The 55,353-nt window shown below is 70.3% G+C and carries 47 protein-coding genes; 33 read left to right on the forward strand and 14 right to left on the reverse strand.

Annotation, left to right across the window (positions count from 1 at the left end; translation table 11 throughout):
• Window positions 1–267: 267 nt before the first annotated feature.
• Window positions 268–663 (reverse strand): VOC family protein, encoded by a 396-nt coding sequence (locus AB0B82_RS21000; protein ID WP_360170812.1) that lies wholly within the window; start codon window positions 661–663, stop codon window positions 268–270.
• A 9-nt stretch (window positions 664–672) separates the two neighbouring features.
• On the reverse strand, window positions 673–2,445 hold the full coding sequence (locus AB0B82_RS21005) for a biotin carboxylase N-terminal domain-containing protein (protein WP_360170815.1): 1,773 nt from the start codon (window positions 2,443–2,445) through the stop codon (window positions 673–675).
• A gap of 194 nt (window positions 2,446–2,639) precedes the next feature.
• Between AB0B82_RS21005 and AB0B82_RS21010 the strand changes: the two genes are divergently transcribed.
• The 3 genes from AB0B82_RS21010 (at window position 2,640) to AB0B82_RS21020 (ending at window position 5,463) form a co-directional block, all read left to right on the forward strand.
• On the forward strand, window positions 2,640–3,569 hold the full coding sequence (locus AB0B82_RS21010) for an SMP-30/gluconolactonase/LRE family protein (protein ID WP_360170818.1): 930 nt from the start codon (window positions 2,640–2,642) through the stop codon (window positions 3,567–3,569).
• A 117-nt stretch (window positions 3,570–3,686) separates the two neighbouring features.
• Window positions 3,687–4,613 carry a hypothetical protein gene (locus AB0B82_RS21015; RefSeq protein ID WP_360170820.1) on the forward strand — a complete coding sequence of 309 codons (927 nt, stop codon included), beginning with the start codon at window positions 3,687–3,689 and terminating at the stop codon, window positions 4,611–4,613.
• 67 nt (window positions 4,614–4,680) lie between these two features.
• Window positions 4,681–5,463 carry a hypothetical protein gene (locus AB0B82_RS21020; protein WP_360170822.1) on the forward strand — a complete coding sequence of 261 codons (783 nt, stop codon included), beginning with the start codon at window positions 4,681–4,683 and terminating at the stop codon, window positions 5,461–5,463.
• Between the two features lie 58 nt (window positions 5,464–5,521).
• Here the strand turns inward: AB0B82_RS21020 and AB0B82_RS21025 are convergent, their stop codons facing one another.
• Entirely contained in the window at window positions 5,522–6,958 is a 1,437-nt protein-coding gene (locus AB0B82_RS21025; RefSeq protein WP_360170825.1) for an Nramp family divalent metal transporter, read from the reverse strand.
• A gap of 94 nt (window positions 6,959–7,052) precedes the next feature.
• On the opposite strand from AB0B82_RS21025, the gene AB0B82_RS21030 reads away from it, so the two are divergent.
• A complete protein-coding gene (locus tag AB0B82_RS21030; protein WP_360170828.1) occupies window positions 7,053–10,061 on the forward strand; it encodes a LuxR C-terminal-related transcriptional regulator in 3,009 nt (1,002 codons plus the stop codon).
• A gap of 53 nt (window positions 10,062–10,114) precedes the next feature.
• On the opposite strand, the gene AB0B82_RS21035 is transcribed toward AB0B82_RS21030, so the two are convergent.
• On the reverse strand, window positions 10,115–12,313 hold the full coding sequence (locus tag AB0B82_RS21035) for an MMPL family transporter (protein WP_360170831.1): 2,199 nt from the start codon (window positions 12,311–12,313) through the stop codon (window positions 10,115–10,117).
• Between the two features lie 191 nt (window positions 12,314–12,504).
• Between AB0B82_RS21035 and AB0B82_RS21040 the strand changes: the two genes are divergently transcribed.
• From AB0B82_RS21040 to AB0B82_RS21070, 7 genes are all read left to right on the forward strand, one after another.
• Entirely contained in the window at window positions 12,505–13,881 is a 1,377-nt protein-coding gene (locus tag AB0B82_RS21040) for an MFS transporter (protein WP_360170834.1), read from the forward strand.
• Window positions 13,878–15,992, forward strand: coding sequence for a molybdopterin oxidoreductase family protein (locus tag AB0B82_RS21045; protein ID WP_360170837.1), 2,115 nt, complete (start codon window positions 13,878–13,880; stop codon window positions 15,990–15,992). The genes AB0B82_RS21040 and AB0B82_RS21045 overlap by 4 nt, the downstream gene beginning before the upstream one ends.
• Window positions 15,989–19,903, forward strand: a complete 3,915-nt coding sequence (gene nirB / locus AB0B82_RS21050) for a nitrite reductase large subunit NirB (RefSeq protein ID WP_360170840.1) — start codon at window positions 15,989–15,991, stop codon at window positions 19,901–19,903. Before AB0B82_RS21045 ends, nirB begins: the two co-directional genes overlap by 4 nt.
• Window positions 19,900–20,262 (forward strand): nitrite reductase small subunit NirD, encoded by a 363-nt coding sequence (gene nirD, locus AB0B82_RS21055; RefSeq protein ID WP_360170843.1) that lies wholly within the window; start codon window positions 19,900–19,902, stop codon window positions 20,260–20,262. The genes nirB and nirD overlap by 4 nt, the downstream gene beginning before the upstream one ends.
• On the forward strand, window positions 20,252–21,379 hold the full coding sequence (locus AB0B82_RS21060; protein ID WP_360170846.1) for a uroporphyrinogen-III synthase: 1,128 nt from the start codon (window positions 20,252–20,254) through the stop codon (window positions 21,377–21,379). The genes nirD and AB0B82_RS21060 overlap by 11 nt, the downstream gene beginning before the upstream one ends.
• Complete coding sequence (locus tag AB0B82_RS21065; RefSeq protein ID WP_360170848.1) at window positions 21,376–22,206, forward strand: sirohydrochlorin chelatase; 831 nt, start codon at window positions 21,376–21,378, stop codon at window positions 22,204–22,206. Before AB0B82_RS21060 ends, AB0B82_RS21065 begins: the two co-directional genes overlap by 4 nt.
• A 386-nt stretch (window positions 22,207–22,592) precedes the next feature.
• On the forward strand, window positions 22,593–22,820 hold the full coding sequence (locus AB0B82_RS21070) for a hypothetical protein (RefSeq protein WP_360170851.1): 228 nt from the start codon (window positions 22,593–22,595) through the stop codon (window positions 22,818–22,820).
• A gap of 130 nt (window positions 22,821–22,950) precedes the next feature.
• Here the strand turns inward: AB0B82_RS21070 and AB0B82_RS21075 are convergent, their stop codons facing one another.
• Entirely contained in the window at window positions 22,951–23,415 is a 465-nt protein-coding gene (locus tag AB0B82_RS21075) for a hemerythrin domain-containing protein (RefSeq protein WP_360170854.1), read from the reverse strand.
• Window positions 23,416–23,473: 58 nt separating this feature from the next.
• On the opposite strand from AB0B82_RS21075, the gene AB0B82_RS21080 reads away from it, so the two are divergent.
• Window positions 23,474–23,905, forward strand: coding sequence for a MarR family transcriptional regulator (locus AB0B82_RS21080; RefSeq protein WP_360170857.1), 432 nt, complete (start codon window positions 23,474–23,476; stop codon window positions 23,903–23,905).
• Here the strand turns inward: AB0B82_RS21080 and AB0B82_RS21085 are convergent.
• On the reverse strand, window positions 23,887–24,288 hold the full coding sequence (locus AB0B82_RS21085) for a MerR family DNA-binding transcriptional regulator (RefSeq protein WP_360170859.1): 402 nt from the start codon (window positions 24,286–24,288) through the stop codon (window positions 23,887–23,889). The two genes, AB0B82_RS21080 and AB0B82_RS21085, sit on opposite strands and share 19 nt — an antisense overlap.
• 68 nt (window positions 24,289–24,356) lie before the next feature.
• Here AB0B82_RS21085 and AB0B82_RS21090 point away from each other — a divergent pair, with 68 nt between their 5' ends.
• Genes AB0B82_RS21090 through AB0B82_RS21105 form a run of 4 tightly spaced genes read left to right on the forward strand, consistent with a single transcriptional unit; the run spans window position 24,357 to window position 28,602 of the window.
• The gene (locus AB0B82_RS21090; RefSeq protein WP_360170862.1) at window positions 24,357–25,520 is read left to right on the forward strand and encodes an acyl-CoA dehydrogenase family protein; all 1,164 of its coding nucleotides are present in this window, start codon (window positions 24,357–24,359) and stop codon (window positions 25,518–25,520) included.
• A gap of 7 nt (window positions 25,521–25,527) precedes the next feature.
• Window positions 25,528–27,057 carry an acyl-CoA carboxylase subunit beta gene (locus AB0B82_RS21095; RefSeq protein WP_360170865.1) on the forward strand — a complete coding sequence of 510 codons (1,530 nt, stop codon included), beginning with the start codon at window positions 25,528–25,530 and terminating at the stop codon, window positions 27,055–27,057.
• Between the two features lie 13 nt (window positions 27,058–27,070).
• Window positions 27,071–27,847: an aldolase/citrate lyase family protein gene (locus tag AB0B82_RS21100; RefSeq protein ID WP_360170868.1), complete on the forward strand. Its 777-nt coding sequence runs from the start codon at window positions 27,071–27,073 to the stop codon at window positions 27,845–27,847.
• Between the two features lie 59 nt (window positions 27,848–27,906).
• Complete coding sequence (locus tag AB0B82_RS21105) at window positions 27,907–28,602, forward strand: maleylpyruvate isomerase N-terminal domain-containing protein (protein ID WP_360170871.1); 696 nt, start codon at window positions 27,907–27,909, stop codon at window positions 28,600–28,602.
• 12 nt (window positions 28,603–28,614) lie between these two features.
• Here the strand turns inward: AB0B82_RS21105 and AB0B82_RS21110 are convergent, their stop codons facing one another.
• Window positions 28,615–29,688 (reverse strand): GTP-binding protein, encoded by a 1,074-nt coding sequence (locus AB0B82_RS21110; RefSeq protein WP_360170874.1) that lies wholly within the window; start codon window positions 29,686–29,688, stop codon window positions 28,615–28,617.
• Window positions 29,689–29,793: 105 nt separating this feature from the next.
• On the opposite strand from AB0B82_RS21110, the gene AB0B82_RS21115 reads away from it, so the two are divergent.
• Genes AB0B82_RS21115 through AB0B82_RS21140 form a run of 6 tightly spaced genes read left to right on the forward strand, consistent with a single transcriptional unit; the run spans window position 29,794 to window position 35,182 of the window.
• Complete coding sequence (locus tag AB0B82_RS21115; protein ID WP_360170877.1) at window positions 29,794–31,005, forward strand: GNAT family N-acetyltransferase; 1,212 nt, start codon at window positions 29,794–29,796, stop codon at window positions 31,003–31,005.
• 17 nt (window positions 31,006–31,022) lie between these two features.
• Window positions 31,023–31,727 carry a DUF4129 domain-containing protein gene (locus tag AB0B82_RS21120; RefSeq protein WP_360170880.1) on the forward strand — a complete coding sequence of 235 codons (705 nt, stop codon included), beginning with the start codon at window positions 31,023–31,025 and terminating at the stop codon, window positions 31,725–31,727.
• A complete protein-coding gene (locus AB0B82_RS21125) occupies window positions 31,724–32,314 on the forward strand; it encodes a hypothetical protein (RefSeq protein WP_360170883.1) in 591 nt (196 codons plus the stop codon). The genes AB0B82_RS21120 and AB0B82_RS21125 overlap by 4 nt, the downstream gene beginning before the upstream one ends.
• 14 nt (window positions 32,315–32,328) lie before the next feature.
• On the forward strand, window positions 32,329–33,321 hold the full coding sequence (locus AB0B82_RS21130; RefSeq protein WP_360170886.1) for a MoxR family ATPase: 993 nt from the start codon (window positions 32,329–32,331) through the stop codon (window positions 33,319–33,321).
• Entirely contained in the window at window positions 33,318–34,637 is a 1,320-nt protein-coding gene (locus tag AB0B82_RS21135; RefSeq protein WP_360170889.1) for a DUF58 domain-containing protein, read from the forward strand. The genes AB0B82_RS21130 and AB0B82_RS21135 overlap by 4 nt, the downstream gene beginning before the upstream one ends.
• Window positions 34,634–35,182, forward strand: coding sequence for a hypothetical protein (locus AB0B82_RS21140; RefSeq protein ID WP_360170892.1), 549 nt, complete (start codon window positions 34,634–34,636; stop codon window positions 35,180–35,182). The genes AB0B82_RS21135 and AB0B82_RS21140 overlap by 4 nt, the downstream gene beginning before the upstream one ends.
• 178 nt (window positions 35,183–35,360) lie before the next feature.
• On the opposite strand, the gene AB0B82_RS21145 is transcribed toward AB0B82_RS21140, so the two are convergent.
• On the reverse strand, window positions 35,361–35,900 hold the full coding sequence (locus tag AB0B82_RS21145) for a TetR/AcrR family transcriptional regulator (RefSeq protein WP_360170895.1): 540 nt from the start codon (window positions 35,898–35,900) through the stop codon (window positions 35,361–35,363).
• Window positions 35,901–36,003: 103 nt separating this feature from the next.
• Between AB0B82_RS21145 and AB0B82_RS21150 the strand changes: the two genes are divergently transcribed.
• The gene (locus AB0B82_RS21150) at window positions 36,004–37,425 is read left to right on the forward strand and encodes a DHA2 family efflux MFS transporter permease subunit (RefSeq protein ID WP_360170898.1); all 1,422 of its coding nucleotides are present in this window, start codon (window positions 36,004–36,006) and stop codon (window positions 37,423–37,425) included.
• A 2-nt stretch (window positions 37,426–37,427) separates the two neighbouring features.
• A complete protein-coding gene (locus AB0B82_RS21155; protein WP_360170901.1) occupies window positions 37,428–37,766 on the forward strand; it encodes an MmcQ/YjbR family DNA-binding protein in 339 nt (112 codons plus the stop codon).
• On the opposite strand, the gene AB0B82_RS21160 is transcribed toward AB0B82_RS21155, so the two are convergent.
• Entirely contained in the window at window positions 37,746–39,053 is a 1,308-nt protein-coding gene (locus tag AB0B82_RS21160) for a neutral zinc metallopeptidase (protein ID WP_360170904.1), read from the reverse strand. The two genes, AB0B82_RS21155 and AB0B82_RS21160, sit on opposite strands and share 21 nt — an antisense overlap.
• A gap of 98 nt (window positions 39,054–39,151) precedes the next feature.
• Here AB0B82_RS21160 and AB0B82_RS21165 point away from each other — a divergent pair, with 98 nt between their 5' ends.
• On the forward strand, window positions 39,152–40,855 hold the full coding sequence (locus AB0B82_RS21165; protein ID WP_360170907.1) for a DUF885 domain-containing protein: 1,704 nt from the start codon (window positions 39,152–39,154) through the stop codon (window positions 40,853–40,855).
• Entirely contained in the window at window positions 40,852–42,042 is a 1,191-nt protein-coding gene (locus AB0B82_RS21170; RefSeq protein ID WP_360170910.1) for a Maf family nucleotide pyrophosphatase, read from the forward strand. The genes AB0B82_RS21165 and AB0B82_RS21170 overlap by 4 nt, the downstream gene beginning before the upstream one ends.
• A 3-nt stretch (window positions 42,043–42,045) precedes the next feature.
• Here AB0B82_RS21170 and AB0B82_RS21175 read toward each other — a convergent pair whose 3' ends face one another.
• Together AB0B82_RS21175 and AB0B82_RS21180 are read right to left on the reverse strand one after the other, a co-directional pair.
• Entirely contained in the window at window positions 42,046–42,252 is a 207-nt protein-coding gene (locus AB0B82_RS21175; protein WP_360170913.1) for an acyl-CoA carboxylase subunit epsilon, read from the reverse strand.
• 44 nt (window positions 42,253–42,296) lie between these two features.
• Window positions 42,297–43,874: an acyl-CoA carboxylase subunit beta gene (locus AB0B82_RS21180; RefSeq protein WP_360170916.1), complete on the reverse strand. Its 1,578-nt coding sequence runs from the start codon at window positions 43,872–43,874 to the stop codon at window positions 42,297–42,299.
• 106 nt (window positions 43,875–43,980) lie between these two features.
• Here AB0B82_RS21180 and AB0B82_RS21185 point away from each other — a divergent pair, with 106 nt between their 5' ends.
• From AB0B82_RS21185 to AB0B82_RS21200, 4 genes are read left to right on the forward strand one after another with little or no spacing between them, the layout of a single operon-like run.
• Complete coding sequence (locus tag AB0B82_RS21185) at window positions 43,981–45,345, forward strand: hypothetical protein (RefSeq protein ID WP_360170919.1); 1,365 nt, start codon at window positions 43,981–43,983, stop codon at window positions 45,343–45,345.
• Window positions 45,346–45,369: 24 nt separating this feature from the next.
• Window positions 45,370–45,948, forward strand: a complete 579-nt coding sequence (locus AB0B82_RS21190) for a hypothetical protein (RefSeq protein WP_360170922.1) — start codon at window positions 45,370–45,372, stop codon at window positions 45,946–45,948.
• Between the two features lie 18 nt (window positions 45,949–45,966).
• Window positions 45,967–46,389, forward strand: a complete 423-nt coding sequence (locus tag AB0B82_RS21195; protein WP_360170925.1) for a hypothetical protein — start codon at window positions 45,967–45,969, stop codon at window positions 46,387–46,389.
• Between the two features lies 1 nt (window position 46,390).
• On the forward strand, window positions 46,391–48,682 hold the full coding sequence (locus AB0B82_RS21200) for a hypothetical protein (protein ID WP_360170928.1): 2,292 nt from the start codon (window positions 46,391–46,393) through the stop codon (window positions 48,680–48,682).
• 57 nt (window positions 48,683–48,739) lie between these two features.
• Here AB0B82_RS21200 and AB0B82_RS21205 read toward each other — a convergent pair whose 3' ends face one another.
• On the reverse strand, window positions 48,740–49,222 hold the full coding sequence (locus AB0B82_RS21205; protein WP_360170931.1) for an SCP2 sterol-binding domain-containing protein: 483 nt from the start codon (window positions 49,220–49,222) through the stop codon (window positions 48,740–48,742).
• A 124-nt stretch (window positions 49,223–49,346) separates the two neighbouring features.
• Between AB0B82_RS21205 and AB0B82_RS21210 the strand changes: the two genes are divergently transcribed.
• The 3 genes from AB0B82_RS21210 (at window position 49,347) to AB0B82_RS21220 (ending at window position 53,616) form a co-directional block, all read left to right on the forward strand.
• Complete coding sequence (locus AB0B82_RS21210) at window positions 49,347–49,994, forward strand: TetR/AcrR family transcriptional regulator (RefSeq protein ID WP_360170934.1); 648 nt, start codon at window positions 49,347–49,349, stop codon at window positions 49,992–49,994.
• 188 nt (window positions 49,995–50,182) lie between these two features.
• Window positions 50,183–52,810 (forward strand): phosphoenolpyruvate carboxylase, encoded by a 2,628-nt coding sequence (locus AB0B82_RS21215; protein ID WP_360170937.1) that lies wholly within the window; start codon window positions 50,183–50,185, stop codon window positions 52,808–52,810.
• Window positions 52,810–53,616 carry a biotin--[acetyl-CoA-carboxylase] ligase gene (locus AB0B82_RS21220; RefSeq protein WP_360170940.1) on the forward strand — a complete coding sequence of 269 codons (807 nt, stop codon included), beginning with the start codon at window positions 52,810–52,812 and terminating at the stop codon, window positions 53,614–53,616. Before AB0B82_RS21215 ends, AB0B82_RS21220 begins: the two co-directional genes overlap by 1 nt.
• Window positions 53,617–53,628: 12 nt before the next feature.
• Here the strand turns inward: AB0B82_RS21220 and AB0B82_RS21225 are convergent, their stop codons facing one another.
• Both AB0B82_RS21225 and AB0B82_RS21230 read right to left on the reverse strand, forming a co-directional pair.
• Window positions 53,629–54,174 (reverse strand): MOSC domain-containing protein, encoded by a 546-nt coding sequence (locus tag AB0B82_RS21225; protein ID WP_360170943.1) that lies wholly within the window; start codon window positions 54,172–54,174, stop codon window positions 53,629–53,631.
• Window positions 54,171–55,070, reverse strand: a complete 900-nt coding sequence (locus tag AB0B82_RS21230; protein WP_360170946.1) for a helix-turn-helix transcriptional regulator — start codon at window positions 55,068–55,070, stop codon at window positions 54,171–54,173. The genes AB0B82_RS21225 and AB0B82_RS21230 overlap by 4 nt, the downstream gene beginning before the upstream one ends.
• Between the last annotated feature and the right edge of the window lie 283 nt (window positions 55,071–55,353).

Raw genomic sequence — 55,353 nt, forward strand, 5'->3', positions numbered from 1 at the left:
GTGGCGGTGGCCGCACCTGTCCCGTCGGCCGCGTCTGTGGCGGTGATCGCATCCGTCCCGATGACTGTATTCGTGGCGGTGGCCGCACCTGTCCCGTCGGCCGCGTCTGTGGCGGTGATCGCATCCGTCCCGATGACTGTATTCGTGGCGGTGGCCGCACCTGTCCCGACGGCCGCGTCTGTGGCGGTGATCGCATCCGTCCCGACGACTGCATCTGTGGCGGTGACTGCGCCTGTGGCGGTGACTGCGTCTGTGGCGGTGACGGGGTCAGCCGGCGCCCCAGACGAGGCAGAATTCGTTGCCTTCGGGGTCGCGGAGGACCTGCCAGAGGTCGCCGTCGTAGATGTCGTCGGCGCGGGTGGCGCCTAGCGCCAGGGCTCGGGTGATTGCCCGGTCCTTCGCCTCGGGTGGGACGTAGAGGTCCAGGTGGAGGCGGTTCTTACGGACCTGCTTGCCTTCGGGTACCTGGGCGAAGTCGAGGCGGACGCGGGCGCCGTGAAGTTCGGTGACGCCGTGCTGGTCGGGGCGCAGTTCGCCGCCGAGCAGCGCTTGCCAGAACAGCCCGAGCCCGTCCGGGTCCTCGCAGTCGATCACGACCGCGTCGATCACCGGCACGAACTCCGGCGCTCCCGCTGCCTGGCCGGCCGTCGTCGGGTCGGTCATGGCTCCAGGTCAGTCCTTGATTTCGCAGATCGGGGCGCCGGCGGTGACGGTGGCGCCCAGTTCGGCGGTGAAGCCGGTGACGGTGCCGGCCTTGTGGGCGTTGATCGGCTGCTCCATCTTCATCGCCTCGAGGACGACGACCAGATCGCCCTCGGCGACAGTGGCGCCTTCCTCGACGGCGATCTTGACGATCGTGCCCTGCATCGGCGACGTCAGCGCGTCACCGGAGGCGGCGGAGCTCTTCGCGGCGCCCGCGCGCCGGGCCGGCTTCTTCTTCTGCGCGCCCGCGGTCGCCGCACCGGTCGACCCGAGGCCCGCGGGCAGGACGACTTCGAGCCGCTTGCCGTTGACTTCGACGGTCATTTTCTCGCGTTCGCCGGTCTCCGGGGCCTCGCCCGTCGGTCCGTCGTACGGCGTGAGCTGGTTGTCGTACTCGGTCTCGATCCAGCGGGTGTGGACCGTGAAACCGTCGGTGCCGACGAACGCCGGGTCGGACACGACCGAGGCGTGGAACGGGATCACCGTCGGCATGCCCTCGACGACGAACTCCTTCAGCGCCCGGCGGGACCGCTCGAGCGCCTGGGTGCGGTCGCGCCCGGTGACGATCAGCTTCGCGACCAGCGAGTCGAAGGCGCCCGGGACGGTCTCGCCCTGGTCGTAGCCGCCGTCGACGCGGACGCCGGGGCCCGACGGCTGATGCCAGCGGGTCAGCGTCCCCGGTGCCGGGAGGAACCCGCGGCCGCCGTCCTCGGCGTTGATCCGGAACTCGATCGAGTGCCCGGTCACGACCGGATCGTCGTACCCGAGCTCCTCGCCCTGGGCGATCCGGAACATCTCCCGGACCAGGTCGATGCCGGTCACCTCTTCGGAGACCGGGTGCTCGACCTGCAGCCGGGTGTTGACCTCGAGGAACGAGATCAGCCCGTCCTGGCCGACCAGGAACTCGCAGGTCCCGGCGCCGACGTAGCCGGCCTCGCGGAGGATCTTCTTCGATGCGGAGTACAGCAGCTCCACCTGCTCGTCGGTCAGGAACGGCGCCGGCGCCTCCTCGACGAGCTTCTGGTAGCGGCGCTGCAAGGAGCAGTCCCGGGTGGACACCACGACAACGTTGCCGTGGGCATCGGCCAGGCACTGCGTCTCGACGTGCCGCGGCTTGTCCAGGTACCGCTCGACGAAGCACTCGCCGCGCCCGAACGCGCTGGTCGCCTCGCGGACGGCCGACTCGTACAGCTCCGGCACCTCGTCCAGAGTACGCGCGACCTTCATCCCGCGGCCGCCACCGCCGTACGCCGCTTTGATCGCGATCGGCAACCCGTACTGCTCGGCGAACGCGACCACCTCGTCGGCGCCGGAGACCGGATCCGGCGTGCCCGGGACCTGCGGCGCGCCGACCTTGTCCGCGATGTGCCGCGCCTTGACCTTGTCGCCGAGCGCGTCGATCGCGGCCGGCGGCGGTCCGATCCAGATCAGCCCGGCGTCGAGCACGGCCTGGGCGAACTCGGCGTTCTCGGCCAGGAAGCCGTAGCCGGGGTGGACGGCGTCCGCACCGGAGCGGCCGGCGACGTCGAGGATCTTGGCGATGTTCAGGTAGGAGTCGGCGGGCGTCGACCCGTCCAGCGCGTACGCCTCGTCGGCGAGCCGGACGAACAACGCGTCCCGGTCCTGGTCGGCGTACACCGCGACGCTGCCGAGGCCCGCGTCGGCGGCGGCCCGGACGACCCGGACGGCGATCTCGCCCCGGTTGGCGACCAGCACCTTGGTGATCTGCTTGCTGTCGGACACAGCTGACTCCCTTCGGTGGGCCCGAGTCTAGAGCCGAGCGGCCGCCGGGGGAGCAGGGTGTTGCTCACACCACGCCGACGACTGGTCTGGTCGGTGGTCCGATGACCACCTGTGGACAGCCGGGAGCGTCCCGGGGGCCGGAGCGCATAGGCTCGGCGGCGAGCGTTTGCAGCCGAGTTTCGCGAGGAGTCGTGATGACGGGAATTCTCGAGCCGTTGGCAGGGACCGCACCGGCCGTCTGGGAGAAGCTGGACGACCGGTTCGAGGGCATTCGCGGTGACCGCCTGCTCGAGCGGTTGTGGACCGGCGGCCGCTGGGTCGAGGGCCCTGTGTACTCCGCCGCCGGGCGGTACCTGCTGTGGAGCGACATCCCGAACGACCGCATCCTGCGCTGGGACGAGACGTCGTACCAGGTCTCGGTCTTCCGGCAGCCGGCCGGCAACACCAACGGGCACACCCGCGACACCGAGGGCCGGCTGGTGAGCTGCGAGCACGGCAACCGGCGGGTGACTCGCACCGAGCACCACGGCGGCATCACCGTGCTCGCCGACAACTACGACGGCAAGCGGCTGAACTCGCCGAACGACGTCGTGGTCAAGCGCGACGGATCGGTCTGGTTCACGGACCCGGCGTACGGGATCGACAGCGACTACGAGGGCTTCAAAGGCGAGATCGAGACCGCGGGCTGCCACGTCTACCGGGTGTCGCCGGACGGCGTGCTGACCCGGGTCGCCGACGACTTCAACCGGCCGAACGGGCTGGCGTTCTCGCTCGACGAGTCGTTGCTGTACATCGTGGACTCGGGCGAGGGGACGATCCGCGTCTTCACCGTCGAGGGTGACAAGCTGAGCGGTGGTGGGCTGTTCGCCGAGTGCGGCAACGGGATCTTCGACGGCATCCGCCTGGACACGCAGGGCCGGATCTGGGCCTCGGCGGCCGACGGCGTCCACGTCTACCACCCGGACGGCACCCTCCTCGGCAAGCTGCTGGTTCCCGAAACCGTCAGCAACCTGACCTGGGGCGGCCCCAAACGCAACCGCCTCTTCCTCACCGCCACCACCTCGATCTACTCCGTCCTCACCACCGTCAACGGCGCCCCGGAGGCCTACGGCCCGCACGCCTGACTTCCCCCGGCCGGGGGACCGCACTGGTCCCTCGGAGGGAGGCGGTCCGCCGCCGCGAGTGGAAGCCTCGAAGGACCGGTGTGCAGTGGGTGTGCCGGCCTGAGGAGGAGTTCACACGTGCGTGCGTGGGTGTTGGTGGTTGTGCTGGCCGGTCTGTTCGTCGTCGGCGCGGCGCCGCCGTCGGTTGCTGCAGGCAACGAGGTGATGCGGGTCAGCGGCGCCGGCGGCGGCACACTCGGGCCGGAGTGGAAACCGTTCGACGGTGATCCGGTCCGGTTCGAGATCGAGGGGACGGCGAGCGATCCGCTCCGGCCGACGGGGACCTTCCACGTCGTCCACCGGAAGCCGGACGGTCGGCTGCTCGCCGAGTTCCGCGGACGGCTGACCAGCCTGAAGGTCGTGGACGAGGTCGCGGTGGCGACCGGCGTGATCGAGACCGCCGAGCATCCCGAACTGGACCTGGAGATGGTCGGGAAACCGGTGAGTTTCACCGTGTACGACGATGGCGCGCAGGACCGGATCGGCTGGATGTGGGGATTCTTCAACGCACCGGTGGAACCCCTGCAGGGCACCGCGCCGGGGTTCGCGTTGACCGAGGGCGGATTCCAGGTCGAGGACGGCGCAGCGCCGGCCCGGACGGCTGCGGCGGTCGACCTGACGACGGCTGCGGAGCGTGGGACCGCTGTCGCCGCCGTCATCGAGGGGCCTCGGGAGCCGGTCCGCGTCCAGCTCGCCGGGATCGTTCCGCCGGGAGGCGATCCGACCCAGGTCCGAGGTCGATTCCGGCTCGCGGAGCGTACGGCGACGGTCGAGGGAGAGCTCACCTGCCTGGCGACCGGTGGACCGGTCGCGATGGCGACCGGCGTCGTGACCACGTCGACCGATCCGGCCCGGGTGGGTCAGCCGGTGTCGTTCGCCGTGAAGGACGGTCGGACGGATCGCATCAGCTGGTTGACGGGGTGGGCCGCTGAGTCGATCGTCGACTGCCGCTCGGTGGTGCCGGCGCATGCTCCGCGGTACGGCGGCGTGGTCGTCCGGTCGTGAAAACCGGTCGCACCGGCGGCTGAGCTGCGGGATGATGGCCTGCTGTCCAACTTTTCGAGGAGGGGTTGTGAGCGTGGTCAGCGAGCGGATTCCGGAGCATCTGCAGAAGTTCGCGGAGCAGGTGATGGCGGCCGTCGAGGCGGACGAGCGGTTTCTCGCGGTGCTCGCCGGTGGGTCCGTTGCCAGCGGCACCGGTGACGAGTACTCCGATCTGGACCTCGTGCTGGTGTCCACGCCGGAGACGCACGCGGAATGCCTCGCCGGCGCGCGGGAGTTCGCGGACGGGCTCGGCCCGCTGCTGACCTCGTTCGGCGGTGAGCATGTCGGCGAGCCGCGGCTGCTGATCGCGCTGTACGGACCGCCGCTGCTCCACGTCGACTTCAAGTTCGTGACGCCGGAGCAGTTGCGGGTCCGGGTCGAGGACGGCGTGATCCTGTGGCAGCGCGACGACACCGTCGAGCGGGTGCGGACGGAGAGTACGGCGGCGTGGCCGCAGCCGGATCCGCAGTGGATCGAGGACCGGTTCTGGGCGTGGGTGCACTACGTCGCGGTGAAGATCGAGCGCGGTGAGTTGTTCGAGGCGGTCGACGCGCTCGGTGCGGTCCGGCGGATGGCGATCGCACCGCTGGCCACGCTGGGCCGTACGACGCGGCCGGCCGGCGTACGGCGGCTGGAGACGCTCGCGCCGGAGCTCGTTCCGCAGTTGAAGGAAACGGTGGCGACCGCGGACCGCGACGACCTCCACCGGGCACTGCGGGCCACCGTCGACGTCTACCGGCAGGTGCGCGAGGGCGTCGGCATGGAACGCCGAACCGCCGCCGAGGAAGCCGTCCTCGCCTTCCTCGGCTGACGGTCGCGACTGGGGAGTGCTGCGAACCTGGAATGACCAGCAACACTCCCCAGTCCAGCTACAGCTTCTTCACCTGATCGATGACGGTGAAGATGGCGAGGAACCCGAAGGCGAGGAACGAGAACAGCAGCACGGCCGTACGCCAGCCGGGGATCCGGATCGCCTGCGGGAGCGCGCGCGAGTTCATCCACCAGAGCAGGCCGGAGTACACGAACATCATGGCGCCGGCGGTGCAGGCCGAGATGACCAGCAACACCAGCGGCTGGGTGACACCGGCCAGCAGCACGAGGATGCCGAAGGCAACCAGTCCCCAGACCAGCCAGAAGTACAGCTTGGACTCGCTGATCTTCGACTCGCGCAGGTAGCGGGCCTTGATCATGTCCGCGCTCAGGCGGGACGTGTAGTCGACGATGCCGGCCGCCGCCGCGAACAGCGAGAACGCGCCGATCGCCCAGAACAGGTAGCCGAACCAGCCGCCGACCGCGGTCTGCAGCGTCGTGCCCTCGATCTTCAGGAAGCTGATCTTGTTCTCGACGCTGCTGTCACCGAACAGGGTGGAGTGCGCGAGCATCGAGGTGAACATGATCGTCACCACGGTGATCGCCACGAAGGTCAGCGCCTGCTCGAGGTTCGCGAACTTCCACCACCGCTTCCAGCGGGACATGTTCTCGTCGTTCGGCGGGAACGTGTACCCGTTGGCGGTCGGGTCGGCCTCGGTCTCACCGGTCACCGGGGAGACCAGGCGCGGCACGTGCACGCCCATCCCGAAACCCTTGTCGCGGATCCAGTTGCTCTGCACGAGGTTCTGGCCGCCGCCCGCGCCGGCGTACGCGATCGCGCCCATCACCAGCGCGAAGCCGAGCTGGTCGGCCGGGAACTGCGGCTGCGTGACCGCGTCGCCGAGCGCGCTGTACGTCTTGCCGCGGATCACGAACACCAGCGCGAGGATCACCAGCAGCGCGACGGCCGCGATCTTCACCGCGATGAGTCGCTCGAGCATCACGTAGACGACCGGTGCCAGGGTCAGAATCGCGCCGATCACGATCAGCATGACGATCGCGATGAAGCGCGGATCGCCGGCGCCGAACAGATAGGTCAGCATGCTCGCCGAGCTGGTCGCCCAGCCGGGCCAGAGGTTCGCGAAGTAGGTCATGATCGCGAAGAACAGGCCCCAGTGTTTCCCGTACCGGTTGAAGCCGGTCAACGCTGTCTCACCAGTTGCCAGCGTGTACCGCTCGATCTCCATGTTCAGGAACCACTGGACCGCGACGCCGACGACAGCGCCCCAGAGGAACACCAGGCCGACCTGACTGGAGATGTACGGCCAGAGGATGAACTCGCCCGAGGCCAGGCCGACGCCGGCGCCGACCATGCCGGGGCCGATGATCCGCCAGACTTTGGTGGGCGGCTCGGGAAGATCACGAACCTGCGGTGCGGGCAGGTTCTTGGTCGGTAGTGCGAATCGTCCGTGATCGGTCGACCTGGTGTCTGCCATCAGGCTCCTCACTTCCTCGACCCCCTGCTTCGGGAGGGTAGCGAATACTGTCGACAACGGCGACCCGACACAGTCGAATGGCAGACTGACGCGTATGGGTGGGGTGACGGTCCTTGCCGCGTCGTACGCCGGTGCCGCGAGCGCACCCGCCTACGCACGCCTGACCGGCCTGGCCGCGGACCTGCCGGGAGAGCAGGCGGTACGTCGTGACGCCGGGTGGCCGGTGCTGCGGTACGACGACGCGGCCGAGGCGATCGCCGCGGCGCACACGCTGCGTGCAAAGGCTGTCCAGCTTCCGGCCGGTGAACTGCTCCGCATCGCACTGCACACCGCACCGACGGCCGCCCTGGCGATCCGTCGTGCCGAACATCTGCTGACGTTGGCGAATCCCGGCCAAACGTTGCTGAGTGCAACAATCGCGGCGGAGCTTCCGGACGGTGCCACGGTGGTGGATCTCGGGGTGCATCGGCTGCGTGACCTCGGTTCGCCGGAGCGGGTGTTCGAGCTGACCGGCACCAAGGCGCCGCTGCGCTCACTCGATCGGGTGCCCAACAATCTGCCGGTCATGCTCACGAGTTTCGTCGGCCGCGAGACCCAGGTGGCCGCCCTGCGCACCCAGTTGGCGGGCCACCGTCTGGTCACGCTCACCGGCCCGGGCGGTAGTGGCAAGACGCGGTTGGCCGCGCAGACCGCGGCGCTGCTGGCCGAGCGGTGGCCGGACGGGGTCTGGTGGGTCGACCTGTCCACGGTGACGGACAGTGCGCAACTCCCCGAAGCAGTCGCCGCCGCAAGCGGTCTGCTGGTCGAGCCCGGTGACCGGCTGCTCATCGGTCAGCTGCGTGACCAGCGCGCGCTGATCTGTCTCGACAACTGCGAGCAGATCGTCGAGGGCGTCGCCGAGTTCGCGGTGGCGTTGCGGACCGGGTGTCCCGAGGTCTCGATCCTGGCGACCAGCCGGGAGCCGTTGGACGTTCCCGGCGAAGTGGTCTGGCGAGTGCCGGTCCTCTCGCCCGACGAGGCTCGCGCTCTGTTCCTCGAACGTGCCGCCCAGGTCGAACCGGGGTCGGAGCCGGCGATTCGGTCGATCTGCGAACGCCTGGACGGCATCCCGCTCGCGCTCGAGCTCGCCGCCGCCTGGACCCGGACGCTGACGCCCGAGCAGATCGAGGCCGGGCTGAGTGACCGATTCGGCCTGCTGACCAAGAACGTCCGCGGCGTCGCCGCCCGGCAACGCACCCTGGCCGCCTCGATCGACTGGAGCTACGACCTGCTCGAGGAGGACGAACGCCGGGTCTTCCGCCGGCTCGGGGTCTTCGCGGGCGGCTTCACCCTGGAGGCCGCGACGGCGGTCGCCGGCGCGGACCTCGACACCGTCGGGCGGCTTGTCGACAAATCGCTCGTGATCGCCGAGTCCGGCCGGTACCGGTTGCTGGAGACGATCCGCGAGTACGCCGTGACCCGGGCGGCTGTGGACGACGACGTACGGGACCGGCATCTCGACCACTACCTGCGGATCGCCGAGGCCGCGGAAGGCTTGCTGGACAAGGATCGTGACGCCTGGCGCGCACTGATCGAGCCGGACCGCGAGAACTTCCGCGCCGCACTCGACCACGGCTTGTCCGCCGACGACCCGGACCGCGGCCGGCGACTGGCCGCGGCGCTGCGCTGGTTGTGGAACCTTCAGGCCACCGGCAACGAGGGCATCGGATACCTGCGCCGCGCGATCGACTGCGCCCCGGACGACCGGACGTTGCTGCAGGCCCGTTTGCTGTACGCGTATGCGACCGTCGCCGACACCGTCGATCCGTTCGGGTACGACGCCGCGGGCCGAGGGCTCGAACTCGCGACCGAACTCGGTGACGACCGGCTGCGCTCCTTGTTCCTCGCCCTGGTCGCGGTCGGCGCGTTCTTCACGGACTTCGACAAGGCCTGGGACCTGACCACGGAAGGGATCCGGCTCGCCGACCGGATCGGCGACGAACCGGCCCGCAACGCCAACGTCGCGCTGCGCTGCGTGCTGCTGTCGATGCGGGACCGGCACGACGAGCTCCGCCCGCTGCTCGACCGCGCCGCGACCGGCCTGATCTCCAGCGGCGAACGGGGCATCGCTTCCACCGTGCTGTCGGTCTGGTCCGAGAGCCAGTTCTCGACCGGCGAGCCGCGCCGGGCGATCGAGACCGCCGAGCGCGCTCTGGCCGCGGCCGAACCACTCGCCGACTTCCATCGGGTCGGTACGGCCCGCGCGCATCTCGCCTCGCTGCTCGTCCGGACCGGGCGCGTCGACGAGGCGCGCGCCTTGATGCGGCCGCTGCTCGAGCTGGCCGAGTCCGCCGGCGCTGTCGTACCGAACCTCGGACAGGCGATGGGCCTGATCTCGTACTGGACGGGGGAGTACGACGCCGCGGTCGAGTGGCTCGCCCGTGACACAGCTCCGGACAGCCCGCTGGCGGGGACGTTCGCGTCGGCGATGCTGCTACCGCTGGTGGCTGCCGCGCGGCGCGCCCGCGGCGAGGACGTGACCGAACTGCTGAACCGCGCCGTCGAGCTCGCCCGTCGCTACAACCTGCCGTCGACCCTGGCCGATGCGCTCGACCAGCTCGGGCGCGTCACCCTCGCCGACCGTCCGGACCAGGCAGCCGACCTGCTGCACGAGGCGTTGACCATCCGGCTCGACCATGGCCTGCGCACCTATGTCGTCCCCAGCCTCGAGTCGCTGGCGTTGCTGGCAGTGCACACGAATCGCGCCGCGGACGCTGCCCGTCTCGCGGGCGCTGCGGCCGCCGCGCGGACGGAGATGGGCCTCGGTACACCGGCCGACCAACCCGAGCTCCCGGTTGCGGACGAGCCACCACTCCCGTTGGACGAAGCGGTCGCATACGCCCGCCGTACGCGCGGTGCTCGCGGGCGGCCGTCCACGGGTTGGGCGAGCCTGACACCGACCGAGGAACAGGTGGTCGCGCTCGCGGTCGAGGGCCTCAGCAACCCCGAGATCGGCGAGCGCCTGTTCATCAGCCGTGGCACGGTGAAGACGCACCTGGCGCACGTCTACGCGAAGCTCGGCGTCTCCAACCGCACCGAGCTGGCCTCGCTCCGGAAGCCCTGAGCTTTTCCGGCGCCGCGGCGATCCGCCGCTCGAAGGTCTCCGTGCTCGGCAGCCTAGGACGCCAGTTTGCTCGGCCACCAGACCCGCTTGCCGATGTCGTGGGCCAGCGACGGCACCAGCAGCGACCGGACGACGGTGGTGTCGAGAAGGACGCCGAAGGCGACCATGAACGCGATCTGGACCAGGAACAGGATCGGCAGGACGGCGAGTGCCGAGAACGTCGCGGCCAGAACGACACCCGCGGACGTGATCACACCGCCGGTGACCGCGAGGCCGATCAGGATGCCCGGTCTGGTGCCGTGCGCCTGCGACTCCTCGCGCACCCGCGTCATCAGGAAGATCGAGTAGTCGATGCCCAAAGCGACCAGGAACACGAACGCGTAGAGCGGAATGCCGGGATCGGCACCGGGGAAGCCGAAAACGTGGTTGAACATCAGTGCGCTGACCCCGACCGTCGCGCCGAACGACAGCACGTTCGCGATCACCAGCAGCACCGCGGCGACCAGCGAGCGGAGCAGGATCATCAGCACGACAAAGATCACCGCGAGGATGGTAGGGATGATCACCCGCAAGTCGCGCTGCGCGGCGTCCAGCACGTCGAGGTTGATCGCCGTGGTGCCGCCGACCAGGATGTCCGGGCTGACCGCGTCCAGCTCGGTGCGCAGGTGCTCGACCACGCGCGTCGCCTCGGGGGAGTCCGCCGGCACCGTCAGGGTCGCCTGGACCAGGACCTGCCCGTCGACGACCTTCGGCGGTACGCCGGGAGCGACCGACGCGGAGGCCTCGCCGACACCGTCGACCTTGGTCGCGGTCTGGACCACCTGTTCGGCTTCCGCGGCCGGGGTCAGGATCTGCACCGGCGTACCGGCACCGGCGTCGAAGTGCTTGGCCAGCTGCTCCTGCCCGGTGACCGACTCGACCTCGTTGAGGAACAGGTCCTCCTGCGACGTCCCGCTGGCCTTGAACGTCGGCAGGAACGCCGCGCACGCGAGCAGCGCGACCACGGTGACCACCCAGACCCGCCGGGCGCGCCGCCCGACCAGACCGGAGACGCGGCCCCACAGCTTGCGGCCGCCGACCTGGTCGCTGGTGTGCACGTGGTCGACCCGCGGGATCGAGGGCCAGAAGATCCGTCGGCCGAACGCGAGCAGCACCGCGGGCAGGAACGTCATCGACGCGACGAGCGCACCGGCGATACCCAGAGCACCGACCGGGCCCAGGCCTTTGGTGCTGCCGAGCTGCGACAGCAAAAGACAGAGCAGACCGAGAATGACGGTCGCGGCGCTCGCGGCGATCGGCTCGATCGAGGCCCGCCAGGCGACGCGCATTGCCTCGTACTTGCTCTCGTAGTCGTGCAGCTCCTCTTTGTAACGGGACACCAGCAACAGCGAGTAGTCGGTCGCGGCACCGACCACGAGGATGAACAGGATGCCCTGGCTCTGCCCGTTCAGCTGAATGACGTCGTTCTTCGCCAGCGGGTACACGACGAGAGCGGCGAGCGCGAGCCCGAAGACCGCGGTGAGCAGGACGGCGACCGGGAGGATCGGACTGCGGTAGACGATCAGCAGAATCACGAAGACGACCGCCAGCGCGACCCCGAGCAAAATGCCGTCGATCCCGCTGAACGCAACCACGAAGTCCGCGAACACACCGCCCGGCCCGGTCACGTACGCCGTCAGTCCGGTCGGTGTGAGGTGCTGCTTGATGGCGTCGCGCATGCTGTCCGCGACGGCGAACAGAACCGTTTCGCCCTCGGTGATGACCTCGTCCGCGCGGTCACCGTCGATCTGGACGGTGAGCAGCAGCGCTTGGCGGTCCTCCGACGGAACGGCCGGCGCGACCGGCGCGGCGAGGTAGTCGCCGAGCGTCTTGCCGGCGCCGAGCTCGAGCGTGGGCAGCGAATCCTGGAACTGTTTGACCGCCGCCACGTCCGCCGGCGTGATGCCCGCGTCGCGCTCGACCAGGACGAAGTACGGCAGCGCCGTGGAGTCGACGAACTTGGCGGCTTGGTCGGAGACCAGAGTCGACTCGGCCTGTTTCGGGAGGAAGTCGGCGTTGTCGTTCTCCTGGACCTCGCTCAGCCGCCCGACCGTCGGTCCGCCGAGCGCGGCGAGGACGAGCCAGCCGATCAGAACGGCGGCGATCGCGGCTCTCCAGCCCCAGCGGCCGGCGCTCCGTCGGGGGGCGGGCTGCTTCTCGTTGTCCGTGACCTGGGTCACGGCGTCACCGGCGGACTGGCCGTCGTCGTGCATGGTGGCGTCCCCTCGCTGTCCATTCCTCCCTGAGACCGAACAGTACCCAGCAGCAGGCCGACTTCTCTCACCACCCGCTCAGGGGTGTGCGGGAGCCGTTTCGGCGGCGTAACAACAAGATGACTACGCGGAAACACCCCGGTCATAACGTCCAGGCCTAATCAGTGAGGTCGGATGATCGGAGACTTGCGATGACGCTCGAGGCACGACAAGCGACCGTCGCCGGCCGGGGCCAAGGCGATGGCACCGGTGCGGTCGGTACGGTCGAGGCGCCGCGGCGCGGGCGCTGGATCGACGTCTGGGATCCCGAGGACACGACGTTCTGGACCGCCAAGGGCCGCGCGCTGGCCCGGCGGAACCTGTGGCCCTCGATCTTCGCCGAGTTCCTCGGGTTCTCGGTGTGGCAGTTGTGGAGCATCGTCGTGGTGTCGATGCCGGCCGCCGGCTTCGCCTACAGCACCGACCAGCTGTTCTGGCTGGTCGCGCTGCCGAGCCTGGTCGGCGCGACGTTGCGGTTGCCGTACACCTTCGCCGTACCGCGTTTCGGCGGGCGGAACTGGACGGTGATCTCGGCGCTGCTGCTACTGATCCCGACCGCGGGTCTCGGGTACTTCATGACCCGGCCGGACACGCCGTTCTGGGTGCTGGTGCTGGTCGCGGCGACCGCCGGTGTCGGCGGCGGAAACTTCGCCAGCAGCATGACCAACATTTCGTTCTTCTACCCCGAGAAGGAGAAGGGCTTCGCGCTCGGCGTGAACGCGGCCGGCGGTAACCTCGGCGTCGCCGTCGTGCAGCTGCTGGTACCGGTCGTGATCGTCGCGGGCGCCGGCCTGACCCTGAACCGGGCCGGTCTGATGTGGCTGCCGCTGATCGTGCTGGCCGCGTTCTGGGCCTGGAAGGCGATGTCCAACCTGTCGGTGGCGAGCTCGTCGTTCCGGACCTCGGTCGCGGCGGCGAAGCGGCCGCACACCTGGGTGATCTCGTTCCTCTACATCGGTACTTTCGGGTCGTTCATCGGGTTCGGCGCGGCCTTCCCGCTGCTGATCAAGACCACGTTCACCGACATCACGCCGGCGCACTTCGCGTTCCTCGGCGCGCTGGTCGGGTCGGTCGCGCGGCCGTTCGGCGGGAAGCTGTCGGACAAGGTCGGCGGCGCCTGGGTGACGGTGTGCTCGTTCGTCGTGATGGGCCTCGGCATCCTGTCCGCGATCGCGTCGCTGAAGGCGGGCAGCTTCCCGGCGTTCCTGGCCAGCTTCCTGGTGCTCTTCGTGGCCAGTGGAGTCGGCAACGGGTCGACGTACCGGATGATTCCGGCGGTCTTCCGGCTCACCACGCCGGGCGACCCGGGCCGGGCCAAGCGGGAGGCGGCCGCCTGCATCGGGATCGCCTCCGCGGTCGGCGCGTACGGCGGCTTCCTGGTCCCGCGTGGGTTCGCGATCTCGACCGGCGAGTTCGGCTCGCTGATCCCGGCGCTGTACGTCTTCTGCGGGTTCTACGTGGTCTGCCTCGCCGTGACGTACTTCTGCTACCTGCGCAAGGGCGGCCCCCTGACCCAGGAGCGCGTGTGACAGCTGTAGCCACGCACTGTCCGTACTGCGCTCTGCAGTGCGCCACCACGTTGCGCCCGGAAGGGCGCAGCGTGGAGGTGGGGCCGCGGGAGTTCCCGACCAACCAGGGCGGGTTGTGCCGCAAGGGATGGACGGCTCCCGAGGTCCTCACGGCGCCGGACCGGCTGACCGTTCCGCTGGTCCGGAACGCCGCGGGTGACCTGGTGGAGACGAGCTGGGACGCCGCGCTGGACTTCGTGACCGAGCGGATCACCGCGTTGCAGGCCGCTCACGGGCGGGACGCGATCGCGGTGTTCGGCGGCGGCGGGCTGACGAACGAGAAGGCGTACGCGCTCGGCAAGTTCGCCCGGGTGGCGCTGCGGACCGCGAACGTGGACTACAACGGCCGGTTCTGTATGTCGTCGGCGGCCGCGGCGACGAACCGGGCGTTCGGGATCGACCGCGGGTTGCCGTTCCCGCTGGCCGATCTGAGCGGTGCCGGTGCGGTCCTGCTGGTGGGCAGCAACCTGGCGGCGACGATGCCGCCGGCGGTGGCGCATCTGCAGGGCGCACGCGACACGGGTGGACTTCTGGTCGTCGACCCGCGTCGCTCGGCGACCGCCCAGCTCACGGCGGAGAACGCCGGTATCCACCTGCAGGCGACGCCGGGCACCGACCTGGCGCTGGTGCTTTCGCTGACCCACGTCGTACTGCAGGAGGGTCTGGCGGATACGACGTACCTGCAGGAGCGGACCGACGACCCGGATGCGCTCGTTCGTTCGACGGCGTCCTGGTGGCCGGAGCGGGCCGAGCGGGTCACCGGGGTGCCTGCGGCGACGATCCGCCAGGCCGCGCGGGTGCTGGCGGCGGCCGCACCGGTTCACGGTGGCGCGGGAGCGTTCATCTTGACCGGGCGTGGCGCCGAGCAGCACAGCAAGGGCACCGACACCGTCACCGCGTGCATCAACCTTGCGTTGGCGCTCGGCCTCCCGGGGCGGCCTGGCAGCGGGTACGGCTGCATCACCGGTCAGGGCAACGGGCAGGGCGGTCGTGAGCACGGGCAGAAGGCGGATCAGCTGCCCGGCTACCGCAGTATCGAGGACCCGGCGGCGCGGGCGTACGTCGCGGAGGTCTGGGGTGTCGACCCGGACGAGTTGCCGCGGTCGGGGAAGAGTGCGGTCGAGCTGATCGACTCACTGGGTACCTCCGATGGACCGAAGGCGTTGTTCGTGCACGGGAGCAACTTGCTCGTGTCGGCGCCGAACCTGGCCTCGGTCCGCGAGCGGCTGTCCGCGCTGGACCTCCTGGTGGTCGCCGATGTGGTGCCGTCGGAGACCGCGCTGCTGGCCGACGTGGTCTTCCCGGTCACCCAGTGGGCCGAGGAGGACGGCACGATGACGTCCCTGGAAGGCCGGGTGCTCCGTCGCCGTACAGCTCTTGAGGCGCCCGGTGACGTGCGCAGCGATCTTGCGGTGTTCGCCGGGATCGCCGAGCGACTCGGCGTACCGGGGTTCTCGACCGACCCGGCCGAGGTGTTCGAGGAGTTGCGCCGGGCGAGTGCCGGTGGAAAGGCGGACTACTCGGGGATCACGTGGGACCGGCTGGACGCGGGCGAGGCGCTGTTCTGGCCGGTGCCGGCCGACAGGCACCCGGGGACGCCGCGGTTGTTCGCAGACCGTTTCGCGACGCCGGACGGCCGGGCGCACGTCGTACCCGTCGACCACCGGCCGGTCGCCGACGACCTCAGCGCCGACGCGCCGCTCTACCTGGTGACCGGGCGGCTGCTGCAGCACTACCAGAGCGGTGCGCAGACCCGGCGGGTGCCGGAGCTGGCGGAGGCCGAACCAGAGGTGTACGCCGAGATTCATCCGCGCGTCGCGGCGCAGCGGGGGATCGGCGACGGGCGTCCGATGCGGCTGCGGACGGCGCGCGGATCGATGGTGCTGCCGGCCCGCGTGACCGCGGACGTCCGGCCGGACACCGTGTTCGTGCCGTTCCACTTCGGCGGCGCCGAGGCCGTCAACGAGCTGACCAACGATGCGTTGGACCCGGTGTCCCGGATGCCCGAGTTCAAGGCGTCTGCCGTCGACGTCACCGCCGCAGCCCTCCCGGCGAGGGGGTTACCGGCATGAGTCCTGGCATCAAAGTGGTGATCATCGGCGGTGGGATGGCGGGCCGGCGCCTGGCGGCGTTGCTGCCCTCGGACGACGTCACGGTCCTCGGTGACGAACCGTCGTACAACCGCAGCCGGCTGACGGAGTACGTCGCGGGTCGCGCGGATGTTGCTCTGGGCACCGAATCGGTGACGACGGCGGTGGCGGTCGATCGCCGACGCCAGGTGGTGGCGGATGCGGCCGGCGGCGAGCATCGGTACGACCACTTGGTGTTCGCGACCGGCGCGGTGCCGGTCGTGCCCGCGGCGGTTCGGCGGGCATCCGGCGTACGCACATTGCGGTCGTTGGACGACGCGCGGGCGATCGTGTCCGAGGCCGCCCAGGTACGGCGCGCTGTCGTGCTGGGCGGCGGCGTACTGGGTGTCGAGACCGCGTGCGCACTGCGCGAACGTGGTGTCGCGGTGACGCTAGTTCACGACGGCGAAACCCTTCTGGACAAGACCGCTCGGCTCTCGGCCGGGCGTCGCGTGACGCGCGCCGTACGGCGTCTCGGCGTCGAGGTCCTGCTCAACGCCGAGACCTCCAGGACCGAACTGAAGGACGGCCGCTTCCGTTGCCTGACGTTGCGGAACGGCGCCGAGGTGTACGGCGAACTGCTCGTCGTGGCCTGTGGTGTCCGAGCGCGGGCGGAGCTGGCGGACGGCCTCACCGTGCGCGACGGGATCGTCGTGGACGAGACGTTGACCAGTCCCGACGACTCGCGCGTGCACGCGATCGGCGACTGCGCCGAGATCGACGGGCGCGTGACCGGCACTGTCGAGTCGGCGTGGGCACAGGCCGAGATCCTCGCGAAACAGTTGGCCGGTGAGGCGGCCGAACTGCCCGAGTACGAGGTCGTCCGGGTGACGTCCGGCGGGCTCGATCTGCTCGTCCTCGGTGACAAGGACGAGGACGGCGAGGTGGTACGGCTCGAGGACGACGAGCGCTACGTGCGCGCCGTCCTGCGCGACGGCGTCGTGAGATCGGCCGTCGCGGTGGGTGCCCCCGAGGTCGCCGCCGAGCTCGTCCTGCTGGCGGACCGCGGGACGCCGGTGGTCGCGGACGGACTGCTCGGTGAGCCGACCGCCGTACCGACGACGACGAAGGTGCCGCCGGTGTGCAGGTGCAACGGCGTCACCAGGGCCGCGATCGAAGCGGCCTGGCGTGGAGGTGCCGACAGTGTCGCCGGCATCGCCGCCACGACGCGGGCGACGACCGGGTGCGGCAGTTGCACCGGTGCCGTCGGCGAACTGCTCGACCGCCTCCGGCGCGGCGAGACCGAACCAGTCCCGAGCAGGAGGGCGACGATGGCAGAGCTGAAGAAGGCCAAGCACGTGGTGGTGGTCGGCGGCGGGATGGTCGCGCACCGCCTGGTCGAGGCGCTGCGGCAGCGCGACACCGAGGTGACCTACCGGATCACGGTCTTCGCCGAGGAGCCGCGGCTGCCGTACGACCGGGTTGCGCTGACCAGCTACTTCTCCGGCCGCGACCCGCACGACCTGTCTCTCGGTGACCCCGGTCTGTGGGACGACCCTGCGGTGACCTTGCGCAAGGGTGTGCAGATCACGTCGATCGACACCGCGGCGAAGGCGGTCACGACCGCGCGCGGCGAGCAGGTCGAGTACGACGAATTGGTCCTGGCCACCGGCTCCGCCGCGTTCGTGCCACCGGTGAAGAACAACGACGCGCAGGGCTGTTTCGTCTACCGGACGATCGACGACGTGGCGGCGCTGCGCACGTACGTCGAGCGGCTGAAGGGCGAAGGCAAGCAGGTCAACGGTGTCGTCGTCGGCGGTGGTCTGCTCGGTCTGGAGGCGGCCGGTGCATTGCGGGCGCTGGGCGCCGGGACCAAGGTCGTCGAGTTCGCGCCGCGGCTGATGCCGTTGCAGGTCGACGAGGGCGGTGGCTCGGCGCTGGCCCGGTTGATCGAGGGGCTCGACGTCGAGGTACTGACCGCGACCCAGTGCCAGCGGGTGAAGCTCACCTCGCAGGGTGCGGCCCGGGCGATGGCCGTTGCCGACGGCCCCGATCTGCCCGCCGACGTGGTGGTGTTCGCGACCGGTGTCCGGCCGCGGGACGAGCTCGGGCGCGAGGCCGGTCTGCAGATCGGCGAGCGCGGCGGTGTGGTGGTCGACGAGGCCTGCCGGGCGTCGGTGCCCGGCGTCTGGGCGATCGGTGAGGTCGCGTGTATCGAGGGTCGCGTCTGGGGTCTGATCGCACCGGGGTACACGATGGCGGAAATCGTCGCGGACCGGCTGCTCGGCGGCGCGGCGACGTTCCCGGGCGCCGACACGTCCACGAAGCTGAAGCTGCTCGGCGTCGACGTCGCGAGCTTCGGTGACGCGTTCGGTGCGACTGAGGGCGCGCTGGACATCGTGTACGCCGACCCGGTGGCCGGTGTCTACAAGAAGCTCGTCCTGTCCGATGACGCCCGTACTCTGCTCGGCGGCATTCTGGTCGGCGACGCATCGGCGTACTCCGGTCTGCGCCCGATGGTCGGTCGCGAGCTGGGCGCCGACCCGGCTGCATTCTTGCTGCCGGAAGGTGCCGGTCCGGTGCAGCTCGAGCTGCCCGACGACGCGCCGGTGTGCTCGTGCAACAACGTGTCGGCCGGGACGATCCGCTGCGCGGTCCGCGACGAGGGGTGCACCGACATCAAGTCGGTGTGCGGCCGGACCAAGGCCGGTACGTCGTGCGGCTCATGCCTGCCGATCGTCAAGAACCTGCTGAACACCGAGCTCACCAAGGCCGGAGTCGAGGTCAGCAAGGCGTTGTGCGAGCACTTCGCACTGTCCCGGGCGGAGCTGTTCGACGTCGTCCGGGTCACCGAACTGCGGACGTTCAGCGAGATCGTCGAGCGGCACGGTACCGGCCGCGGCTGCGACATCTGCAAGCCCGTGGTGGCGTCGATCCTGGCCAGCCTCGACCCGGCCGGGCACGTCCTCGAGGGTGAGCGCGCGGCGCTGCAGGACACCAACGACCACGTGATGGCCAACATGCAGAAGGACGGCACGTACTCGGTCGTCCCGCGGATCCCGGGCGGCGAGATCACGCCGGAGGGCCTGATCACGATCGGCGAGGTGGCCCGCGACTTCGGGCTGTACACGAAGATCACCGGCGGCCAGCGGGTCGACCTGTTCGGTGCCCGGATCGAGCAGCTGCCGGCGATCTGGAAGCGGCTGGTGGACGCCGGCTTCGAGTCCGGCCACGCCTACGGCAAGGCGTTGCGGACAGTGAAGTCGTGCGTGGGCTCGACGTGGTGCCGGTACGGCGTACAGGACTCGGTCGGGATGGCGATCGCGCTGGAACTGCGGTATCGCGGACTGCGCTCGCCGCACAAGCTCAAGCTCGGCGTCTCCGGCTGTGCGCGTGAGTGCGCCGAGGCACGCGGCAAGGACGTCGGCGTGATCGCCACCGAGAAAGGCTGGAACCTGTACGTCGGCGGCAACGGCGGGATGACGCCGCGGCACGCCGAACTGCTGGCGTCCGACCTGACCGACGAAGAGCTGTTCCAGGCGATCGACCGGTTCCTGATGTACTACATCCGGACCGGCGACCGCCTGCAGCGCACCTCGGTGTGGATCCGCGAGCTCGAGGGCGGTCTCGACCACGTCCGCGACGTGGTGCTGAACGACAGCCTCGGCATCGCCGCCGACCTGGACGCCGCGATGGCCAAGCACGTCGACTCCTACGTCGACGAATGGCAGGCCACGCTGAACGATCCCGACAAGCTGGCCCGGTTCGTGTCGTTCGTGAACGCGCCGGACCAACCCGACGCCGACCTGCGGTACGTGGTCGAGCGCAACCAGCCGCGGCCGGCCACCCCGGCCGAACGCGGGCAGCTGGAGCCGGTCCTGCTGGCCGGTCCCCGATTGGAGGTACGTCGATGACCATCGCTGCTCTTGGATCGACGGTGATCTGCAGGCTGGATGCACTGCTGCCGGAGCGCGGGGTCGCCGCGTTGCTGGGGGAGACGCAGATCGCGCTGTTCCGCACCTACGACGACGAGGTGTTTGCCATCGGCAACCAGGATCCGTTCAGCGGGGCGAATGTGATGTCCCGCGGCATCGTCGGGAGCCGCGGCGACGTACTCACGGTGGCGTCGCCGATGTTCAAGCAGGTCTTCGATCTGCGCACCGGGGCGTGCCTGGACGACCCCGAGGTGTCGCTGCCCGTTCATCCGGTGCAGATCGTCGACGGACAGGTCACGGTCGGCCCGGCGAGCCTGGTGGGGCCGGGTGACCACTAGGTCCGGGCCGCTCAACGGCTGCACGATCGCGATCACCGCGCACCGGCGCGCGGAGGATCTGATCGCGTCGTTCGAGCGGCGCGGCGCGAAGGTCCTGCACGCGCCGACCCTGCAGATCGTGCCGGTCGCAGACGACCACGCGCTGCTCGAGGCGACCCGGCGGGTGATCGCGAACCCGCCGGACGACGTCGTGGTCACCACGGCGGTCGGGTTCCGCGGCTGGATCGAGGCGGCCGACACCGCCGGCCTGGCCGCGGATCTGCTCGGCACGCTGGAGCAGTCGCGGCTGCTCGCCCGCGGTCCGAAGGCGCGCGGTGCGATCCGGGCGGCCGGGCTGGTCGAGCACTGGTCCGCGCGGTCCGAGACCACGGCCGAGGTGGTCGAATGGTTGCGCGCGCAGGGCGTCGGCGGACGGAAGATCGTCGTACAGCTGCACGGGCTATCCGATCCGGGGTTGCAGGACGCGCTGCGGTCGGCGGGTGCGTCGGTGCGCGGTCTGGAGGTGTACCGCTGGGGTCCGGCGCCGGATCCGGCGGCCGTGGAGAAGATGATTGCGCAGGTGTGTGCGGGGACCGTGGACGCCGTCGTGCACACGTCTGCTCCGGGGGCGCAGGCGATGCTCGACGCGGCGGCGCTGAACGGTCAGTACGACGAGTTGACGTCGGCGTTGCGGACCGGGCGGGTGCTCAACGCGTGCGTGGGTCCAGTCACAGCCGGGCCTTTCGTGGCGTTGGGCCTGGACCCGTTGGTGCCGGATCGGTATCGGCTGGGTGCCCTGATCCGGATCGTCACCGACCGGTTGACCGACGACAACGCACGGTCGATCGAGACAGCTTTCGGGCAGTTGGTGATCCGCGGTGGTGCGGCCGTGCTGGACGGCGTCGTACTGCCGTTGGGCCCGGGACCGCGTGCTGTGCTGGCGGCGTTGGTTGCGGCCGGCGGGGACGTGGTGTCGCGTCCGGAGTTGCTCGCTGTACTGCCTGGGGCGGAGGACGTGCATGCGGTCGAGGTGACGGTCAACCGGCTGCGTACTGCGGTCGGGCGTCCTGAGCTCGTTCGTACCGTCGTCCGCCGCGGCTACCGCCTGGCCCTTGAACCCGCAGGAGTTCCGACATGACCGATCTCGTTGCTGTTGCCCACGGTACGGTCGACCCACGCGGGATCGCGGCCGTCCACGAACTGGTCCGCGAGATGTCGCGTCGGCGCCCCGATCTCGCCGTCTCACTCGGATTCGTCGACCTCCAGCGGCCGGCGCTGCCGGATCTGGTCCAGCGCGTCACCACGGACGCCGACCGCGCGATCGTCGTACCGCTGCTGCTGAGCGCCGGCTACCACGTGTACGTCGACGTTGCGGCCGAAGTGTGGCGACACCGCGGCCTGGTCCACGCGGCCGGTGCCCTCGGCCCGGATCCGCTGCTCGTCGAGATCCTCGCGGATCGACTGGGTGACCTGTCGGGTGTCGACTCGGTCGTCCTCGCCGCGGCCGGCTCCTCCGACCCCCGCGCCTTGGCCGACTGCGAAACCACCGCCGAACTGCTCTCCGACCGCGTCGACCGCCCCGTGACCGTCGGCTACATCTCCGGCACCGGCGAACGCCTCCCGTCGGTCCTCACCCGCACCCCCGGCCGCGTCGCGGTCGCGACGTACCTCCTCGCCCCCGGCTTCTTCCACACTCTGATCCACCGCCACGCGGGCTCCCGATTCGTCTCCGCCCCCCTGGCCCCCGACCCCCGCCTGGCCACCCTCGCCCTGCACCGCTACGACGAGGCCCTCCACCGCAACGACACCGCCCACCGCAACGACACCGCCCACCGCAACGACACCGTCCAGCACCCCACCGTCCAGCACCCCACCGTCCAGCACCCCACCGTCCAGCACCCCACCGTCCAGCACCCCACCGTCCAGCACCCCACCGTCCAGCACCCCGCGTCCCTCGCCGTCTGACCCCCGCACCCCCAGCCCGCGCGTGACCCGAACCCTCCGCACGACCCGAACCCTCCGCGTGGCCCGAGGTCCCGGGGCTTGAACAGGAAACGGTGGGCTTGCACCCGTTATTGCCTGTCCAAGGTCCCCATTGCCTGTCCAAGGTCCCCGCCACGCGGACACACCCCCCGCGCAGCCCGAGCCCCGCGGTGGGTTTACCCACGGTGTTGTGGGTTCCGTACTCGTCAGACGGGTTGGGAACCCCCCACGCGGTGGGTGAACCCACCGTGTGGGCGAGGTCGGGGACCGTCGGGCGCGTCTGATGGGTGCGGCCGGCCAGTGGGAGCGGAGCGCAGCGGGTCGGGGGCGGGTTGTCAGGAGTGAAGCGTGGGGAGGATGGTGGAGGGGTGAGCGGAAAGAGATGGTCGGAGCTGTCTTCCACGCAGCGGAAGTTCATCGTCGTCGGCGGGGTGGTCGACAGTGTGCTGAAGGCGGTGGCGTTGGCGGATCTGGCGCGGCGGCCTGCTGATCAGATCCGCGGCCCCAAACCGCTGTGGGGGTTGGTTCTTGGGATCTCGAATTCGTTGGGTACGGCGCCGCTCGTCTACTGGTTCTTCGGGCGGAAACGCCGCTAGATCGGGCCCGAAGGTGTGCACGCTCGACAGTTAGTGTGGTGTGGGGCGGGTGTGTTCGGTGTCTGGTTCACGCTCGGCTGTGGCCCGTGGCACGGGAGACGTCCTGTCGACCTGACACGCGCCACACGCCCTAGGCGAGCGCCGGAGCCAGGTGGGCTTCCTCGTAGCCGTAGTGGGACTCGAGCGTCGCGGTCAGGCGGTCGATGTCGGTGCGGAGGCGTTGGGTTTCGGCGCGGGTGGGGGCGGCGGACAACTGGTCGAGCGTGGTGGAGATCTGCTCGTTGAGGGCGGCTACCTCGGTGTGCTCTTGGGAGAGCCGGTCGAGGACGGGCTTGAGTTCCGGGAAGTCGGCGGCGAGGCGAGGGAAGACGCTGTCTTCGCGTGAGTGGTGTGCGTGCAGCGCGCCGCAGAAGGACAGGCAGTGCTCGTGCAGCGAGGTCAGTCGCTCAGGAGCGGGGCCTGAGCCGTCGAGGTACGCGTCGACCGCGGCGAGGGTGGCAGACAGTTGTTCACGCAGGCCGTCGTGGATCGCGCGCAGTTGTGCAGCGGCCGCGGCGACCCGATCAGATCCGGCGGTGGTGGATTCGGAAGGCATACGCTGTTCTCCGGCAACGGTTTAGCTTTGCAAGCAAAGTAGTTTTGAGGACAAAGGTATGTCAAGTGTCGACGACAGCATCCGTGCGCTTCTGCTGCTGATGCCGCGGATGGTCGGGCGGACCAAGCGGATCAAGGTGCCCGACGAACTCGCCGGGCTCAATCTCGCGCCGCGGCACCTGAGTCTGTTCGCCTACCTGCTCTTCGACGGACCGTTGCACGTCAACGAGCTCGCCGAGCGTCTCGAGGTCACTCCGGCCACCGTGAGCCTGATGGTCAGCGAGCTGACCCGCAAAGGCATTCTCGAGCGTCGCGAGGATCCGGATGATCGCCGGCGTGCGATCGTCACCTTGTCCGAGGCGCACCGTCCGGCGATCGACGCGTGGCTGGCCCGGGGTGCGCGGGCGTGGCGCGCTGCCCTCGAACCACTCAACGACGACGAGCGGACGCTGTTCGTCAACACGCTGAAGGCTTACGAAGACGCCCTTTGACGGCTGCGGAGGGCGGTCAGGTCGGCCTGGCAGCGGGCCTCGACCTCGGCCAGGTCCTGGAGGGTCTCCTCGATGTCGCGGCGGCGTTGTTCGAGTTCGGCGCGGCGGTGGGCGATCTGGTCCAGGAGGTACTCGAGCTGACCCTCCTCGCCGGGTTCGGCGTCGTACATGTCGACGATCTTGGCGATCTCGTCGAGCGAGAACCCGAGCCGCTTGCCGCGCAGGATCAGCGCCAGGCGGACGCGGTCGCGCGGGTGGTACACGCGCACGGTGCCGCGACGTTCGGGGGTGAGCAGGCCGCGGTCCTCGTAGAACCTGATCGTTCGCAGGGTCACGTCGTACTCGGCGGCCAGTTCGGCGATCGACCAGGTCTGAGCGGACACCTGGCTATTGTGCATGCTGCCCAGCGTGCTTTACGTTTACGTAAGCGTCAAGCACGAAGGAGTGCCGCATGTTCGAGTTGTCGGCGGAGCATCAGGAGTTCCGGCGGAGTGTCCGCGACTTCGCGGCGGCGGAGATCGCGCCGCACGCGGCCGAGTGGGACCGCAAGCACTACTTCCCGGTGGAGGTCGTGCAGAAGATGGGGCGGCTCGGGCTGTTCGGCCTGACCGCGCCCGAGGAGTACGGCGGTGCCGGCGGCGACTTCACCAGCCTGTGCGTGGCGATCGAGGAGATCTCCCGGGTCGACCAGTCGATGGGGATCACGCTCGAGGCCGCGGTCGGGCTCGGGATCAACCCGATCCTGACGTTCGGCACCGACGAGCAGAAGGCCACCTGGCTGCCGGACCTGGTCGCGGGCCGCACGCTCGCCGGGTTCGGGCTGACCGAGCCGGAGTCCGGGTCGGACGCCGGTGCCACCAGGACCCGCGCGGTGCTCGACAACGGCGAATGGGTGATCGACGGCTCGAAGCAGTTCATCACGAACTCCGGCTCGTCCATCACCTCGTGTGTCACGGTCACCGCGCGCACCGGCGAGCGGCCGGACGGCAAGCCGGAGATCTCCACGATCATCGTCCCCAGCGGTACGCCGGGATTCACCGCGGAAGCGGCGTACGACAAGCTCGGCTGGCATGCCAGCGACACGCACCCGCTGTCGTTCGTGAACTGCCGTGTGCCGGAGGCGAACCTGCTCGGCGAACGCGGCAAGGGGTTCGCGCAGTTCCTCGCGACGCTCGACGACGGGCGGGTCGCGATCGCGGCCGTTGCGCTCGGCTGCATCCGCGCCTGCCTGGAGCTGTCCGTGCAGTACGCCGGTGAGCGGCAGACGTTCGGCGTACCGATCGGGCGTAAGCAGGGGGTCGCGTTCCAGATCGCCGACCTGAAGGTGATGGCCGACGCGGCCGAAATGCTCGTGTACCGGGCGGCGGCGCTGAAGGACGCGGGCGCGCCGATGGCCGAGTTCAAGCAGGCGGCGTCGGTGGCCAAGCTGTACGCGACCGAATCCGCGGTGACCGCGACCCGGATCGCGACCCAGGTGTTCGGCGGCTACGGCTTCATGGAGGAGTACCCGGTGACGCGCTTCTACCGCGACGCGAAGATCCTGGAGATCGGCGAGGGTACGTCGGAGGTCCAGCGGATGCTGATCGCCCGCAGCCTCGGACTCCCGGTGGAATGATGACCCTATGACGCACGACCACTGGACCGAGGTCAAGGTCGCTCGGGAAGCCACGCTCGCGCCGTCCGAGAAGGCGGCGGCGAAGCTCGAGAGTCAGAACAAGTTGTACGTCCGCGACCGGATCGCGCTGCTTGTCGACGAGGGCAGCTTCGTCGAGGACGCCCAGCTCGCCAACGCACTGAACCCGGGCCTGCCCGCGGACGGCGTGGTCACCGGCCGGGCGCTCGTCGACGGGCGACCCGCGCTGATCGTCGCCAACGACCCGACCGTGAAGGCGGGCTCGTGGGGTGCGCGGACGGTCGAGAAGATCGTCCGGGTGACCGAGGTGGCGCTTCGCGACGAGCTACCGGTGTTCTGGCTGATCGACTCCGCAGGCGCCCGGATCACCGACCAGGTCCAGCTGTTCCCGGGCCGGCGCGGTGCGGGCCGGATCTTCCACAACCAGGTCGCGTTGTCCGGCAAGGTCCCGCAGATCTGCTGCTTGTTCGGCCCGTCGGCCGCGGGCGGTGCGTACATCCCGGCGTTCTGCGACATCGTGATCATGGTCGACGGCAACGCCTCGATGTACCTCGGGTCGCCGCGAATGGCCGAGATGGTGGTCGGCGAGAAGGTCACGCTGGAGGAGATGGGCGGCGCCCGGATGCACACGAGTGTGTCCGGCTGCGGCGACCTGCTCGCGAGCGACGACACCGAGGCGATCGAGCTGGCCAAGCAGTACTTCTCCTACCTGCCCGGATCGTGGCGCTCGCGTCCCCCGTCGTACGACGTCTCGGAGCCGGCGCGTGACTTCACCCGGGACCTGGTGCCGGCCGAGGAGAGCGTCGGGTTCGACATCCACGACGTGATCGACGCGCTGGTCGACGCGGACACGTTCTTCGAGGTCAAACCGGCGTACGCGCCGGAGCTCGTGACCGGGTTCGGGCTGCTGGCCGGTCAGGTGGTCGGGATCGTCGCGAACCAGCCGGCCGTGAAGGGCGGCGTCCTGTTCGTGGACTCCGCCGACAAGGCGGCCCGGTTCATCTGGCTGTGCGACGCGTTCAACGTGCCGCTGGTGTACCTGTGCGACGTGCCGGGGTTCATGATCGGCAGCGAGGTGGAGCGCGCCGGCATCATTCGGCACGGCGCGAAGATGATCACCGCGGTGTCCGAGGCGACCGTGCCGACCGTCTCGGTGATCGTCCGCAAGGCGTACGGCGCCGGGCTGTACGCGATGTGCGGCCCGGGGTTCTCGCCGGACGCCTGTGTTGCGCTGCCGACCGCGAAGATCGCGGTGATGGGGCCTGAGGCGGCGATCAACGCCGTGTACTACAACAAGATCCAGGAGATCGCCGACGAGGGCGAACGGGTCGAGTACGTGTCCCGGCTGCGCGAGGAGTACGAGACCGACATCGACATCCTCCGGCTGGCCGCGGACCTCGTCATCGACGCGATCGTGGAGCCGGAGAACCTGCGTGCCGACCTGATCGCACGACTCGCCGCAGCCCAGTCCAAGGACCGGACGTTCTCGCACCGCCGGCACGGCGTACCGCCCGTTTAGATAGGCTCAACGGGTGAATGCAAACGATTTCGCGCGTCGGGTCCGGTCCCGGGAGAAACTGGTCGGGTACTGGATCACGCTGGACGCGCCGCCGGCCGCCGAGCGGATCGCCAGGCTCGGCTACGACTACGTGGTGCTCGACGCGCAGCACGGCCTGATCGGGTACCAGGGACTGATGACCGGTCTGCTCGCCGTCGACGCGGGATCCGCGATCGGCCCGCGGCCGACGGTCGGACTGGTGCGGGTCGAGGCCAACGACCCGACGCCGATCGGGCGCGCGCTGGACGCCGGTGCGACCGGCGTGATCGTGCCGCTGGTGGACACCGCGGACGACGTGGCGCGCGCCGTCCGCGCGGCGAAGTACCCGCCGGTGGGCGTGCGCTCGTACGGGCCGATGCGGGCGTCGCTGCGGATCGGTCCGGAGCCCGCGGACAGCAACGACGCGACCGTGGTGCTTGCGATGATCGAGACGCCGCTCGGCCTGCAGAACGTCGCCGAGATCTGCGCGACGCCCGGTCTGGACGGCGTGTACGTCGGCCCGTCGGATCTCAGCCTCGCGCTCGGTGCGCGCTTCCCGGGGGACCCGGAGGTGGCGGGTCCGTTCGAGGAGGCGGTCGAGCTGATCGCGCGGACCGCGCAGGAAGCCGGCGTCGCGGCGGGCATTCACACCTTTGACGGCGAGTCGGCGAAGAAGCGGCTGGAGCAGGGCTACACCTACGCCACCGTCGCCTCCGACCTCAGCCACCTCGAGGCCGCCGCGACCGCACACTTGGAAACCGCCCGGTCCTAGGAACACCCCGGCGTGCTCGCAGGTTAAGTTCGGAAGGAGCACATCGAGGAGGTCCGGGGATGAAGGCACCAGAGCGTGGCGCGTTGCCGCGTGGACTGGCGGCGACCTTGGGACGGGCGTACGGGCGGCTGACCGAGACGGTGCAGGGGCTCAGCGACGCGGACTTCCAGCGCGAGACCCGCTGCCCGGGGCTGCCGGTCGGGCCGATGCTCGTCCATCTGTTGTTCGATGCGGAGCGGGCGCTGGTCGCGTTCGCGAGCCCGGCGGCCGCGGAGGCGGACCGCGACTTCGTCTCGTACTGGCAGGACTTCCCGCCGCAGCCCGAGGGGGACACCGGGTTCGAGCGCGGCGTCGCGGCGGCGTACCGCAAGCCCGGTGTGCTCGTGCAGCACTGGCGTGAGGTCTCCGAGGCGGCGGTGCGCGCAGCGGCGACCGCGCTGGCGACCAAGGGGCACCGGATCGAGACCCAGGGTCATGTCCTGCAGGCGTCCGACTTCGTTGCCACGTTGGTGCTCGAGGCAACGGTTCACCACCTCGACCTGATCGTCGGCCTGCCCGGGGCGCCGGAGCCCGACCCGGAGGGGCTGCAGGTCACGGCGCGGACGCTGGACGGATTGTTCGGCCCAGAGGCGTGGGACGTGATCGACTGGGACACCACGACCTACATCCTCAAGGCGACCGGCCGGCTGCCGCTCGACGAGGACGATCAGGACATGCTCGGTCCCTACGCCAAGCGGCTGCCGCTGCTCGGCTGACGACGGATCGACTCAGAGCACTCCGGCGAACGGGTCGTCGAGGCTCGTCCAGTCCAGACCGGCGAGCTCGGACTCGGTCAGCAGGCAGGCGTCCAGGACGGTCTGCAGGCGGTCCGGGTCGAGGCCGACACCGGTGGCGACGAGCGTGCACTCGGCCAGGTGCTCGGTGTCGGACCATTCGCCGAGCGTCCCGAGCGAGGCGCTGTAGCCGGCGGACTCCCAGCGCACGCGTTGCGTTGGGCGGTTCGCCAGCCAGACCACGCCACGGCTGCGGACCACTCCGTCCACGATGTCCTCGAGTGCGTCGTTCAGCCGGGCCGGGTGCAGCGGCCGGGTCGACCGCCACAGGACTGTCGTCACCCCGTCACCGCTCGGCTGCACGCGGTCCGCGGCCGCGAGCTCGCCGGCCCACGCCTCGGCCGCGTCGAAGTCGAACCGTCCGGTCCGCGCGACCGCCCCTTGCGGTACGCCGTCCGGATCGGTCGAGACCACCGCGGTCCGCGGGTTCAGGTGCAGCAGCAGGTGCTCCAGGCGCGCGGGCGCCGTACTGCGATGCGCATTGGCCAGCACGCACACATCGGCGTACTCGATCTGGCGGGCGGTGAGCTCCGCGACGTTGCGCCGATCCGGTGCGCCGAGGGCGAGGCCGCGTTCCGCGAGCAGTTCGTCACCGGACAGTTGCTCGACCAGCAGTACGGCGTCGGTGACGCAGGTGACCGTGTCGACGGCGATCTCCGGCAGCGCGGACGTCAGCGCGGCGACCAGCGGCCGCGCCTCCATCGCGGGCGGCGCCGAGACGACGACGTGATCCCAGTGACCGCGCGCGACGAGCGCTTCGAGCAACGGGACGAGCGACTCGATCAGCTGGCACGCCCCGCAGTCCTCCCCGACCGTGAACTCGCCGGCGTCGACCGGCCCCGCGGCGTCCCAGACCCGCCAGGTCAGCACTTCCCGATCGGGCAGATCGTCCTGACCGACGCTCACGACCACCGTGGTGGCGTCGGTCATCGCGGTCAGGACGGGCTCCCGCAACGTCGTGGAGAGCCCGACCAGCAAGGACAGCGGAGTTTCGGCTCGGGCGGTCATGACGAAATCGTATGAAAACGGTTTTCATCAGTCCAGGCCTCCCGGCGCGCCGCGACCCGATCAATTCAGGGGCGTGCGCTCCCGATCGTCTGGTAGGTAAGGGACATGGCGATCGAGATCGGGCAGTTCACCGGCAGCTGGGAAGAGCTCGTCGAGCTCCTGGACGTGGCGTTCTCGGCGCCGTGGAGCGAGGAGCAGTACACCGCCGAGCGGCTGGTGTGGGAGCGGGAGCGCAGCATCGTCGCGAGCGAGGACGGGCAGCTCGTCGGGCACACCGGTACGTTCTCGCACCTGATGACCGTGCCCGGCGGGCAGTTGCCGGTCGCGGGCGTGACGATGGTCGGGGTCCGCGCGACGCACCGGCGCCGTGGCATCCTGCGCGACCTGATGCGCCGGCAGCTGACCGATGTCCACGAAGCCGGCCGCGAACCGCTGGCGGCGTTGACCGCGAGCGAGCCGGTGATCTACCCGCGGTTCGGGTACGGGCTGGCGGCCGTCTACCAGGAGATCGCCGTACCGAAGGCGTCGCGCGGGCTGCGGCCGGTGGCCGGCATCGACGACGTCCGGATCCGGTACGTCGACGCGCGCGAGTACCTCCACCGCTGCGCCGACTTGCGGAACAAGCTCGCGGCCGAGCGGCCCGGTCACTTCGTGCACGACGAGCGCTGGCGTGAGTACGCGATCAGCAACACCGTCACGATCGACACCGACAACGCGTCCAAGCTGCGCTGCGTCGTCGCGGAGCGGGACGGCGAGCTCACCGGGTTCGCGTACTACCGGACCAAGCGCGCGGACAAGGGGTACGTCGACGTCCAGCGGGTGCATGCGGTGGACATCGCGTCGCATGCGGCGTTGTGGCGATACCTGCTCGAGCCGGACCTGCTCAGCGAAACGCACTGCGAGATGCTCGCGCTCGACGACCCGCTGCTGGACCTGCTGCTCGACCCGCGCGCGCCGAACCCGGTCACCCGGGACGGCCTGTGGATCCGTCCGGTCGACGTACGACGGGCGCTCGCCGGCCGGACGTACGCGCAGGACATCGACGTCGTGCTCGAAGTGGTCGACGAGTTCCTGCCCTGGAACGCGGGACGTTGGCACCTGAGCGGCGGACCGGACGGCGCCTCGTGCGAGTCCGTGTCCCGCGACGCCGACCTGACCCTCGACGTCCGCGACCTGGGCGCGGTGTACCTCGGCCGGCCGTCGCTGGCGCGGCTCGGCCGAGCCGGTCTGGTCACCGAGCATCGGGCCGGCGCGCTGGCCGCGACCTCGGAAGCGTTTTCCACATCGCGGTTGCCGTTCCTCGACACGGGCTTCTGACGGGGTAGCCTGCCCAGATGCAGAGGGAGCGTCGGGGTCCGCTCGCGGCGGTCGCCGTTCTGCTCGTGGGGCTGCTGGCAGCCGGCTTCGTCGTGCTCGCCTCCGCGAGCGGTCCGGTGCGTCCGGTGAGCGACAGCACCCTGAGCTCCAGCCCGAAGCCGCTGCCCACCCGCAGTGCCGACGTGACCGCCGCGCCGCAGTCACAGCCGACCCCGTTGGTGATCCCGCCGGGCAAGACACCCGCCTGGGTGCTGTCGCTGTGGCAGGCCGTCGTGTACCTGGTGATCGCCGCCGTGGTCGCGGTCATCGTGGTGCTCATCGTCCGCATCGTGCGCCGCGTTCGGCTGCCGCACGTGGAGTCCGTCGAGCAGGACTGGGAGCGGCTGAAGAGCGAGCGGTTGGCGGAGGCCGTCGACACCGGGCTGGCGCGGATCGACACCGGTACGGCGACCGACGCAGTGGTCGCGTGCTGGGTCGCCCTCGAGCAGGCAGCCGCCTCGGCCGGCGTACCGCGGGATCCGGCCGAGACACCGGCCGAGTTCACCGTTCGGGTGCTGGGCATCGGAGGGATCTCCGAGCCGCAGCTGATCCGGCTGGGTGAGCTGTACCGCGAGGCGCGCTACTCGACGCACGGCTCGAGCGAGCAGGCGCGGACCGAGGCGCGCGCGGCGCTGCTTCGGCTGCGCGACGAGCTTGCGGTCGCGACGGAGGCTTCGCCATGAGCGTGTACCGCTGGGCTCCGCTGGAGGAGAAGCCGCCGCCGCCCGAAGCCGGCGAACCGACCCGCCGGCTCTGGCCGCGCAAGCTGCTCGTGCAGCACGTGGGGTTCGCGGTGCTGGCAAGTCTGGTCGCGGTGGGCGCGTTCAGCGCGGCCGGGATGGCGCCGCGGCCGTTGTGGTTCGTGGCGACGGCGATCGCGGTCGGGGTCGGGTCCCTCGCGCTCCGGTTGCTGCTGCCGCAGGTCCTCGAGACGAGCTGGCCCGGCCGGTACGACGACCGGCTCGCCCAGCTGCGGTCGCGGATGACCGACAACCGCACGCAGTTCATCGCCACCTGGGTGCAGGAGTCGAACCGCGAACGACGCGCCGGCGAAGGGTCACGCACGTTCGTCCGGCGGATCCGGCCGTTGCTGCTCGAATTGACCACCGACCGCCTCGTGCACCAGCACGGCGTCGACCCCGAGCAGGAACCGGATCGGGCCCGCGGCATCACCGGCGAGCGGCTCTGGCAGCTGATCTACGACGAGGACAAACGCACCGCGTCCCTCGACGACATCGAGTACGCGATCCACACCATCGAGAACCTGTGAGGGACGGCAGCGACATGGCAGTGAGCGAGATGACGCCGGCCGAGGTGTCCGGGCTGAGCCGCGAGGTCCTGGACCGCGTCGGCCAGGCCGTGGTCGGCAAGACCGAGGCGCTCGAACTGGTGCTCGCGGGCATCCTGGCCGGCGGGCATGTATTGCTCGAGGACTACCCGGGGCTGGCGAAGACGCTGGCCGCGCGGTCGTTCGCGCAGGCGCTCGGGCTGGAGTTCCGGCGCGTGCAGTTCACGCCTGACCTGCTGCCGTCGGATGTCACCGGCGGGTTCGTGTACGACCAGAAGGAGTCCGAGTTCGCGTTCCGCCCGGGGCCGATCTTCACCGGGCTGCTGCTGGCCGACGAGATCAACCGGACGCCGCCGAAGACCCAGGCGGCGCTGCTCGAGTCGATGCAGGAGCACCAGGTGACGGTCGAGGGACAGACCTTCCCGCTGCCGAGTCCGTTCCATGTGCTCGCGACCGCCAACCCGGTCGAGTACGAAGGCACGTATCCGCTGCCGGAGGCGCAGCTCGACCGGTTCATGCTGCGGATCGGCTTCGGGTATCCGAGCCCTGCGGAGGAATGGGAGGTGCTGCGGCGGCGGATGAGCCGGCGGCGTGAGGACCAGTCGGTCGACGCCGTGACGGACGCCGCCGGGTTGCTCGCGGCGCAGCGGGCCGTCGAGACGGTGACGGTCGACGACACGGTCGGCCAGTACTGCGTCGACCTCGCGACCGCTACCCGCCGGGATTCCCAGGTGCTGGTCGGTGCGTCGCCGCGTGGGTCGTTGGCGCTGTTGCTGACGGCGCGTTCGTACGCGGTGATTCAGGGGCGCGATTACGTCGTACCCGAAGATGTGAAGGCGGTCGCGGAGGCGGCGCTGGCGCATCGCATCACGGTCCGCCCGGAGCTCTGGCTGCACGAGGTCACCGGCGCCACGGTCGTCCGCGCCGTCCTCGGCTCGGTCCCAGCGCCCCCGACCGTCTCCGACCCTGCGGTAGGCAGCCGCGCATGAGTTGGCAGCCGACCAACGCGCAGGTGCGGGCGGTCTTCGTGGCCGCGGTGCTGCTCGGGGTGGCTGTGCTGTTCCGGCGGCCGGATGCGGCGGTGATCGGGTTGCCGTTCGCGTTCCTGGCGGCGTGGGGGCGGTACTTCAAGCCGAGTGAGCAACCCGAGGTACACACCGAGCTGGACGCGGACGTGCTGTTCGAAGGGCAGGGGACGACGTACCGGCTGCGGGTCACTCCGCCGGAGAGCGACACTGTCGATTTGGTGGTGGCCGCGCTGCCGCGGGCGCCGTGGTTCCAGTACGACCCGCCGCAGGCTGCGGTCGCCGAGCCCGCTGCTGACGCCGCTGACGGCTCCGGCCGTGAGGTGCGGCTGGAGGTTGGTGTGCGGTCGAAGCGGTGGGGCTTGCGTTCGTTGGATCGGCCAACTGTTGCGGTGACGTCGCCGGTCGGCGCGTACCGGGTGCAGGTGACGTCGGCGGAGGCGCAGGTGGTGACCACGCTGCCGTTGCGTGAAGGGTTCGCGGCGGTGGACGCAGTACCGCGGCCGGCCGGGCTGGTCGGGCTGCACCGGTCGCGGCGTCCTGGGGAAGGGACGGAGCTGGCCGGCGTACGGCCGTTCCGGACCGGCGACCGGCTGCGGCGAATCAACTGGGCGGTGTCGGCGCGGACGCAGGAGTTGCACGTCACGTCGACGTGGTCCGACCGTGACACCGAGGTCGTGATCATGGTCGACACCGGCGGCGAGATCGGCGTCAGCGAAGGGATCGACGGTCGCTCGTCGAGCCTCGACACCGCGGTCCGCGCGGCGGCGGCGATCGCTGAACACTACCTGCGCAACGGGGATCGGGTGCGGCTGATCGACACCGGCAGCCTGTTCCGCGGCGTGCGGTCCGGGAGCGGGCGCGGGCATCTGCGGCGGATCCTCGACACGCTCGTGCACGCGGATCAACGCAGCCGTCAGCAGGACGAGGAGCAACTCGCGCGGCGGAACCGGATCCGGTCGGACAGTCTGGTGCTCGTCCTCAGTCCGTTGCTGCGCCCGACGATCCTCGGGTACGTCGTGACGCTCGTCCACTCGGGCTGCACCGTGATCGCCGTCGACACGCTGCCGCCCGACGTTGCGTCGGTGATGGACCTCGACGCGCACGACGCCCGTACCTGGCCGCTCGCGTGGCGACTCCGTCTCCTCGAACGCCGCCGCGACCTCGACCGCCTCAGCGACCTCGGCGTCCCGACCGTCCCCTGGCGCGGCGCCGGCACTCTCGACGAAGTACTGCGCGACGCCTCCCGACTGTCCGCCGCCCCCAGGATCCGCTCGTGAGCGCTGATGAGCGGATCTCGATGTGGTTGGCGCAGCTCCGGGTTGCTGGGCGAGGGGTGCTGTCTGCGCGGCTGCTGATTTTGCTGGCCGGGGCCGTCGCGCTCGTCGTACCGGCTGTGCAGCCGTGGGATCAGCCTGACCTGGTGCCGGTCGTCGGGGTGCCGCTGCTGGTGTGCGTGGCGGTCCTGCCGGACTCACTGGCGGCGCTGGCTTTCATCTTCGTGGTGGTGTTCGGCTGGCTGATGCGCGGCCCCGCCGACCCGAGCTGGAGCATCGCGGTCACCGCGATGGCGCTCGTCGTCCTCCACCTCGCATCCGCCTTCGCCGGTCAACTCCCGTCGTACGCCCGCATCTCCCGCGCCGCTCTCCACCGCTGGTGGTTGCCCGCAGCAACCGCCCTGCTGCTCGCGCCGGCGGTAGCCCTGATCACCGCCCTCGTCCGCCACGCCGAAGTCCCCGGCTCTCTCGTCGTCACCACAGCAGCCCTCGTGCTCACCACAGCCACCATCTGGCTGACCGCCGACCAACACCCCAACCGCGACTGAACCCATGAGTTTGAGCTGGGGGCCTAGATGATTGATGGACAGCCCGAAGGCGTACACGCTCGACAGGTGGTGTCGTGTGGGGCGGGTGTGTTCGGTGTCTGATTCACGCTCGGCTGTGGCTCCTGGGACGGGAGACGTCCTGTCGACCTGACACGCGCTCGCACGAGCGAGTGGAGGGTTACTCGTAGGTGCTGGTGAGTTCCTGGGACCAGGGGAGGGCGATGGCGTTGGGACCCATCACCTGCATGGCGGTGAGGACGGTCATCAACATGCCTTCGGCGAGGAACTGGCGGGTTTCTTCGGGGGTGGCGCCGGTGAGGTCGCGGACCAGGGTGTAGATGTTGCCGAACCCTTCGCGGACGCAGTCGCCGATCACCGGGTCACCGCTGGCGGAGAAGCCGTGCAGGAGGACCAGGAGGAGCTCGCGTTCGGCGAGCAGGACGGCGTAGTTCGCGCCGAGGGTGCGGAGCTCGGGCGACGCGGCGGCGGCCGCGCGGAAGATCTCCTCGATCCGCGCGCAGACGGACCGGATTGCGGCCAGGAACAGCTGCTGCTTGGTCCCGAACAAGCGGATCACGTACGGCTGGGAGACCCCGGCCAGCCGGGCGATCTCGTCGGTCTTGGTGCCCTCGTACCCGGACGCCGCGAACGCCTGTACCGCTGCCCGCAGCACCTCGTCGCCGCGCTCCTTGGCGGTCAGCCGGACCTTGCTCGCCATCCCTGCTCCTCTCCTCCTCGACCCCTCCCTTGACATGTTATCAGTCAATGCATACTCTCGGAATCGAGCTTGTTATCAGTCAATTACAACAAGGAGAAACGCCATGTCATCGACCGCTCTCGAGGAGAGGGAAGTGGTGGTCACACCCCGCCGCGGGCTCGGCGTGGTGCTGGCCGCGGTGGGGATCCCGACGTTCATGGTCACGCTGGACAACCTCGTGGTCACCAACGCGCTGCCGGTGATCAAGTCCGAGCTCGGCGCCTCGCTGTCGGACCTGCAGTGGTTCGTGAACGCCTACACGCTCGCCTTCGCCGCGCTGCTGCTGACCGCGGCCGCGATCGGCGACCGGCTGGGCCGCCGGCGGATCTTCCTCGCCGGGATCGTGCTGTTCACGCTCGCGTCGGCGGCCTGTGCGCTGGCGACCGAGCCGTGGATGCTCACCGGGGCTCGCGCGATTCAAGGCCTCGGCGCGGCGGCCGTGATGCCGCTGTCGCTGACATTGCTCGCCGGCGCCGTGCCGGAGCGCCTACGCAGTGCCGCGATCGGCGTCTGGGGTGGCATCTCGGGGCTCGGTGTGGCGGTCGGCCCGGTGGTCGGCGGTGCCGTGGTCGACGGCCTCAACTGGCAGTGGATCTTCTGGCTGAACGTTCCGATCGGCGCGATCGCCGTACTGCTGGCCGCGCGCGTCCTGACCGAGTCCCGGGGCACGGCGCAGCGCCTCGATCTGGTCGGTCTGGTACTGGCGACATCCGGTGTGCTGTCCGTGGTCTGGGGTGTCGTGCACGGGGCCGACGACGGGTGGACGTCCGCGGGTGTCCTCGGGGCATTGATCGCAGGCGCTGTGCTGCTGGCCGCGTTCATCGGCTGGGAGCGGCGGACACCGGCGCCGATGCTGCCGCTGCGGTTGTTCGCGGTGCGGTCGTTCAGCGTGGTCAACGTGGTCGCGTTCACGTTCGCGGTCGGGGTGTTCGGTGCGGTGTTCCTGCTGGCGCAGTTCTTCCAGGTCGTGCAGGGGTACACGCCGTTCCAGTCCGGCGTACGGACGCTGCCGTGGACCGCGGCGCCGCTCGTCGTGGCGCCGATCGCCGGCCTGATCGTCGACCGGGTCGGTCCGCGGACGCTGATCGTCGCAGGGCAGGCGTTGCTGGCGATCGCACTCGGGTGGATCGCGCTGATCACCACGGCGACAACGCAGTACGGCGACCTGGTCGTACCGTTCGTACTGGCCGGCGTCGGGATGGGGCTGACGTTCGCTCCGTCGGCGAGTGTGGTGATGGACAGCGCGTCCGACGCCGACCGCGGCGTGGCGTCCGGGACGAACAACACGATCCGCGAGGTCGGAGTCGCGATGGGTGTCGCCGTCCTCGCGTCGGTGTTCGCGTCGGCGGGGTCGTACGAGTCGCCCACCCAGTACGCCGCGGGTCTCGTACCGGCGGTCTGGACCGGCGCCGCGGTCGTTGCCGCCGGCACCCTGGTCGCGCTGCTCCTCCCGGGCCGGCGGTCCGCGGTGCGTTCTACAGTGTGAGCGTGCTGGACGCTGAGGACGTACGACGGATCGCGCTCTCGTTCCCGGGAACGGTGGAGAAACAGCGCTGGGGGCATCCGACGTTCGACGTCGCCGGGCGGATGTTCGTCACCGTCCCGGACGACCGGACGTCGTTCGCGGTGCGGTGCCCGCGGCTGGAGCGCGCGGAGCTGATCGCCGCGGAGCCGGAGAAGTTCTGGGTGCCGAAACACGAGGCGGGCTCGAACTGGGTTCGGGCCCGCCTCGCGGCGCTCGAGGACGCCGATGAACTGCACGACATCCTGATCGACTCCTGGCGGCAGGTCGCGCCGCCGGAGCTGTCAGCTGACGTTGGCCGGTGAGGCCGAGAAGGTGTTGCAGGTGGCCGGATTGGCCGTGTTGAACGCCTTGCCCATGAACCGTGCCTGGCTGGCCGCGCTGCCGTGGTCGCCCTGCTCGGGCTTGTCGCCCGACGTCACGACGTACTTCTTCCAGACGTAGAGCATGTTGCCGTTGATCGGGTAGCTGCGCTTGTTCGCGGCCAGGAACACGCCGGCAAAGCAGTTCGCCTGGAGTTCCATCCGGCGCGTCATCCGGATCCGGGCGTCGTAGTCGGCGGCCTCGTAGCGCAGGTTCGCGGCGGCCTGCAGGATGCCGGTCACGTACTGCATGCTGTGCCCGTACTCGTGGGCGATCGAGCGGCTGTACCACATCCGCGCATACGCCTGTGCGATCGCGTCGCCGGGGTACTGGTTGTACGCCTTCACGAAGACGTCCACCTTCATGTACATCATGTGGTTCGCCGAGCAGTAGAACGGTACGGCGACCGGCCCGTCACCGCACGGCGTGTTCATCGACGTCCCGGACCAGTAGGTCATCCCCGGTGCCCGGAAGCGGTAGCCGGCCTTGCCGATCAGCGGCGCCCACGACTTGTCCAGGCACGGCTTGACCGCGGCCCAGTACGACGCCGCGTTCTTCGCGTTGGTCGGGCGGACCCGCGGCTCCTTGCAATTGACCGTGGCCATCTGGCCGACCCGGTAGAGCGGGTTCTTCGCGACGACGTCCAGGTCCCGCGGCTTGGTCGGCGTGTTCGTGCTGGTCGGCGCCTCGGTGGGCTCGGTCGTGGGCTCTTCGGTCGGCTCGGTCGTCGGCGATTCGGTGGGCTCCTCGGTCGGCGACGGTGTGTACCGCGTCGGGGTCACCGGCGGCGTGGTGGTGTCGTCGGCCGCGTTTCGCACCAGGCCGAGGATCGCGCCGCCGACGACGGCCACGCCGACGATCGTCAGGATCGCGATCAGCGGCGCCTTGGACTTCTTCCGCGGCGGCTGCCAGCCCAGGCCGGGACCGCCCGGACCGCCTGGGCCACCAGGACCGTCTGGGCCGGGGCCGAAGCTCGGGCCCCAGCCGAAACCGGGGCCCTGCGGCGCCGAGCCGCCGAAGTGATGTCCAGGGGGTGGGCCGTACGGGTTCTGCGGCGGCGGACCGTACTGGCCAGGCGGCGGACCGTACTGGCCAGGCGGCGGGCTCTGCGGGGGCGGGCCGTACTGACCCGGGGGAGGACCTTGTGGCGGTGCGCCGTACTGCCCTGGAGGCTGGCCCTGCTGGTACTGCGGGTTCTGGCCGGGCGGCCCATAGGGTGGCTGGCTCAACGCCGTTCCTCTCGTCCCTCGTGCTGGTGTTCAGCGTCGTCACAGTATCGGCAACAAACAGGTCAGTCCCGCGGCCCTCGGCAGGTAGGGTCGATCAGGTGACTCACGCCGTACCTGACATTCCGACGCCGGACAGTCCCATTGATCACCTCGCCGAGCGGCACCTCGAGCAGGAGCTCGTGCTCGACCCGCTGTTGGCGACCGAGCTGGGGGTCGTCGGCCACGACCACGAACTGCCGGATCTGACCGCGGCCGGCTTCGAGGCCAAGGCCGAGTTGCTCAGCCGGTCGCTCGCGGAGGCCGCGGCGATCACGCCGGGCAGTCCGCGCGAGGAGGTCGCGAAGGACGCCTTCGTGGAGCGGCTCGGTCTGGAGCTCGAGCGTTACGAGGCCGGCGTCCCGCAGCATCAGCTGAACGCGATCGCCTCGGTGCCGGTCGGGCTGCGCTCGGTGTTCGACCTGATGCCGACCGCGAGCGAGCACGACTGGGGGATCGTCGCGATCCGGCTGAACCAGATCGGTACGGCGCTCGACGGGTACCGCGAGACGTTGCTCGAACAGGCCGCGCAGGGACGGGTTTCGGCGGTGCGTCAGGTGACCGGACTGGCCGAGCGGATCGCGAGCTGGACCGGCGCCGAGGGCGACGACTTCTTCGCCGGACTCGCCGCGCAGGCGCCCGACGGCAAGGTCAAGCCGGAGGTCGAGGCCGCGGCCGCGTCCGCGCGGAAGGCCTTCGACCAGTTCGGCGCCTGGCTGACCAGTGACCTCGCGCCGCGAGCCCCGCAGGCCGATGCGTGCGGCCGGGAGGTGTACGAGCTGGCCTCGCGCAGCTTCCTGGGCGCGGCGATCGACTTCGAGGAGACGTACGCCTGGGGCTGGGCCGAGTTGGCCCGGATCGAGTCCGCGATGCAGGACATCGCCGCCGAGCTGAACGGCGGGGACCGTTCGATCGAGGCGACCGCGGCGCTGCTGGACGCCGATCCCGCGCGGACCATCCACGGCAAGGAGGCGTTCCGGGACTGGATGCAGCAGCTGGCCGACACCGCCGTGAACGACCTGGCCGGGACACACTTCGACATCGCCGACGAGCTGCGCAGGATCGAGTGCATGATCGCGCCGACCTCGGACGGCTCGATCTACTACACGCAGCCGAGTGAGGACCTGACCTCGCGGCCGGGCCGGATGTGGTGGGCGGTGCCGAGCGGAATCGAGGACTTCGCCACCTGGCGCGAGGTCACCACCGTGTACCACGAGGGTGTCCCCGGGCATCATCTCCAGGTCGCGCACACGGTGCTGCGCACCGACCTGCTGAATCGCTGGCAGCGGATCGGGTGCTGGGTCTCCGGCCACGGCGAGGGCTGGGCGTTGTACGCCGAACGCCTGATGGAGGAGCTCGGCTACCTCGACGATGCCGGCGCCCGGTTCGGGATGCTCGACGCGCAGGGATTCCGCGCCGCGCGGGTGATCATCGACATCGGGATGCACCTGGAGCTCGAGGTGCCGCGGGACAACCCGTTCGGGTGGCGGCCGGGCGAGCGGTGGAACGCCGACCTCGGGTTCGAGTTCCTCCGGGCGCACTGCCGGATGGAGACCGAGTTCCTGCAGGCCGAGCTGAACAGGTACCTCGGCTGGCCGGGGCAGGCGCCGGCGTACAAGGTCGGCGAGCGGATCTGGCTGCAGGCGCGCGAAGAAGCCAAGCAGCGCAAGGGATCGGCCTTCGATCTGCGGGCATTCCACTCCAGCGCGCTGGACCTCGGCTCGATCGGCCTGGACCCGCTGCGGCGTGCGTTGGCGAAGCTGTGAAGCCGCGGTTGGTGCTGGCGTCGGCGTCGCCCGCGCGGCTGAAGACCTTACGTGCCGCAGGCATCGAACCTGAGGTGATCGTCTCCGGCGTCGACGAGGACAACGTCACCGCGGACAGCCCCGGCGAGCTCGCGCGCGCTCTCGCGACGCTCAAGGCGCGGGCGGTTGTGGCCGGGCTGACCGACCACGCGACGGTGCTCGGCTGTGATTCGGTGCTGGAGATCGACGGGGTCGCGTACGGCAAGCCGGCTTCGCCCGACGTTGCCCGGGAGCGCTGGCGGATGATGCGCGGGCGTACCGGCGTACTGCACACCGGGCATTGCCTGTTCGACACCGCCACGAAGCAGGAGCTGCGGGAGTTGGCGTCGACCCAGGTCCGCTTCGCCGACCTGAGCGACGAGGAGATCGACGCGTACGTCGCCACCGGCGAACCGCTGGTCGTCGCCGGTGCGTTCACCGTCGACGGCCTCGGCGGGCCGTTCGTGACAGCGATCGAGGGCGACTACCACAACGTCGTCGGCGTCTCGCTGCCGCTCGTGCGCACGATGCTGCTGCAGGTCGGGATCACCTGGCCGGCGCTGTGGAATGCTCAGAAACCCTTCACCTACGACGAAACGGTTGCCGCGACGTACGACGAGACGCGCGGTGGCGTCGCCCGCGCGCAGGCGGCCGCCGAGGCGATCGACGCGCTGCTGCCGAAGGGCGGCCGGGTGCTCGAACTCGCCGTCGGCACCGGCATCGTCGGCGCCGAACTCGTTGCGCTCGGCAACCTCGTGCACGGCGTGGACGTCTCCACCGCGATGCTGCGGCAGGCCCGGATCCGGCTGCCCGGTCACGTCGCGGCCGCCGATGCCGGGCGGCTGCCGATCGCGGACCGGCACTGCGACGCGGTGGTCGCGGTCTGGCTGCTGCATCTGCTCGACGACAGCGAACCGGTGATCGCCGAGGCCGCGCGGGTCCTGCGCAGCGGCGGCGTCTTCGTCACCACCACGGAGAAGTCCGACGCCGGCCGCTACGCCGACGGGCGCGTACCCGACGAGACCCGCTCCCAGGACGCACTGTCCCACCTGGTCGCGACCGCCGCCCGTTACGGTCTCACCCTCGACGGCGCAACATCCTTCCCCGGCCCACACCGCAACACCGGCAACGCCCCGCAGTACCCCGTCGTCCGCTTCCGCCGTACCTGATCCTTACGGGTGGGCGGAGGCGCGCCACTGGCCGGGGCCGGGGTGGAAGGGGGTGCGGGCGTTGCGCCAGTACGTTGCCCAGTTGCTCGCTCGGCCGGTGTCGGCGGGTGGGGCGGGTACGGCGGCGCGCGCGGCGATCACCGTGACGACGGCGGCAAGCTCCTCGGGTGTCGGGTTGCCTTTGACGATCCTCACAATGTCTGTGCTCACGGTGTCGCTCGCAGGGCCGCTCACAATGTCGCTCCCAGGGCCGTTCACAGCGGGATGTTCCCATGCTTCTTCGGGGGCAGGGTGTCGCGTTTGGTGCGCAGCAGGCGGAGGGCGCGGACGATCTCGGCGCGGGTTTCGCTGGGTTTGACCACCGCGTCGATGTAGCCGCGTTCGGCCGCGATGTACGGGTTCGCGAGGTGGTCCTCGTACTCGGTGATCAGTTGCTGACGGCGCGCTTCCGGGTCGTCCGCGGCGGCCAGTTCGCGGCGGTACAGGATGTTGACCGCGCCCTGCGCACCCATCACCGCGATCTGCGCGGTCGGCCAGGCGATGTTCATGTCGGCGCCGAGATGCTTCGACCCCATCACGTCGTACGCGCCGCCGTACGCCTTCCGGGTGATCACCGTGATCATCGGGACGGTGGCCTCGGCGTAGGCGTAGATCAGCTTGGCGCCGCGGCGGATGATGCCGTTCCACTCCTGGTCGGTGCCGGGCAGGAATCCCGGTACGTCGACGAACGTCAGGATCGGCAGGTTGAACGCGTCACAGGTCCGCACGAACCGGGCCGCCTTCTCGGAGGCATCGATGTCGAGCGTGCCGGCGAACTGCATCGGCTGGTTCGCGACCACACCGACCGGGCGGCCCTCGACCCGGCCGAAGCCGACGATCATGTTCGGCGCGAACAATGTCTGCACTTCGAGGAAGTCGCCGTCGTCGAGCACCGCCTCGATCGCGGTGTGCATGTCATATGGCTGGTTCGGCGAATCCGGGATCAGGGTGTCGAGGGCGAGATCGGTCTCGGTCGGCTCCAGGTCCGCGGGTGCGTCGTACACCGGCGGGTCCTCGAGGTTGTTCTGCGGGAGATGGGCGACCAGCGCCTTCACCCACTCGATCGCGTCCTCCTCGTCGGAGCCCAGGTAGTGCGCGTTGCCGGACTTGGTGTTGTGTGTCCGCGCGCCGCCGAGCTGCTCCTGGCTGACGTCCTCACCGGTGACGGTCTTGATCACGTCCGGGCCGGTGATGAACATGTACGACGACTCGTCGACCATCACGGTGAAATCGGTGACCGCGGGGGAGTAGACCGCGCCGCCGGCGCACGGCCCCATGATCAGCGAGATCTGCGGGATCACCCCGGACGCGCGGACGTTGCGGCGAAAGATCTCGCCGTACAGGCCGAGGCTGACCACGCCTTCCTGGATCCGGGCGCCGCCGGAGTCGTTGATGCCGATCAGCGGGCAGCCGATCTTCATCGCCAGGTCCATCACCTTGACGATCTTCTCTCCGAACACCTCGCCGAGACTGCCGCCGAACACGGTGAAGTCCTGCGCGAACACGCACACCTGGCGGCCGTCGATGGTGCCGAACCCGGTCACCACGCCGTCGCCGTACGGGCGGTTCGCGTCCAGACCGAAACTCGTCGAGCGGTGCCGGGCGAACTCGTCGAGCTCGGAGAAGGAGCCTTCGTCCAGCAGCAGTTCGATCCGCTCGCGGGCGGTCTTCTTGCCCCGGGCGTGCTGCTTTTCCACCGCGCGCTCCGACCCGGCGTGCACGGCCTCGTCGAGCCGGTGCTCGAGGTCCGCGATCTTCCCGGCGGTGGTGTGGATGTTCACGGTCTCTCCCATGAATGGGCAGCCTACGCGCCGGTACGCCGTACCGCCTGTGACCTCCGCCGCAAGCCCGCGCCCCGAATCCGCGGGCCTGAACCTGGCGGCCGGTAGGTTCCGGCCCGTGGCTGACGTCGACTCCTTGGTACGCACGGTCGATCGACTCGTCGAGCTGGACACGGTCGACGGGGTGTCGTCGCTCCGGCTGGGGCGGCAACTGGAGCTGAGCGCGGGCCGTCGGCAACTGCTCGAGCCGCTCGCCGCCAACCTGGACGTGCCGGGGCGGCTAGCGCCGGTGATCGACTCGATCGGCAACCACCGCGACGGACAGTGGCGCGACCCGCGGGAGGACGTCCGCCGCGGACTCACCGAGCTGGTCGCGCAGTGCGCCGAATCACTCGAGCCGGACCCGTCGCTACCACCGCCCGAGGACGCGCGGGCGCGCGATCGGCTCACGCGGGCGGTCAGCCGTGCGTACGCCGTGAACGCGACACCGCGGCTGGTCGCGGACCTGTTCCGGGACGGGCGATCGGACGATCTCGGGCAGTTCGCTCCGCCGCAACTCGAGGGTGATGTGGCCGCGGCGCGGGCGATGGCGATCGCGATCGGGGCACGGACCGGGATGCGGGAGGCCGACGTACTGCGCAAGCTCGTCGCCGACGGTGCCGGTGGAGCGGCGTACGCGGCCACCGACCTGCTGCTGGAGAACCGCCCTGACTACCAACGGCTGCCAGTTGAGCAGCGGCCCGGGATCCGGCGGCAGATGGCGCGCCGGATCGAGGCCGGGTTCGCTGCTCGTGACGTACGGGCGGTGGAGGAACGGGAACTGAGCGCGGAGGTCGAGGCGCGGCACGAGGACGTCAGCGGAGGTGCTGGGGCGATCGATCGGGCGAGTGCGATGGCGGCCGACGAGCTGCGCACCTTGCACACGTTCCTGCAGGACATCGACTACTGGGAACGGTCGGCCGCGCCACAGTTGGCGGACGTGCAGGGGATTGTTGCCGAGCAGCTCGTGTCGCGGGTGGAGCAGCACACTTCGACCACGCTCGGCGTCGACGCGGTGCGGTCGCCGTCTGCGGTTGCGGCCTCGGCGGCGGAGGCGATGGTGGTGGTCTCGTCGGTTCCTTCCGAGAGTCGGCCGGCGGCTGCGGCGGCGACAGCCACGATGCTGAAGGAAGGGTTCGACGAACTGCCTGCACGCTTGGCCGAATGGCAGGCCGAAGGGCTGAATGTGCATGAGCAGGCGGGTTCGTACGGGCGGACGCTCGGCGATCGGACCCTTGCCGCTGTCCGTACTGTCGAGCAGCATCCGCCTGGGGGTGAGGACGTGTCGTCGGGGACGGCGCTGCGGGATGTTGCAGCACAGTTCGCTGCGGATCCGGCGATGCCGCCGCTGCGGCGCATCCACTCCGGCGAAGCGCGCGCCGGTGAGTCCCGGCGTACCGACGGCTCGTCGCGTCCGCGGGGTTCTGACGGGCACGGCCGGTGACCCTTCTGCTGCCAGGATTGACCTGTGGAGTACGCCGAGTTCGACGCTGAACGCCGCCGCATCGTCCAGGCCTGGGGAGAGTCGATCACCGACCCCGAGGAACTCGGGACCGCCGTAGCCGACCTACGGCGGGCTGCGGACGGGTTGGAGGAATCGGCGCGAGTCCGGGGGCTGCGGTACCTCCAGGTCATGGACGACCTCGTCTCCGAGGCGCGCGAGCCGGAGAGCGAGTACATCCGCCGCGCGTCCGACGTCCTGCTGGCTGCCACCCCAGCGCACGGCACCCCTGCCGAGCAGCGCGCCCGCGCCGAAGCCGGCATCGCCGAAATCACCCGCATCGCCGAAGCCGCCCCGCACGAAGACCGCGCCGCCATCCTGGACATGAACGAACCCCTCGCCACCATCATCGCCACCCACAACGAGACCGTCCGGGACGACGGCGCGGCTTCCGGTGGCGGCCCGCTGGGTGTGGACAACCAGACGGCGCGGTTTGCGACCGATCCGGCGATCGCACCGGCGGGCCGCATCGGTGCGCCGGGCTCCGCGCCGGTCTCCCGCCCAGGGACGTCGACCGACCCCAGGACACCCGGCCTGGACCGCTGAGCATGAAATGATTGAGTAATGGACTACGGGGAGTTCGACGCGGCGCGCCGTCGGATCGTGCAGGCCTTCGGAACCGAAATCACGGACCCGGAAGTGCTCGCCGAATCCGTCGCCCGCCTCCGGCAGCAGGCGGAGACCATCGAGGACACCGCCGACCGCGCCAAGGCCATGCGCTACCTCAAGGTCATGGACGACCTCGTCGAGGAAGCCCGCACCCCGGAAAGCCCCGTGATCCGGCAGGCGTCCGACGTGCTGCTGCACGCATCCGGCCCGGAGGGAACCCCTGCCGAGCGGAAGGCCCGGGCGGTGGCCGCCATCGAAGAGATCGCTCGGATCGCGGCCGCGGCGCCCACGATCGGCGAGCGCGACGCCGCCCTGGAGATGAACGAGACCCTGGTGCAGATCATCGACATGATCGACCGGGACTCCGCGGTGGACTGAGATGGCTGATCCGGTCGGCCGCAGCACGACCAGCCAGATCCCGGACGTCGGCAACGGGCTGTGGGAACGCGTCCGGGACGCCGTCGCGGCCGAGTCCGGCGCGCCGACTTCGCTGTGGAACGGGCAGCTGGACTACACCGACAACCCGATGTATCGCGGCGCGGCGTACCCGGACGGGCGGGTCGAGCTGAACCGCACGATGGTGGTCGAGCCGCTGCAGCAGATGTACGCGACCCGCGGACAGCCGGCCACGACCGAGCAGTGGATCGAGCGCCGGAACGCACTGAAAACGGCCGCGCACGAGTTCAACCACCTCGCCGGCCCCGCGGGACACACGCACGCCCGCTGGAACGCCGACCTGCGACCGATGGAATTCCGTCCGCTCGAGGAAGGCGTCACCGAGGCCTGGAGCCAGGCGCGGCTCGATCGCATCGCCGACCATGCCCTCCCACCGGACCTGGCGGCTCAGGTGAAGGCGGTACGTGGGCCGCACTCGTACCCGGCGTACGAACCCGCGGCCCGCGCCTTCGCGGACCAGGTCGGCGTCGAGACCAACCTGTCCGGCGACGAGGTACTTCGCCGCATGGCGAGCCAGGCCCCGGGCTCGAAGGCCCGCGCTGCGGCCGACGCACTGTTCGACGCCTCCGACCTCCCGAACCTGGTCCCCGCCGCCGACCAGGAGGCCGTCCGGCAGCGGCTGGCCGACCAGATCAACCGCGACTTCGCCCAACTCCAGACGCTCCACGAGAGCAACGCCCCCAACAGCCGCTCGATCTCGCGCACCCGCGGCCTCGAGATCGCGGACGCAGTAGCCGACACCGTCCGCACCACCGAGGCCCAGTACCGAGCCGAACGCACCCAACAACTCCAACTGAACCGCGACCACCCCACCCTCCAACTGCCCCAGCCGCAGCCGCAGCCGCAGCCGCAGCCGCAGCCGCAGCAGCAGCCGCAGCAGCAGCCGCAGCCGCAGGTGCAACCGCAGGTGCAGGCCCAGCCGCAGGTGCAGGCCCAGCCGCAGCGGCAGCAGCAGTCCCGGTTCGCTCCCACCCAGCCGCAGCAGCAGTACGGCGGCCCTCCGGTCCAGGGCCAACCGTGGGGGCCCGCGCCCACCCAACCCCGGACGACGCAACCGCAGCAGCAGTACGGCGGCCCTCCGGTCCAAGGCCGACCCTGGGGCCCCCCACCCGCCCAACCTCAGTCCCAACCTCAGCCCCAACCCGGGCCGCAACCACAGCCGCCGGCTCAGCCCCAAGCCCAACCGCAGGCCCAAGCGCAACCGCAGGCGCAACCGCAGGCCCAAGCGCAACCGCAGGCCCGGTTTGCCCCCGGCCAGCCGCAGCCGTACCCGCAGCAAGCGACTGGTCAGGCCGCGCAGCGCTGGCAACAGCCTGGACAGCAACCGCATCAGGCCCAAGCACAGCCGCAACAACCGCCATATGCGCCTGGGCAACCTCAAGCGCAGACATCGCGATTCGCACCTGGCCAGTACCAGCAGCCGCAGTACCAGCAGTCGCAGTACCAGCAGCCGTACACGAACCAGCCGCAGCAGGCGTACCCGCAGCAGGCGACCGGGCAACCGGCGCAGCGCTGGCAGCAACCGGGACCGCAGCAGCCCCAAGCACAGCCGCAGCCGCAGGTACAGCCACCGCAGTACGCGCCCGGGCAACCCCAACCTCAGGCACCGTCACGGTTCGCGCCAGGTCAGCAACCGCCGTACCCGCAGCAGCCGCAAGCCCAGCCCCAGCAGGCATACCCGCCCCAGCAGCAGGCAAACGGTCAGGCAGCGGGCTGGCAGCAGCCACAGGCCTACCCGCAGCAGCAGTTGGGCGGGCAGGCGGCGCCGGGCTGGCAGCAGCCCGGACAGCAGCACCAAGCGCGGCCGCAGCAGCAGCCGTACCCGCAGCAGCAGCCGTACCCGCAGCAGCAGGCGTACCCGCAGCAGCAGGCGTACCCGCAGCAGCAGCCGGGTCAGCTGCAGCCGGGTCAGCTGCAGCCGGGTCAGCAGCAGGCGGGCTACCAGCAGCCGGGTCAGCAGCAACCGGGGTTCCGGCAGGCAGGTCCGCAGCAGTCGGGGTACCAGCAGGGCCGGCCGGGAGACCAGCAGCAGGCTGGGCCGGGTGGGGCTAGGGATCAGGATGTGGCTGCGTTGCGGGCGGTGCTGGCGAACCAGGCGCCGGCTGCCGGGGCGACGCGGGTGCGTCCGGGGCAGGCGGCGACGTCTGCTCGTCGCACCGGTGCCCACGGCACCGAGCACTCCGCCGGTCGGACGAACGACCCGCAAGGGAGGTAGCCGTACTGCCGGTGCCGCACCACCGGACCCCAGACCGGACCCCGGACCGGACCGCGGTCAGGTGGGGCCGGTGGTGAAGAGCTTGGGGAGGCGGGCTGCCAGGGCGAGGTTGCCGCGGACGGTGAGGCGTTGTTTGAGGACGGCGAGGATGGGGTCCTCGTTGCCGGTGACGATGCGGAGCAGCGTGGTGGGGTCGGTGCGGATCGAGATGTCCGGGGGAGTGGGCTGCGCGGCGAGTTGGGTGCAGCGGCCGTCGTGGACGTGGATCCAGTACTCGTCGATCGTGTCGGGCCGGCCGGCCCCGCCCGCGCCGGTGATCTGCCAGGTGATGACAGCGTCGAATCCGGCGGCCCGGGCGGGTCGGAGGTACTCCGGCATCCGGCGAAAGATCTCGCGCAACGCGATCTCTCGTACTCCCCCGATGAGTCGATGCCGAAGCTCCCGCTCCGACGTCCGGTCGACCAGCCGGGCGAGCTCGCTCGCATCGAGGGCGGTGATGCCCTTGGACTCGAGCCAGCCGGCACTGCCTCGTTCGGTCATCGACCACCCCCGCGGCAGTTCGGGGGAAGCTCTTCGGGCGCCTTCGGCCCGGTCGGCCGACGCGTGCCCGGCGAACTTCCCTACCAGACCGTAGGAATTTCCTACGCTGCTGTAGCTTTGTCAAGTGGTCGAGGACGCCGAATCGCCCGGTCGAACTGGTGCGAAGCGCCGGCGTGCGCGGCACCTCGGTCCGGAGCGGCGCCGGCCGATGATCCTGGACGCGGCGCTCGAGGTGTTCAACGCGAAGGGGTACGCCGGGACCACGATGCAGTCGGTCGCAGACGCCGCCGGGGTGACCAAGCCGGTGGTGTACGACTCGTTCGCGAACCGCGACGAGTTGCTACTGGCCCTGCTCGCCCGCGAGGAACAGCACCTGGTCATCTCGATCGTCTCCGCGCTGCCGGCCGATCCCACGGTCGGTACGCCCGAGGAGCACGTGCTCGACGGCGTGACCGCGTTCCTCACCGCCGTACAGAAGAACCCGCAGTCGTGGCGGATCGTGTTCGGGGCGCAGTACGGCGCGGCGCCGGTGGTCGCGGAGCGTGTTCGCGCGGCACGGGCGTTCCTCGTGGAGAGTCTGCGGCTGACGTTGTTGCAGTCACTCCCCGGAGTCGCCGACCCGGACGCGAACCTCCCGGTTCTCGCCGAGTTGCTCGCTTCGATGATCGAGTCGTGCGCCCGGATGCTCGTCGTCGACGGCACCGATCGCACCCCGGCGGAGCTCGCCCGCACCGTCGCCCAGGTCGTCGCCGGCGGCTTCGGCAACGTCTGAATCCTTCGTAGGAGGGTTTTGCCCTCGTGGCGGGGCAAAAGTCTCCAGAGTTCGCGCGAAAACTCTCCCAGGAGGGTTCTCCCCAGGCGCCGGACGGGGTGAGTTCGGTGGAGCCGGGCGGTCACGATCGGCTTCCAGTGGGCGGACGGGGCGGCGTGGGTGGGTGTGCGCCGATAGGGTGGGCGAACGTGAGCGAGACCGGAAGTGAGACCCGTACCCGCGCGCGGTTCGAGGTGCCTGAGGAGCTCAGGGCCGACGTCCGCCTGCTCGGTGAGATCCTCGGCAAGGTTCTGGTCGAGTACGCCGGGCAGTCGCTGCTGGACGACGTCGAGAAGCTGCGCGAGCTGACCATCGCCGGTGACGGCGCCGCGGCCGAGGAGCTGGTGGCGTCCTGGCCGCACGAGCGGGCCGAGGATGTCGCGCGGGCCTTCACCTGCTACTTCCACCTGACCAACCTCAGCGAGGAGCTGCACCGGGCCCGCGTGCTGCGGGAGCGGGACCGCACCGGCAGCGAGGCGGTGGTGTCGGAGCTGGCGCAGGCGGTCGAGCAGATCTCCCGCGACAGCGGCGAGCAGCAGGCGCGCGCCCTGCTCAACGGTCTGGAGTTCCGTCCCGTACTGACCGCGCACCCGACCGAGGCGCGCCGTCGGGCCGTGCTGGCGACGATCCGCCGGATCACGTCGCTGCTGACCGAGCGGCACGACCCGCGCGCCGGCGAGAGCGAGCTGGCCGAGAACCGCCGCCGCCTGATCGAGCAGGTCGACGTGCTGTGGCGTACGTCGCAGCTGCGCACCAGCCGTCCGTCGCCGTTGGACGAGGTGCGGTCGGCGATGGCGGTGTTCGAGGAGACCCTGTTCGACGTCGTACCGAACGTGTACCGGCGGCTCGACGACGCGATGGCCGGTGAGGCCGCCGGGACACGGCCGCCTGCGGTGGCGCCGTTCATGCATCTGGGCTCGTGGATCGGCGGCGACCGCGACGGCAACCCGAACGTCACCGCGGCGATCACCCGCGAGGCGATGCAGATCCAGGCGGACCACGTACTGCGGGCACTCGAGCGGGCGACCGAGGCGCTGGGCCGCGCGCTCACCCTGGACGCCGCCACCACGCCGCCGTCGGCTCCGGTACGGCGGATTCTGGAGGACGCCCGCGCCGTCAACCCGGACCTGATCGCGGATATCGAGACGCGCTCGCCGGCCGAGCCGCACCGGCAGCTCCTGCTGCTGTCGGCGCGCCGCCTGGCCGCGACCCGGGCCCGCGACGCCGACTTCGGGTACCCGCGGGCCGACGACTTCCTGCACGAGCTCAAGGTCCTGCAGGACTCGCTGGTCAGCGCCGGCGCACCACGCCAGGCGTTCGGTGAGCTGCAGCAGCTCATCTGGCAGGTGAAGTCGTTCGGCTTCCACCTGGCCGAGCTGGAGATCCGCCAGCACTCGTCGGTGCACGCCAAGGCGCTGGAGGAGGTGCTCGGCGGCGGTGAGCTGTCCGACCAGACGGAGGAAGTGCTCGCGACGCTGCGCGTGATCGCACAGATCCAGCAGCGGTTCGGTCCGGAGGCCTGCCGTCGGTACGTCGTGTCGTTCACGCGCAATGCCGGCGACCTGGCCGCCGTGTACGAGCTGGCCGACGCCGCGCTCGACGGACGGCCGATCGAGTTGGACGTCGTACCGCTGTTCGAGACCGGTGAGGACCTGCAGAACTCGGTCGAGGTACTGGACAACGCGATCCAGCTCACCCGGGTGCGGCACCGGCTGACGGCGAACGACCGCCGCTTCGAGGTCATGCTCGGGTACTCCGACTCCGCGAAGGACGTCGGCCCGGTGTCGGCGACGCTGGCGCTCTACGACGCGCAGGCGCGCATCACCGCCTGGGCGCAGCGCAACGCGATCCGGCTGACGCTGTTCCACGGCCGAGGCGGTGCGCTGGGGCGCGGCGGTGGTCCCGCGAACCGCGCCGTACTCGCACAGGCTCCCGGCTCGGTCGCCGGGCGGTTCAAGCTCACCGAACAGGGCGAGGCAATCCCGGCCCGGTACGGGAACGCGGCCATCGCGCAGCGGCACATCGAGCAGGTGACCGCGGCGACCCTGCTGGCGTCCACACCGGCGATCGAGGAGCGAGCTGCGGCCGCAGCCGACCGGTTCGCCGTGGTGGCGAAGACACTCGACGAGGCGGCGCGTACGGCGTACCACCGGCTGGTGAAGGCGGACGGGTTCGCGGAGTGGTTCAGTACGGTGACCCCGCTGGAGGAGCTGGGGCAGCTACCGCTCGGTTCGCGGCCGGCGCGCCGCGGTGTCGCGGTGTCCTCGCTGGAGGACCTGCGGGCGATCCCGTGGGTGTTCGCGTGGTCGCAGGCGCGGGTGAACGCACCGGGCTGGTTCGGCCTCGGTACGGCGCTCGCCGCGGTCGGTGACGTCGACCTGCTCCGGGACGCGAACCAGAACTGGCCACTGTTCCAGGTGATGCTGGAGAACGCCGAGATGTCGCTGGCCAAGACGGACCGGCGCATTCTCGGTCGCTACCTCGAGCTGGGCGACCGGCCCGAGCTGACGCAGCAGATGCTGGACGAGCATGCACTCACCACCGAGTGGGTGCTCAAGGTGCTCAATCAGGAGCGGCTGCTGCAGGGACGCCGTGTCCTGGGTCGTGCGGTCGAGCTGCGCAACCCGTACGTCGATGCGCTCAGCTACCTGCAGTTGCGTGCTCTGCGGACGCTGCGCACCGACGACTCACTGGACGAGGAGCAGGTCGTCCGCACTCGGCGGCTGCTGTTGCTGACCGTTTCGGGTGTCGCCGCCGGCCTGCAGAACACCGGCTGATGTTCAGCGACCTGGATCGGCCGCCGCTGGACGCTAAGTTCCTGCGGGGGCGGCTGGTGCGTCCTGGTGCCCTGTGGACGCAGATCGACGTTCTCGAGGAGACGCCGTCGACGAACGCTGTTGTGGCCGCTGCCGCGGCAGGAGGGCAGCCAGAGGGCCTTGTGGTGGCTGCGGAGTACCAGTCGTCCGGTCGCGGGCGTCTGGGGCGTACGTGGACTACTCCACCGCAGTCGGCACTTCTCATGTCAGTACTACTGCGCCCGACCACGGTCGACGCGGCACGCTGGCCCTGGCTGGGGTTGCTGGCTCCGCTGGCGGTGGCAGCCGCCGTACGGGAGGTCGCTGAGGTACCTGCTCAGGTGAAGTGGCCGAACGACGTACTGATCGAGGACCGCAAGCTCGCCGGCATCCTGCTGGAGCGCGTCGAGGGACCCGCGGCGGTGGTCGGCATCGGCCTCAACGTGACGCTTCGCGAGTCGGAGAAGCCGCACGAGGCAGCCACGTCGTTGGCGTTGGAGAACGCGTCGACCACCGACCGAGCCACGGTCATGGCCGCCGTACTGCGAGAGCTCGCGTCGCGCTACCGGACGTGGGTGGACGCCGCCGGCGATCCGGAGGTGGTGCTGCCGGAGTACCGCCTGCTGTCCGCGACGCTTCGACGCGCCGTCCGGGTGGAGCTGCCCGACGGCACGTTCCTCGAAGGCATCGCGCGTGATCTCGCGGACGACGGCCGCCTGATCGTGGACACCCCTGACGGCCCACGCCCCTTGGCAGCCGGCGACGTCACCCACGTACGCCGCGCCTGAACTGACCCAGCGTCACTCCCGGCGGGCGATCGCGCCGATGCTCCGGGCGTTGCCGGGACGATGGACGACCTGGATCCGATTGCCGGCCCGTACCTTGCCGGGCTTCAGCACCCGAAGGTAGGCGCCGACGCGGCCGGTGCGGACGAAGCGGTGGTGGAAGCGGTGGATGCCCATCCGCCCGGAGAGATTGCTGCACGGCGTGCGCGGTGAACTGACCTCGACCAGGATCCCGTGCACCGAACCGCCGATCTGCCAGCGCTCGCCGACCACTGCGTTGGTGATGTCGAGCCCGGTGGTCGTCAGGTTCTCGCCGAACAGGCCGGGTGGGACCTCGCGTCCGAGTTCGTCCGCCCACCAGTCGGCGTCCTCGATCGCGTAGGCGTACAACGCTTTGTCGCGGCCGCCATGGTACCGCTGGTCGCACTGCTGATCGCCTTCGAGGCCCAGCTCGTCGACTGCCACGGAGCCGTCGACCGGGCGCTTGTCGATCGCCGTCCAGCGCGACGGCCCGCGGATCAGTTCGTGGACGACGTTCACCGACAACAGCTGCGCCGTCATTGGCTCATCCAACGGATCGGGTCGCCGCTGTCCAGGTCCTCGCAGCCGGCGTCGTGCAGCGCGCCGACCGCGAGCGTCCGGCGGAAGGCGCCGAACGCCAGCACATGCGCGATCATCCCACCGGCCGAGAACACTTCGGCGTTCTCACCCGGGCAGACGATCAGCTCGTCCAGGCGGTTCGCCGTACACAACTCGCCGACCTCTTGCGCGAACGCCGGACCGACCTCGTTCAACCGGCGCTGCATGCTCTGCACGCTCGCACCCTGCTCGACGGCGAAGTCGTACGGCGTGCCGGTCAGGTTCGCGTGCCACATGCCGAGCTGTCCGACCAGCCGGGACAGCAGCGACCGCAACGTCGGGTCGTCGTCGATCCCTTCGACAGACAGCTCGATCGGCCGGTCCAGTTGGTCGGCGTCGAGTGCCGATGCCTGCTGGAGCATCCGGCCGAGCAGCCAGATGTGGTGGTCGATCATCGTCCGGATCAGATCCACGGAACTCACCTCGTCTCTCGCCGGTACCCGCAACCCGTTCGGCGGGTGGAAATGGATGCCGCTCGGTGCACCCAGCCGGATGCGGTCGGGCTGTCCCCGCCACTGCGCGGGCGGTACGCCGTACGCACGGCTGAAGGCGCGCGTGAACGCCTCGTGTGAGCCGTACCCGGCCTCGACCGCGACGTCGAGGATGCTGCCGCCGCCGGTCACCAGCCGGTACGCCGCCCGCTCGAGCAGGATGCGCCGGCGCAGGTGACCGGGCCGCTCGCCGGCCGCCGCCTCGACCATCCGGTCCAGGTGCGACCGCGACAGCCGGACCCGCGCCGCGAGCTCGTCGGCGGTCGCGTCGTGGTCGTCCAGCGCGTCGGTGAGCACGTCGACAAAGGCGGCGAACACATCGGTCATGGACCCATCGTGCCGCCGGGTGAGGTCGGCGGACTTGATCGTTTTCGCTACACCGCCGGGTTTACACACCATCCCGGGACCGTGCACACCCTTCTGGGACCGCGCACACCCTTCTGGGACCGTGCACACCGTCCCGGGACCTTGGACACTGGGTGGTGGCGTGGTCGTCAGCGCTACCGGGTTTCCATATGCCGTCCAGGTCGGCCGCGGCGACGGGTTGCAACACGGTGGGTTCACCCATCGTGTTGTGGGTTCCGTACCCTTCACACGGGTCAGGAACCCA

The sequence above is a fragment of the Kribbella sp. NPDC048915 genome (assembly GCF_040649595.1).
Taxonomy (GTDB): domain Bacteria; phylum Actinomycetota; class Actinomycetes; order Propionibacteriales; family Kribbellaceae; genus Kribbella.

Bases quoted from the DNA above. Each gene is read 5' to 3' on its own strand.
- AB0B82_RS21000 (WP_360170812.1), bottom strand. From the start codon at position 663: ATGACCGACCCGACGACGGCCGGCCAGGCAGCGGGAGCGCCGGAGTTC.
- AB0B82_RS21010 (WP_360170818.1), top strand. From the start codon at position 2,640: ATGACGGGAATTCTCGAGCCGTTGGCAGGGACCGCACCGGCCGTCTGG.
- AB0B82_RS21025 (WP_360170825.1), bottom strand. From the start codon at position 6,958: ATGGCAGACACCAGGTCGACCGATCACGGACGATTCGCACTACCGACC.
- AB0B82_RS21030 (WP_360170828.1), top strand. From the start codon at position 7,053: ATGGGTGGGGTGACGGTCCTTGCCGCGTCGTACGCCGGTGCCGCGAGC.
- AB0B82_RS21035 (WP_360170831.1), bottom strand. From the start codon at position 12,313: ATGCACGACGACGGCCAGTCCGCCGGTGACGCCGTGACCCAGGTCACG.
- AB0B82_RS21040 (WP_360170834.1), top strand. From the start codon at position 12,505: ATGACGCTCGAGGCACGACAAGCGACCGTCGCCGGCCGGGGCCAAGGC.
- nirB (WP_360170840.1), top strand. From the start codon at position 15,989: ATGAGTCCTGGCATCAAAGTGGTGATCATCGGCGGTGGGATGGCGGGC.
- nirD (WP_360170843.1), top strand. From the start codon at position 19,900: ATGACCATCGCTGCTCTTGGATCGACGGTGATCTGCAGGCTGGATGCA.
- AB0B82_RS21065 (WP_360170848.1), top strand. From the start codon at position 21,376: ATGACCGATCTCGTTGCTGTTGCCCACGGTACGGTCGACCCACGCGGG.
- AB0B82_RS21075 (WP_360170854.1), bottom strand. From the start codon at position 23,415: ATGCCTTCCGAATCCACCACCGCCGGATCTGATCGGGTCGCCGCGGCC.
- AB0B82_RS21080 (WP_360170857.1), top strand. From the start codon at position 23,474: ATGTCAAGTGTCGACGACAGCATCCGTGCGCTTCTGCTGCTGATGCCG.
- AB0B82_RS21090 (WP_360170862.1), top strand. From the start codon at position 24,357: ATGTTCGAGTTGTCGGCGGAGCATCAGGAGTTCCGGCGGAGTGTCCGC.
- AB0B82_RS21095 (WP_360170865.1), top strand. From the start codon at position 25,528: ATGACGCACGACCACTGGACCGAGGTCAAGGTCGCTCGGGAAGCCACG.
- AB0B82_RS21105 (WP_360170871.1), top strand. From the start codon at position 27,907: ATGAAGGCACCAGAGCGTGGCGCGTTGCCGCGTGGACTGGCGGCGACC.
- AB0B82_RS21110 (WP_360170874.1), bottom strand. From the start codon at position 29,688: ATGACCGCCCGAGCCGAAACTCCGCTGTCCTTGCTGGTCGGGCTCTCC.
- AB0B82_RS21115 (WP_360170877.1), top strand. From the start codon at position 29,794: ATGGCGATCGAGATCGGGCAGTTCACCGGCAGCTGGGAAGAGCTCGTC.
- AB0B82_RS21120 (WP_360170880.1), top strand. From the start codon at position 31,023: ATGCAGAGGGAGCGTCGGGGTCCGCTCGCGGCGGTCGCCGTTCTGCTC.
- AB0B82_RS21125 (WP_360170883.1), top strand. From the start codon at position 31,724: ATGAGCGTGTACCGCTGGGCTCCGCTGGAGGAGAAGCCGCCGCCGCCC.
- AB0B82_RS21130 (WP_360170886.1), top strand. From the start codon at position 32,329: ATGGCAGTGAGCGAGATGACGCCGGCCGAGGTGTCCGGGCTGAGCCGC.
- AB0B82_RS21135 (WP_360170889.1), top strand. From the start codon at position 33,318: ATGAGTTGGCAGCCGACCAACGCGCAGGTGCGGGCGGTCTTCGTGGCC.
- AB0B82_RS21145 (WP_360170895.1), bottom strand. From the start codon at position 35,900: ATGGCGAGCAAGGTCCGGCTGACCGCCAAGGAGCGCGGCGACGAGGTG.
- AB0B82_RS21150 (WP_360170898.1), top strand. From the start codon at position 36,004: ATGTCATCGACCGCTCTCGAGGAGAGGGAAGTGGTGGTCACACCCCGC.
- AB0B82_RS21180 (WP_360170916.1), bottom strand. From the start codon at position 43,874: ATGGGAGAGACCGTGAACATCCACACCACCGCCGGGAAGATCGCGGAC.
- AB0B82_RS21195 (WP_360170925.1), top strand. From the start codon at position 45,967: ATGGACTACGGGGAGTTCGACGCGGCGCGCCGTCGGATCGTGCAGGCC.
- AB0B82_RS21200 (WP_360170928.1), top strand. From the start codon at position 46,391: ATGGCTGATCCGGTCGGCCGCAGCACGACCAGCCAGATCCCGGACGTC.
- AB0B82_RS21205 (WP_360170931.1), bottom strand. From the start codon at position 49,222: ATGACCGAACGAGGCAGTGCCGGCTGGCTCGAGTCCAAGGGCATCACC.
- AB0B82_RS21220 (WP_360170940.1), top strand. From the start codon at position 52,810: ATGTTCAGCGACCTGGATCGGCCGCCGCTGGACGCTAAGTTCCTGCGG.
- AB0B82_RS21225 (WP_360170943.1), bottom strand. From the start codon at position 54,174: ATGACGGCGCAGCTGTTGTCGGTGAACGTCGTCCACGAACTGATCCGC.
- AB0B82_RS21230 (WP_360170946.1), bottom strand. From the start codon at position 55,070: ATGACCGATGTGTTCGCCGCCTTTGTCGACGTGCTCACCGACGCGCTG.